We start from the raw sequence: 53936 nt of genomic DNA, 5'->3' as shown, positions 1-53936 counted from the left end.
AATCGGTGAACAACACGAGCGGCAGCCCCCGTATCCCCACCGTCGACCTGCGCCCCTGGCTCGACGGGGACGAGGACGACCGGCGGGGGATCGCGCGGACCGTCGACGGGGCCCTGCAGACCGCCGGGTTTCTGCTGGTCACCGGGCACGGGGTGGACGCGGAGCTGCGAAACGGGGTCCGGGAGGCCGCGCGGCGGTTCTTCGGGCTGTCCGACGAGGTGAAGCGGGCGTACGAGGTGAAGGTCGGCGGGCGTGGCTGGCTGGGGCCCGGTGCGGAGGCCAACGGGTACTCGGAGGGCACCGAGACCCCGCCCGACCTGAAGGAGTCGCTGACCTTCGCGACCCACGAGCCGTTCGAGGACCCGCTGGTCAACGCCGAGTGGTACGCGCCCAACGTGTGGCCGGCGGAGGTGCCGGAGCTGCGGACGCTCTGCGCGGAGTACCTGGACCGGATGGGCGAGCTGGAGAAGGAGCTGTTGTCGCTCCTCGGGTACGCGCTCGGGCTCGAACAGGACTTCTTCTCGAGGCACATGGACCATCCGACGTACGGCTTCAACATCAACTGGTATCCGGGGACCGAGGTGCTCGGTGAGCCCGCGCCGGGGCAGTTCCGGATCGGGCCGCACACCGACTTCGGGACGGTGACCATCCTGGACCGGCAGGCCGGCAAGGGCGGGCTGCAGGTGTACACGGACGAGGGCGGCTGGGAGGACGCGCCGTACGACGCCGACGCCTTCACCATCAACATCGGTGACCTGATGGCCCGTTGGACCGGCGACCGGTGGCGGTCGGGGCGGCACCGGGTGCTGCCGCCGCCCACGGACGCGCCCGCCGAGGAGCTGATGTCCCTCGTCTACTTCGGCGAGTGCACCCCCGGCACCACCGTCGAGTCCGTGCCGGCGCCGGTCGGCCGGGTGGCGTACCCGCCGGTCGACTCGCACGTCTACCTGCGGGAGAAGCTGGACTCCATCACCGTCGGCTGATCTCACAGAGTCAGGATTCGTAACCCAACAGTCATCACGCGATCTGGCCCGAAGCAACTCCCCCTTCCTACACTCGTGTTGAGGGGGGACTGCCTTGCACAGACGGTTGCACGGGCGTGGGGCGCTGTTCGATGTCGAGCCGGCCGGGCTCGTTCCGAGAATCGTCGGGTTACGGCCGTACCAGCATCGTGCCCTCCCCCTCGAACACCCCGGTGAGCTGCCGTTCGTCGTGCTGACCGGGGCCCGGGGGCTCGGCAAGAGTGCGGTGCTCGCCAAGTTGCGGGACGCCTACAAGGGGCACACCCCGGTCGCGCTCGTCGACTGTGCGGACGAGCAGTTCGCGGCCCCGCCGCCGGAGCGGCCCGCCGCGTCCTGGTCGCCGGTCGGGCAGGCGCTGCTGGTCGTCGCCGAGCAGCTCGCCGAACCGGTCACCGGCGCCGGACGGATCACCTTCCCCCGGCTGATGTCGGGCCTGGTCGCGGTGGCCGCCGGCGGCTGGGGCGACGCGGACTCGGAGCGGATCCGGCGCGAGGTGGAGCGGATCCTGCTGCTGAACGAGAGCGGTTCGTGGATCAGCGGGTTCGCGGGGCGGTGGGCCGGGAAGGTGGCGGCCAAGGTCGTCGCCGCCGCGACCGGCACCGGGCCGCTGGTCTCCGGCGCCATCGAGGCCACCCTGGAGTCGATCGCCGAGGGCTTCAGCAGCCGCCGGCACCAGAAGGCGTCGATCTGGTACCGGACCTACCCCAACGCGGGCGGGCACGCCCAGCGCGGCCTGATCCTGCTCTCGGGCCACTTCCGCGCGGGCGGCACCTCCCGCGAGCACGCGGAGCGGTACCTCGTCCGGGCCCTGCTCGCCGACCTGACCGAGGCGTACGCGGGGGTGCTGCCGCGGATGCAGCGGCTCGGCCGGCCGCTGGTGCTGGTCGACAACGTGCAGACCGGGCCGGGGCCCGGCCTGGTGGAGGCGGTGCTCAGGGACCGCGCCGAGGGCATCACCGACCAGGTGGCGTTCGTCGCCGGACTGCGCGGCGACGGCCGGGAGCTGCTGCGCGGCGGGGTACGGCGGGAGCTGGCCGGGGTCGCCCGGCGCAGCGAGTGGACGCCGGACCCGGCCGTACCCTCCTCGCGGGCCCTGCTGGTCGCGCTGCCGCCGCTGAATCCCGACGACACCCTGCACCTGGTCGGCGCCCCGGCCGCACCCCAGCTCCCGCACGCCGTCCACCGGCTGACCGGCGGCAACCCGCTGGGCATCGCCCTGCTCGCCGAGGCCGCGGCCCAGCACCCGGAGCGGGCCGGATCGCTGGTCGGCCTGCTCACCGCCGACGTACAGCCGGTGGAGGACGGTCCCGCCTCGCCTGCGTACCTCCTGCTCCTCGACCGGCTCGTCCCCGCCGACCGCCTCGACGAACTGACGGTCCTGGCCGCCGCCCACGACCACGACTCGGCGTGCGCCCTGGCCGCCGCGCTGCTCCCGGACGACTTCGGCCCGGCCGACGTACGGGCCCTGCAGAACCGGCTCGCCCGGGAAGGGCTACCGGCCGTGCCCGGCCAGTTCGTCGGTGACCCCTTCGTACGGACCCTGCTACTGCTCCGGCTGCATCTGCGGGACGCCGACCACAGCGGCTGGCGCACCGCCCACGAGACGCTGATCGCGTACTACACCGAGGACCGGCCGGACGGGCGGGCCCGGTTCCGGCTGCACCACCAACTGGCCCTGGGACAGAGCGGACCGGCGGTCGCCCACCTGCGCGACGGCTTCCCGGTCCTGGACACCCGCAGCTGGCTGCACACCCTGCGGTTCATCGCCGCCGCGCCCTACTTCCACGCCCATGACGCCGAGGGCCGCGACTTCTCCGGCCAGGGCGACCGGCGGGCGGCGGTGGCGCTCGGCCGCACGGACGCGCAGCAGCGGGTACCGGACGGCGTGGACGCCGTACTGCACCTGCGGATACGGCGGTTGCTGCACGCGGTGTGGCTGCTGACCGATCCGCTGGTGCTGCCCGACCCGAAGGTGGGCGACCGGCTGCGATTCGAGCTGGAGCAGCTGTCCAACCTGCGGCCGGCCGGCAACGCGCTGCTGTGGCGGGCCTCCCGGGACTGGCCGGCGGCCGCGCTGGCGGGACGCCCGCCGGCGGACCCGGCGGACGACGACGAGACCGACGAAGGCGACTCGGGCGACGACGAGCGGAGCGGGGTGGCGTGATGGCACGGCGGGGCGAGGTGGCGTGATGGCACGGCGGGGCGAGGTGGCGTGATGGCACGGCGGAGCGGGGTGGCGTGATGGCGGGTCGGGGCGTGGGCACGTGGTTGCGGGAGGGCGTCTGGGAGATTCCGCTGCGCCGGTATCTCGCCCTGCTGGTCACCGCCGCGGTGATCGCCGGCCTGGTCGTCGGGGTACGCGTGGTCCTCCACGACGACCGGTCCTGCGCGCCGGGGGTGGCCCGGCCCGAGGGCAGCGACGAGTGTGTGGGCGTGGCGACGACCGCGTTCGACTTCGGGCATCCGCAGCTGCGGGACACCGTGCAGGCGATCGCCCGCGAGAACTCCCGCCTGAAGCCCGGGAGTTATGTCACGGTCGCGGTGATGCTGCCGTACACCTCGACGGCGACGGCGAACCTCGCCGACATCCAGCACGAGCTCCAGGGCGCCTATCTGGCCCAGTACCAGGCCAACCACGACTCCAACGGCCAGTCCCCGGTGATCCGGCTGGTACTGGCCAACCCCGGTGCGACCAGCCAGTACTGGCAGCGGATGGTCACGCAGCTGGCGGGCATGACGGGCGGCACGGACCGGTTGCGGGCGGTCGCCGGGGTCGGGCAGAGCACCGACAACAACAAGAAGGCCGTCAAGGAGCTGACCCGGCTGGGCATTCCGGTGGTGGGGTCGTCGATCACCGCCGACGACCTCGCCAACGGGCAGGGCGGCAAGGACCCCTACCCCGGCCTGGCCCGGGTCTCCCCCACCAACACCGACGAGGCCCGCGCCCTGGCCTCCTTCGCGAAGGTGAGCGCGGGCCGGGCGCTGCTCGTCTACGACAAGCCGGGCGATCCGTACACCCGGACGCTCCAGACGTCGTTCGCGGCGCTGATCAAGGGCTCGCCGTACGAGCCGCAGCCGTTCACGCCGCCGGCCGACCGCAGCCAGGAGGGGACCACCGCGAACACGTTCCGGCAGATCACCAACCTGGTCTGCGACACCTCGCGGACGACGGACACGATCCTCTTCGCCGGCCGCCACACCCAGCTGCGGCAGTTCATCAACGCACTGGGCGGACGGGGCTGCCAGGACCGGAAGTTCACGGTGCTGACCGGGGACGAGGGGTCGTACCTGACCGGCGAGAAGAAGCTGGACCGCAGTGCCCTGCGGCACAACCTCGCCGTCCGCTACACCGCCCTCGCCCATCCGGACGCGTGGGGCAGGGGCAGCCCGGCCACGGGCGGTTCGGCGGCCGACATGGCGACGCTGACCGGGCTGCTGAAGAGCGCGGAGAAGACACCGGTCGGGCCCATCGGGACGGTGGCCCTGGACGACGGGCAGCTGATCATCGCGTACGACGCGATGCGGCTCGCGGTGCACGGGATCCGCGAGGCGGTGCCGGAGGGGAAGGCGGTGCCGACGCTGGCCGACGTGGGGTTGCAGTGGCCGCAGGTGAAGGGGTCGCTGCGGGTGGACGGGGCGAGCGGCTGGATCTGCCTGGACGCGCACGGGAATCCGTACGACAAGGCGGTGCCGATCGTCGAGCTGCGGGCGGAGGGTGGGTCGCGGTTCGTTCGTATCGCGTGGCCGGAGGGGAAGGCGCCCAGTGGGGAGTGCTTGCCGCCGTCGTGAGCTGCGGGCCCGGTGGGGGCTGGTCGCGCCCACGCGGCGGAGCCGCATATTGATACGGCCCCGCGCCCCTTACGGGGCGCTTCAGCCGAGGCGCCTCAAGAGTTCATGATGTCGATCAAACGCTCGAATCTGGTACGCCATGCCGGTTCCGTCTCGCCCTCGCCCTTGAACTCGTGGGTGAAGCGCAGGGTGCTGCCGGTGTCGCCGTCGCGTTCCAGGTGGAAGCGGATCCTGCCGCCGCCCTCCACCGTGTACTCGGCGATCCGGTCGACGTCCCAGGCGGTCACCCGGCCCGTGCCCAGGTCACCGAGGGTGACCGTGCCGCCCAGTCTCGGTTGCAGGACGTCGACCGGGGTGAACCAGGCGGCCAGGCCCTCCGGGGTGGAGAGGCTCCGCCAGACCTGGTCCGTCGGCCTCGGCAGTCGTACCAGGAAGTGGAGGATGTGCGTTCTCCCGTGGGTCTGACTGATGCCCTGTTCTACGGAACCGGCCATGACACCAGCCTGACCCCGGCCCCCGGGATCCGCACCCCCTACGGACGCTCCCCCGCCTTGTCGACCACGGCCCGCGTGACGATCGACGTGCCGCCCATCGACGTACCGTGCAGGTCGTACACCCGCTCTCCGAGGAACGCGTACGTCTTCTCGTCGAAGATCAACTGGACCTTCTCCTGGCCGGCGAGACGTGCTCGTTGTCCGGCGTGTTCTCCTCCAGCAAGCCTTCCCGGGTGCCGTCCACCGACTGCCAGACCTCCCGGTCGTGGACGGGCTGGAGCTTCGCGGGTCCGCCGTTCTCGGAGACGGTGAAGGCGGTCCGGCTCTTGATGTACACGAACTGGTCGTCGCGGACGCCGGCCGGCGCCTTCTCGCGCTCGGCGGCCGGCGCGATGTGGCCGAGGAGGGCTGCCGCCTCCTGGGACGCGTGCGGCCCGGCGCTGGACGGGGGTCCCCCCGCTCGAGCGAAGCCGAGAGTGGGGGAGGGCGATGTTGGTGGCGATGCCCAGCAGCCAGGGGCGGGGTGAGCCGCCGTCCTCGTCGAGGCTCGCGCGCAGCCGCCAGGCCTCCAGGAACGTCAGCGAGACGACCTCCTCGGCGGTCGTCCACTGCCCCGTCAGCCGGAAGGCGTGGTTGTAGACCGAGCGCGCGTAGGCGTCGAAGAGGGCGGCGAAGGCGTCGTGGTCTCCGGCGCGGATGCGTCTTCGCAGATGTGTGTCCACGTCCTCGTACCTGTCCGTACGACGAAGGCCGGTTCCCGTGACCTGGGTCACGGGAACCGGCCTGGGCCGCAGCGGGGTCAGACGCCCGCGTAGGAGTGCTTGCCGGTCACGAAGATGTTGACGCCGTAGTAGTTGAAGAGCCAGCAGCCGAAGGCGATCATCGCCAGGTAGGCGGCCTTGCGGCCCTTCCAGCCGGCGGTGGCGCGGGCGTGCAGGTAGCAGGCGTAGGCGACCCAGGTGATGAAGGACCAGGTCTCCTTGGGGTCCCAGTTCCAGTAGCGGCCCCAGGCGCTGCCCGCCCAGATCGCGCCCGCGATGATCGTGAAGGTCCACAGGGGGAAGACCGCCGCGTTGACGCGGTAGGCGAACTTGTCGAGCGAGGCCGAGGCGGGGAGGCGCTCCAGGACCGAGGTGGCGAAGTTGCCGGGCTTGCCGCCGTTCTCCAGCTTGCTCTCGTACGCGTCCTTGAAGAGGTAGAGGATCGTGGCCACCGCGCCGACGTAGAAGACCGCGCCGCAGAAGATCGCCGTCGAGACGTGGATGTACAGCCAGTACGAGTGCAGGGCCGGGACCAGCGGCTCGCTCGCCGTGTAGAGGACGGTGACCGCGAGGCCGAGGTCGAGGAGGACCGTGGTGATCAGGAAGAGGCCGAGCCAGCGGACGTTCTTCTTCAGGGCCAGCAGGGTCAGGTAGACGGCGACCGCGACCGTGGAGAACGTGATGTTGAACTCGTACATGTTGCCCCACGGCGCCCGCTGCACGGAGGCCGCGCGGGTGACCACGCCCGCCAGCTCCACGAGGAAGGCGAGGACCGTGAGGGAGATCGCGATCCGGCCGTAGAGGTCGCCCTGCTCGTCGCCGCCGTGGGCGCCGGGCCCGTCCGGCACGTCCCGGGAGCCCGCCGCGGAGCGGACCACGACCTGCGGGCGCTCCAGTACGGCGGTGCCGCCGGCCTTCTTGACCGTGACGGCGGGCGCCTTCTTCGCCTCCGCCTTGGTGGTGAGCGCGTTGGCGGTGCGCGCCACCCGGCTGCGGCTGCCGAGCAGCCACTCGAAGATGTAGGCGAAGAAGGCCAGCGTGTAGACGGCCATCGAGGAGTAGACGAGCGTGTTGCTCATGCTCGCCAGGTGCTCGTTGGCCGCGGCGAGGGTCGTTGCGGCGGCGGAAGTCATCGCTTCTCAGCCCCTTCGGCAGGTACGACTTCGGGGTCGGGGGAGGGTGAAGAGTCGTCGTCGGGATCGTCGTCGGGATCGGGAGCCCCCGACGCCTGGTCGTAGAGGATTCCCGCGAGGTCGCCGAGCTCCTCCGGCACCTTCGCGGACTCGCTGCGGCCCAGCCCGGCCATCTCGACCACCGTGACGCCGTCGGGGCCCGGAACCGCGCGCACCCACACCCGGCGGCGCTGGATGAACAGCGAGGCGGCGAGGCCGAAGATCGCGGAGAGGGCACCGCCCAGCGCCCAGCCGCTGCCGGGCTCCTGGACGATCTCGAAGCCGGCCCACTCCTTGACGTCCTTCTCGAACGTCACGGAACCGGCGCCGTTCGGCAGCTGCATGGTCTGGCCGGGCTTCAGGTTGTCCCGGTACTGCGCTCCCTTGGAGTTCTTGAACTCCTTCATGTGCGTCTTGTCGAGCTGGTACACGCTCTGCGGGATGCCCGAGTTGACGCCGAGGTCGCCGTGGTACGGCGTCAGGTTCAGCACCGGGTTGTCCAGCGCCGGGAAGGAGGAGAGGACGGAGGAGCCGCCGCTGTAGGTCGGCAGGAAGAACAGCGAGATGCCGAGCTGTTCGCTGACGCCCTGGGCGTTCTGGTAGCCGTCCATCACCTTCACCACACCCTGGGAGGTGACGTTGCTGTCGAGCGGGAGCAGCGGGACGGCGTCGTGGTAGACGACCTTGCCCTTGCTGTCGCGGACGGTGATGACGGGCGCGTAGCCGTGGCTGACGAGGTAGACCTTGGCGTCGCCGATGTGCAGCGGCTCGTTCACCTTGATGGTGGTCCGCTTCGACTTGCCGTAGGCCCCCTCGCTGTAGTCGATGTCCGCGGTGAAGGAGACCGCCGTGCCCTTGCTGGGGCCGCTGGTCTGGTAGGTGGCGCTGAAGTTCTTCAGGTCGAAGCTGAACGGCACCAGGTCGTCGGTGCTGAACATGGAGCCGGACTTGAAGTCGTCGTACTGGAGGATCGAGTTGGCGAACCCGTCGCCCTCGACGACCAGCTTGGTGCCGTCCGACTTGTACATCTGGCCGGACGCGAAGGCGATCAGCAGCACGATCAGCGCGATGTGGAAGACCAGGTTGCCGAACTCGCGGACGTAGCCCTTCTCGGCGGCGACCGCGTCCCCGGCGATGTGCGAGCGGAAGTGCCGCTTCTTCAGCAGCACGAGGGCGGCCGCCCGGACCTCCTCCGGCTCGGCCGTCGTCCGCCAGGTCGTGTACGCCGGGAGCCGGTCCAGCCGCTTCGGCGCGCCCGGCGGACGGCCGCGCAGCTGGCCCACGAACTGCCAGGCACGCGGGATGATGCAGCCGACGAGCGAGACGAACAGCAGGATGTAGATCGCCGAGAACCACACCGAGCTGTAGACGTGGAACAGGCCGAGCTTGTCGTAGACCGGCGACAGCGTCTTGTGGGCCTTGCGGAAGTCGTCGACCTTGGAGATGTCGGCGCCGCTCTGCGGGATCAGCGAGCCGGGGATCGCGCCCAGCGACAGCAGCAGGAGCAGCAGCAGCGCGACCCGCATGGAGGTGAGCTGCCGCCAGAACCAGCGGGCCCAGCCGACGACACCGATGCCGGCGACGATCGGCGGCTCGTCCTGGGAGGGCGCGGTGGACAGCTGCGAGCCCGCCGCGCCGAGATCCTGATCGTCGGAGGCGTTCTGCGAAGTCGTACTCATCGATCAGATCCCTACAGTGAAGCCGTCGGACCAGCCCTGCATCTCCTGCACGAGGCCGTTCCAGGCCCCGGTCAGCAGCAGCACACCGGTCACGATCATCATCGTGCCGCCGATGCGCATCACCCAGACATAGTGGCGCTTGACCCAGCCGAAGGCACCGAGGGCCTTGCGGAAGGCGACCGCGGCCACCACGAAGGGCACGCCGAGGCCCAGGCAGTAGGCGACGGTCAGTATGGCGCCACGGCCGGCGCTCGCCTGGTTGAAGGACAGGGCCGTGACGGACGCCAGGGTCGGGCCGATGCACGGCGTCCAGCCGATCCCGAACAGCGCGCCGAGCACGGGCGCACCTATGAGCCCGGCCACCGGCCGCTTGTGAAAGCGGAACTCGCGCTGGGTGAACCAGGGCATCATGCCCATGAAGAACACGCCCATCGCGATCATCAGCACGCCGAGCACCTTGCTGAGGGTGCCTGACTGCTCCTGCAGGTTCTGGCCGAAGTAGCCGAACAGCGCCCCGCCGGAGACGAACACGGCGGTGAAGCCGAGCACGAAGAGGGATGCGCCGGCCGCCATCCGCCCGCGCCGGGCCTCGGCGAGGTCGGTGCCGGCGACCCCGGTGACGTAGGACAGGTACCCGGGCACCAGGGGCAGCACGCAAGGAGAGAAGAAGGAGACAAGGCCGCCGAACAGCGCCACCGGCAGGGCGACCAGCAGGGCGCCGCTGAATACCGTCTCGTTCTTGCCCGTCTCGGCCGCGAGGGTGAGGAGTGCGCTCACGTCACTTCTCCGAAACGACCGGCTTGATCATCTTCAGCAGGTTCTCCTCGCTGAGCGCCGCCAGCGAGCGTGCCGCGACCTTCCCCTGCCGGTCGAGTACCAGGGTGGAGGGGATGGCCTGCGGGTTGAGCGTGCCCTTCTTGAAGCGGAGCATCAGCTTGCCCGTCGGGTCGTACAGGCTCGGGTAGTCGATGCCGTTCTGCTTCTCGAAGGCGACCGCGGAACCGGTGCTGGTGTCGCGGGTGTTGATGCCGACGAACTGGACGCCCTTGCCCGCGTACTCCTTGGAGACGGAGGCGAAGTAGGGCGCCTCGGCCCGGCAGGGGCTGCACCAGGAGCCCCAGACGTTGATGACGACGACCTTGCCCTTGTAGTCGGCGACGTCCAGGGCCTTGCCGTCGATGGTCTTCCCGGACAGGTCGGGGGCCGCCGTGCGGTGGCCCTCCGCGACCGTGTCGATGCCGTCCTTGCCGGTGACGAAGTTGGTGTTGCCGCCTCCGCCGGAGGTGCCGCCGTTGCCGCACGCGGACAGGGTCAGGGCCGCCGTGGCGGCCATGGCGCCGAGCAGGAGGGCGCGGCTACGGGTACTCATGTGAAAAGTTTCGCATGCCCGTTCTGAGGATCTTGCGCACCCCCCTCGGTCCGGGATTCGCCCCTTTTCAGGCCGCCGCCCCCTGCTTGAGGAAGGTCTTCCAGCCGGCGGCCGGCTGCTGCCCCACGTCCAGCGTGCGCAGCTTCGCCAGGACCTCCGGCTTCTGCACGTCCAGCCAGTCCGCGAACTGCCGGAAGGAGACCATCCGGACGTCGGCGCCCTTCTCCTTCTCCCGGGCGATGTGCTTGAAGGCCTCCTCCACGGAGTCCATGTAGATGCCGCCGTTCCACTGCTCGAAGTGGTTGCCTATGAAGAAGGGCGCCCGGTTCGTCGTGTACGCCCGCTGGAATCCGGCTATGTACGACTGCGCGGACTGGCGCCGCCAGCCCGGGTAGTTGTAGGCGGGGGCCTTGGTCGAGTTGACCGACTGGTTGGCGAGCATGTTGTAGTCCATGGAGAGGACCTCGAAGGAGCGGCCCGGGAACGGTATCTGCTGCAGCGGCAGGTCCCAGACGCCCAGCTTCTTCTCCGGCCAGACCTGGCGGCCGCCGGGCGAGGAGGCGTCGTAGCGCCAGCCGAGCTCGCGGGCGGTGGGCAGCAGGTTGTTCTGGCCGAGGAGGCAGGGGGTACGGCCGCCGACCAGCTCCTTGTCGTAGTCGAAGGGGAGCGGGGGCAGGTCGGTCCAGCCGGTGTTGGTCCGCCACTCCTTCACGAAAGCCTTGGCCTGGCCTATCTCGCTCAGCCACTGCCTGGGCGTCCAGTTGCCGACGGTGCCGTAGCCGCCGCAGAAGTGCCCGTTGAAGTGGGTGCCTATCTCGTGCCCTTCGAGCCAGGCCCGGCGGACGTTGGTGAGCGTCGCCCTGATGTGCTCGTCGGTGAGGTAGCCGATGTCGGAGGCGCCGCGGGGGTTGTTCGGGGGGTCGTAGAGCCGCTTCTTCGACTCGGGGAGGAGATAGAGCCCCGAGAGGAAGAAGGTCATCGACGCGCCGTGCTCCCTGGCCAGGTCGAGGAAGCGCGGGAAGAGGCCGGTGCCGACCTCGCCGGCGCCGTCCCAGGAGAAGATCACGAACTGCGGCGGGGTCTGGCCGGGCTCCAGCGGCTCGGGGGCGGCGGGCTGGTGGGGTTGCCTGCCGGTGCGGGAGGTGGAGCCGTCACCGAGCGGGCGGGCGTCGGGCGTCTTCGACGGCTTCTTCGACGGCTCCCCGGTGGAACCGGAGGCATGGGTCGAGCCGTCCGAACCGGTGGGTGTGCCGCAGCCGGTGAGGCCGAGTGCGAGTCCGGCCGTGGCGCCCGCACCGACGCCGAGCATGCCCCTTCGCGTGATGCTGGTCCGCATGGTTCCCCGATTCGTCACGTCCTCTGGTGGTCACCCAGTCAGAGGCCGCGACGAACGGACAGGTTCCGTTACTTCCCGGAGATTTCACGCCAGAACATGACGAACGATGCTCAAGTGACGTGCGTCACCTGAGGCTGGGGCTGGGGCTGGGGCTGAGGCTGACGCTCACGCGCCGAAGGCCTTGTCCTTCCCCTTCACCGGCTTGGCGCCGGCGCGCAGGTGGGCCGGAACGAGGTCGATGGCCGGCTCGCTGTACCCGACGGAAACGATCCTGTCGCCCTCGTATGTGAAAGTCGTCAGCGAGGCGAGGGTGCACTGCCGCTTGCGCGGGTCGTGCCACAGCCGGCGCCGCTCGACGTACGACCGCAGGATCCAGATCGGCAGCTGATGGCTGACCAGCACCGCCTCGTGCCCCCGCGCCCGGTCCCTGGCCGCGTCCAGGGCGCCCCGCATTCGCACGACCTGGTCGACGTACGGCTCGCCCCAGGACGGCCGGAACGGGTTGACGAGGTATTTCCAGTTGGCCGGGTTCTTCAGCGCCCCGTCGCCGACCCCGAAGGTCTTGCCCTGGAAGATGTTCTCGGCCTCGATGAGCCGCTCGTCGGTGCCGAGGTCGAGCCCGTGCGCCTTGGCGATCGGGGTCGCGGTCTCCTGCGCGCGCTCCAGCGGGGAGGCGATGACGTGGGTGACGTCCCGGGCGGCGAGGTGCTCGGCGACCCGGTCGGCCATCTTCCGGCCGAGCTCGGAGAGGTGGTAGCCGGGGAGTCTGCCGTACAGGACCCCGTCCGGGTTGGCCACCTCCCCGTGCCGCATCACGTGAACGACGGTGATGTCACCGTTGTTGCCGTTGCCGTTGCCGTCGCCGTTGCTGTTGCTGTTGCCGCTCACGCCGTGGCCTCCGCGGCCGCTCGGGCCGCCGCCGGAAGGGCGTCGGCGATCTTCTGGACGGCACGCTCGTCGTGGGCCGTGGAGACGAACCAGGACTCGAAGGACGACGGCGGCAGGTAGACGCCGTCGGCGAGGAGGGAGTGGAAGAAGGCGGTGAACCGGAACGACTCCTGGCCCCGCGCGTCCTCGTAGTTGCGCACCGGGCGGTTGGTGAAGAAGACGGAGAACATGTTGGAGGCGGTCTGCACCTGGTGCGCGACGCCCTCCTTGTTCAGCGCCTGGCCGACCAGCCCCCGGATCTGCTCCGACACGGCGTTGACCTTGTCGTACGCCGCGTCGTCGAGCAGCCGCAACTGGGCGAGACCGGCGGCGGTGGCGACGGGGTTGCCGGAGAGGGTGCCGGCCTGGTAGACGGGCCCGGCCGGGGCGAGGTGCGCCATGACGTCGGCACGACCACCGAAGGCGGCCGCGGGGAACCCGCCACCCATCACCTTCCCGAAGGTCATCAGGTCGGGCACCACCCCGTCGATCCCGAACCACCCGGCCCGGCTGGTCCGGAACCCGGTCATGACCTCGTCGGAGATGTAGAGGGCGCCGTTCTCGCGGCAGGCGTTCTTGAGCCCCTGGTTGAACCCGGTCGCGGGCGGCACGACGCCCATGTTGCCCGGCGAGGCCTCGGTGATCACACAGGCGATCTCCCCCGGGTGCCGGTGGAAGGCCTCCTGCACCGCCTCCAGATCGTTGTACGGCAGCACGATCGTGTCGCCGGCCTGCGCACCGGTGACACCGGGGGTGTCGGGCAGCGCGAAGGTGGCGACGCCGGACCCGGCGGCGGCCAGGAGGCTGTCGACGTGTCCGTGATAACAGCCGGCGAACTTGATCACCTTGGTGCGCCGGGTGAACCCGCGGGCGAGCCGGATGGCGGACATGGTCGCCTCCGTCCCGCTGCTGACCAGCCGGACCTGCTCCAGCGGCTCGATCCGGGCGACCATCTCCTCCGCGAGGGCGACCTCGCCCTCACCGGGCGTACCGAAGGAGGTACCGCGGGAGACGGCTTCCTGGACGGCGGCGATGACCTCGGGGTGGGAGTGCCCGAGGATCATCGGCCCCCAGGAACAGACGAGATCGACGTACTCGCGCCCGTCGGCATCCGTCAGGTAGGGCCCCTTGCCGGAGACCATGAAACGGGGGGTGCCGCCGACGGCACGGAAGGCGCGCACCGGGGAGTTCACGCCGCCGGGCGTGACGACGGAGGCGCGGTCGAAGAGCGCCTGTGAGACGGGCGCGTCGTAGGGATAGGGCGTTTCGCTCTGGGCACTCATGACGTGCGACTTCTCCGACTTCTCGGACTCCGGATGCTTGGTGACCTCCTCAGGGTAGGCCGAGGACCGCGGTCTCCTTGCAGCAGAGGACCGCGGTCCCCGCGCAGCGCCCGGGGCATCTGCGAGACTGTGACCCGATACACCCAGCTCATCCGGCACGCAGGCGGCCGGAGGCTGTAAAGATCCTGCGGACTGATGTTTCGACGCACGTTTCGGCGGGCGGCCGTGGGGGAGGTCACTGACACGATGATCGGGTTGCGCGGCGGGGGCCACGCGTCCTAGAAAAGCAGTCGGGTGGAGATATGCATCGCGGTGGCGGACTGGGCGAGGGGACTGATGATCTGGGTCCTCGACGTGCCCATCGGGGAAGGCACCGGCGCGACGCGGAGGAATCGGCCGAAGCAGCACGTCAGGAACAAGGCGTACCGGGTGAGTCGGAGCGGCGCGAGCGACGTATCGATCAGCGGGACCGCGATCAGAGGGATCGGGACCAGCAGAGCGATCGGCGGATCGACCGTCTGCAGACCGGGAGCAGGAATGGTGGTCGGGTGGGGGTGACGTACAAATACTTCGGCGCACCGGACGGCGCGACCGCGGCCCGTGTCCCGATCTCGATGCGCCCCGAGGAACTCGGCGGCGACGAGCTCGGCATGAACGGCATGTTCACCAAGATCAAGCCGGAGACGATGGCCGCGATGGTGCTGACGGGCATCGAAGGCGTGCCTCTGCACAAGGTGCCGCCGCTGGAGCTGGTGGTGCTGCACCCCGACTACGCGGTCGTGAAACTTCCCATGACGGTGGTCGACCCCCTGCGCGGCATCGGCGAGGAAGCGGTCGGCGCGGCGGCCTTCATCTGGTCGACGGTCCCGGACCGGGGCGGCCCGAGAGACGCGTTCAACGTGTACCAGCTGCTGCACGAGTGGCAGGACTTCTCGCACCGGCTGCATGAGGCGGGGCATCAGCCGTACTGCCTGGTGTGGCCCTGAGCTGGGGTTTCTTGCGGATCGGGCGGGGTCTTCGGGCCTCGCCCTTTTTGGTGCCGGAGAGGGGCCGCCAGCCGGTCAAGGCACTTTGGTTTGGGCGGGGGCACTGATGTGCCCTCCGGCTCGGCCTCCTCGGTGAAGGCGTCGTCGATCGCCTTGCGGGGTGGCGACGACTCCGACGCCCCAGTTCCGTTCCTGCGCGGCGGTGATCAGCTTGCCGACGTCACCGGCGATGCCGCACGCGCAGACGACGACGTACAGGAAGGGCTTCTTGGCCGGTTCCTTGGTGGTGGGCTCTGTCACGCGTGGGCTCCAGGATGGTGGGCTTCTCGTTGAGCGGCCAGCTGATCGGCCAGCGCATCGGGCCCGATCTTGCTCAGGGCCCACAGGCTGCTGGATCGACGTGCCCACCGCCAGAGCGGGTTGTCCACAGGGGTGTGGAAGGGCAGCACGGGAATGCCGTGGGCGTCGAAAGGACCAGCGTCGAGGTAACGCAGACCACCGGTGCCGCACAGATAGTGGGTGCTGCCGGTGGCTGCCGCGAGGTCGGCGAGGCGCTCGGAGCGGCCTTGCCGGGTCGGGATCCCGCTGCTGTCCCGCACCTTGCCCGACCAGCCGAGAGCGCCGAGCAGGGCGATCGTCGATGTCCTCGCCAGGTCGGCCACACGGTCCGACTCGTCGAGCGCCTCCAGCACCTCGGACACAGCACCCCAGTAGGGACTGCGGCCGTAGTACTGGCGGACGAGAAGCTGGACCGTCCGGCGCGAGCGACGCGGATCAACAAGCCGTGCCTGGCTGATCAGCGTCGGGCGCCCGTGGGGAAGGTGCGTCGGGAGCGTGAGCCACTGCTGTCGGGATGGATCGTCCAGGGCGGCGAGACGGGCGCGGTGCTGGTAGTCGCGCCGGGCGAACTGCACGTCGTCCAGGACGATCCACAGGTCGGCGGAGAACAGCTTCGCCAGCGTGGACAGCCGGGGAAACAGGTTCGGTTGGTGGATCGCGCACAGCCCGTCCAACGCATCGGCGCTGGGCGGCTCAGGTGCTGATGAGGCGGCTGTCGAAGCTGGCGCCCAGGAGGCGCTCGTAAGCGTCATACACATCCCCCGGTACGTCCTGCTCGACGGCGAAGCCGAGCTTCGGGTACTCGATCACCCGTTGCAGGTCCCCGACGAGCATGTCGACGACGAGCTTCTCGTCGCCGATGGACTTGATGTAGTCGTCCAACTCCAGCGGCTCGGAGGCGCACACAACCTCAGCCTCGGGCCAAAGCTTGCGGCAGGTCGCATACGAGCGGCGCTCCATGTACGGCTTGGAGATCAGCAGCAGCGACTGCACTTCCACCCCGGCCTCGGCCAGCAGCTCGCGGGAGAAGGTGATGTTCTGGCCGGTGTTTGCGGCCTTCGACTCCACGATGATCGCCTCGTCCGGCACCCCCAGGCTCAGCGCGTGCTCGCGGTAGTGGACGGCCTCGCCGCGCGGGAAGCGAGCGCGGGTGGTGGGGCTGTTGCCGCCGCTGAAGACCACGACCGGGAAAAGGTCAGCGCGATAAAGGTCGACCGCAGTAGTCGCGACCCCGAGGTCGTGGCTGCCCAAGCCGATCGCCGCCGAGCAGGGCCGCAGCTCGTGGCCCATCTGGTGGTAATTCCAGATCAGCGTCGCGTCGTGGAACTGCTCGTCGGTGATCTGGCGCTGCTGGTGCTCCGGCACTGGCACTCCCTGGCTCATCCTTGCTGGCCCTTTCGGATGCCCTCAATACTGCGCAGCTGGTGGCTCAGCCCGTACTGCCGGGCCACCTGTGCCGCCTGGTCGAGGACGGACAGCCCATCATTCCGGGTCGCCGCATCCGACAGAAGGATGTGCCCGTACGCGGTGTCCAGCCGCACCCGCTGCATCGGGGAGTCGACCGTGCCGGTGGTGCGCGCGATGTCGATGTAGTGCAGTGCCTGCTTCAGGTCGCCGGCACCGCGATGGGCCAGGGCCAGCTTCTGGTGGGCGACCGACCAGTCCTCCGGCTCGCCCAGGTCCTCGAAGGCACGAGTGGCGGCCGTCATCGCGTTGGTGGCGTACTCGTTGTCGCCCTCCTTGCTCAGCGCCGTACCCACCCACAGCCGCGCCCTGGCACGGTCACGCGGGCTCAGGCGCTGGTCCCCGGCGAGGAGTTCGTAGTGGCGAGTGGAGGATTCCAACTCGCCCGACATCTCCTGAACGACGGCCAGGGACAGCTCGATCTGAGCCTCTCGGCGTGGGATGTCGAGCTCGGTGAACATGCCGCGGGCGGTCAGGTAGGAGTGGCGGGCGGAGAGTGGGCCGAGGATCGCGCCCTGATCGCGCTGGAGGTCGCCCAGGAGCACGAGGGAACGGCCGTACAAATAGAGACCCTTGTCGTCCAGCTGCTGGGGTGCACGGCTGCCCAACCAGCGGTTCAACAGGGTTGAGGCGAACGGGAAGTCCTGACGGCTGATGCAGACAACAGCGCGCTCGATGTCCTCGGTCCAGGTCTCGTAGTCCGCCGGCCGCGCGCTCTTCCGCTCAGGGAACAGCATTACCTCGAAGCGGGCTTGGGCGGCGGAATCCGCCCGTGCGAGTCCGGTGTCGAGGATGGCCTGGGTGTCCGGTCGGGGCTGTGTCTCCGCGCCAAGGCTCTCCCACTTCGCAACCGTGCGCAGCGCGACACCGAGGTGCTCGGCGAAAGCGCGCGTGCTCATACGCAACGCGGCCCGCAGGGCGCTCGCCTCCCGACCTGTCCATTGCTGCACGCTGACCACGGATGACCTCCCTCCGTCACGTATGGAAGCACTGTCGGTGACGACGTGGGATGGGAAGTGCAACGGAAGTACAACAGCAGGTCATTTCGAGGCCGTTCACGACGGCCGACGCTATGGGCATGGACGACGACCTCATCACCGAACGCCGCCCCGTCGCCTTCCCCCAGGTCTTCGGCTACCTACGCCACGTCACCGGCGGGCTGCCCCGCCACACGGCGCTCGTCGACTGCCTCACCGAGTACTGCGAACGGCACGAACTGGCCCTGTGCGGTGTCTTCACCGAACGCGACTCCACGGTGATCATCCGGTCCCCGGCCTTCGTCGGTCTGCTCGACGCGCTCGAACTCCCCGATGCCTACGGTGCCGTGGTTCCGGCTCACAGCCACCTCGGCCCGAAGGGCCTCGGCACCGAGCGCAAGCGGCAGATAACAGCAGCAGGCGCTCGTCTGATCGTGGTCCGCCACTTCACGCCGACCACGGAATCCGCTTCTTCGCTCGGCGCGAGCCACAGCTTCTGGCCGCAGGGGGATTCGTGATGTCCGTGCGCGATGCGTTGCGAAGGGCTCCCATGGTGAACGGCGTGCCGGGGCTGCGGCTGCTGAAGGTCGGCGACGGCTGGGACGTCGTGCGCACCTCCGCCGAGATCGGCCTCCTGGCCCTGGCCTTCCTGCGCTGCACTGGTACTTCCGTCGGCCCCGTGCTCTACGACAGGCCCAACGGGCGTCTCTACTACGCCGTCCCGACCGGCTCCGCAGCCAGCTGGGACGATCTGCCGGTACGGCACCTCTCCACCAACTCCTGGCTCGTCGCGCCCGGCCTGGAGCTGCTCGACGACCGGTTCGGCGGGTGGTGCGAGCTGCCTGACGACGACACCCTCACCGACACGGAGGCCCTCCGCGCTGCTCTCCAGCACCCCTACGTCGCCACAGCTCTGGAGGCGGTTCGATGACCAGCCGCACGATCATGCGCCACCAGGAGTGGACCCTCCAGCCCGACCGGGAACCCGACGCAGAGCCCACCACGTACGCGATGCAGTGCGCGGTCTGTGGCGAGACCTCGCCGCCCGGCACCGACTTCGCCGAACCGCAGAGCTGGGTGTTCACGCACGGTGGCCGCAATCCCTCGCACCATACGTACCGGGAGATCATCACCCGCCCGTGGAGGGCCTGGTGGAAGCCGTAAACGGCCTTCTCACCGCCCAGGTCACGCAGGGTGACCGCTACGCCGGACCACTGCTGATCTTGCTCGTGTCCGCCTCGTAAGGCCTCGCGATCGACGTGACCGCCTCGACACGCACGGATCAAACCCCTGACCCGCGCTTGGCGGGGGTCCACCGGCTGAGCTGGCGGCCAACCTGATCGCCGCCCACTACCAGGCCCGACCGACCACTCATACCCAACCAGCGGAGGTTCCATGACCGAGACGAACACCAGCGCCGAGAGGCAGGGGGCCAAAACAGCTCCGCGGCTCGTGGCCAGCCCGTTTCTCGCCCAGTACCTCCTCGTCCAGCCCGGCCGGGCAGTCGGCGTGCGTATCCCGGAGGTCCGCTACGAGGAGCTGCGGGCCGCGGGCGCGGAAGGCCGATCCGTCCCGGACTGGCTGGCCGACGCGGCGAGGGAGGCGTGGGGGATCGAACTGTCCTCGTCGTCAGTCAGCGACGTCGTCCTCGTCCGCGAGCGGTCCCGGTACGGGTACGGCAAGGCGTCGTGGGAGATCAACCTCGGCTGTGACTACGACTGCGTTCATTAGGCAAGCGGGTTGTCGGAATCAAGGTTGTCGGGCTGTTCCGGAGTCTCGAAGAGAGCCCGGGATCCTCTGGGGTACTGGCGGTGACTTTCGTCCGGTGGGCTACGCTGCGCGGCATGACTACCGGGACGGCATTGCGCCACACACGGATTGGTGACCCGGTGCTCTTCTGAGCGCCGTCCGGGCCGGTGAGGGCCCGCTGTTAGATCTGGAATCTTGCGCTGCTGCGCGGGCTCCGCCTCCTGTCGTGTTGATCACAGCTCGACTCGTCAACCATGACAGGAGAACTCATGCCCACCAAGACGCTGCACATTGCCACCGCGGACGGCCAGGCCGACGCTTTCGCCGCCTTCCCCGACAATGGTGAGCGGCACCCAGGGGTGCTGATGTACGCGGACGGCTTCGGCATCCGGCCCGTGCTGCGGGAGATGGCCCGCGAACTGGCCAGGCACGGGTACTACGTGCTCGTCCCCAACTACTTCTACCGGCACGGCCCTGCACCGGTGATCGAACTTCCCGAGCACATCGGAGAAGAGGTCCGGCCCGCGGTCTTCGCTCGGCTGATGCCCTTGATCGAGGCGCACATCGCCGACGAACGTGTCCTGAGCGACGCAGACGCCTACCTCAGGTTCCTCACCGCACAGCCCGAGGTCGGCGCCGGACCGGTCGCGGTGACCGGCTACTGCATCGGCGGCCTCCTGGCGATGCGCACGGCCTCGGCCCACCCCGGCCAGGTGGCCGCCGTCGCAGGATTCCACTGCCCCGTGGTCGCAGACGGGCCCGACGGCCTGCACCGCCTCCTCTCCAAGATCACCGCCCAGGTCCACCTCGGCCACGCCGAAGGCGACCTGACGCCCGAGGCCCTCGGTGAGCTCAACCAGGCCCTGGACGCCGCGGGGGTCGGCTACACCTCCGAGATCTACCCCGGCACCATCCACGGCTTCACCATGTCCGACACCGACGCCTTCAACCCCGCCGCGCTGCAGCGCCACTGGGACCGCCTGCTGCCCCTCCTCGACCGCACCCTGGCCAACCGCTGAGGCTCCGGCTCGGAAACCAAACCTGAAGTACACGGCTCCGGAGTCCAAGGGGTTCAGAAGTCGGTGTGAGGGCGGGCTGAGCCCGCCCTCACGTCCTCGCTGCACCTGCCGAGGAAAGGACCCCAGGGGCCTGCGGGTTGATCAGCGCTGCCAGGACGGGGAGTTGGTGCGGCTGCCAGGCAGTCGCACCACGTCCGCGTTCTGGGCGAGTTCCTCTTTCGCCTGCTCCAACTCCAGAGACAGTTCGACGGCGACCCTGGTCAGGGTTTTGTTCCTCTCCCGCTCGGCGGCCAGGTCGGCTTTGAGGGCGGCGTTCTCCTCCTTGAGTGCCCGGTTCTGCTCGGCGATCTTCTGGGCGGCAGCGGGAACCGTGTGCTGGGCTTTGACGCGGGCCTGGAACTCTTCGACCAACTCTTTGTGGTCGCCGTAGACGACGTCGCGTCGCAGACCGGACTCGGTGATCAGCTCGCTGCCGGTGAGCTTGCCGCTGGTGGACCGCAATGGGGTGCCCGCGAGCAGGCGGTCTGCGGCGGCGCGGACGGCCGTGCGTTCGGCGTCGTGGTCACGGGGCTGACGGGTCATGAGGTGCGCTCCTGGGCGGACTCGGTGGCGGGGGTGACAGTGCCGTGGCGGTCCAGGATCTTCCGTACCCGGGCGACCTGGGCGGCAGCGCGGTCGCGTAGGGGACGGGGAGCCAGCAGGTCAGCGGCTCCCGTCTCCAGCACGACCAGCCGTTCGCGGAGTTGGGCGATGTCGCGGTCGGTGTAGGCGAGGTTCTGGCAGGACGACTGGCACTCGGCCTCGTCGGGGGCATCGTTGGCGGGCAGTCCTTGGGCGAGTCTTGTGTTGCGGCAGGCGGCTGTCTCGGCTCGCCATACGCACGTCATCCCTTCCCCGTGATGGATGCTGGGGTCGACCTGCGCCAGGAACCTCTCGATGTTGCGGGTCCGGCTGATGGCCCGGCCGACGAACTGACGAGCACGGGTGACACGGCTCTTGTACTCCGACGCGGACGGGCCGCTGATGTGCTATCCCTCTCCGAGGAGCCGCCAGTCCTCCTCGCTCTGCTCGACCAGCAGCTCCAGCCGTTCGACGGCGAGATCTTCCATCCAAGAAGTGTTCGACGCTCCCGCATAACTCGGCGTTACTTTTGTGGCCACATGTCCGTATTGAAGAGCGGCGGCCACCAGCCCGCGAGGGCGGCGCACGATGAAGTACGCCAATGTGCGCCGGAACCGCGAGGGGTGCACCCGCCGAGTGGGGTCCGGCGGGATGGGCGGTTGCCCGTCAGGCTGCACGAAGATGCTGTTGATCCAGGTGATGAACTCGTTGAGGTCGCGAGTCACCGCAGCACCGGCTCGTGCGTGATCCTCAGCCGGTCGGCTGGTCTGGGCACTGACGAAGCTGGAGGGGAAGAGGAACGGGGAGGAGGCGAGAGCTTCCAGCACGGCGATGGCGTCGTGGACGGGTTGGACCACGACCCAGGAGCGTCCCCACAAGTCATCCTCCGCCTCCGCGGTGCGTGGCTGACGCCCGGCTCCTTTGCCTCGCCGGCCGTCGACCAGCAACTGCCCGGTGGCTTCGTCGCGTCGGCTGCAGCCACGCTGCAGATTGAGCGCCTCTCCAGGTCGCATTCCGGACAGATAAGAGATGATCACGAAGCAGGCGGCAGTCAGATAGCGGATCAGGAGTGGGAGTTCCCGCAAGGTGATCGGCCTGTCCCGCCAGGGGACACCGTCGATCCGGCCGGTCACCGTCCCCAGATCGACGTCCTCAGCGACCGGTAGTGCGCTGTTGCGTACGAGTTTCCGCGAGCCCGGTGCGGTCACTCCTCCGGCGCCCACCAAGCGGCCGAGATGCCTCCAGTTCACGTCGTGCCTGCTCGCGGTTCGGTATCCGGGCAGGGTGCGGCCTTCGCGTACCGCTTGCTCCATGAAGAGCTTCAGTGCCGCAGCTGGCCGTAGGCCCAGGTAGGGCGCCTGATCTGGATGCGTACCGCTCTCGAGCATCTGGAACTCGCGGTGCGCGGCGAGGATGTCCGGACCGATGTCCTCCAGCATGCGCAGGCTCCAGGCCGGCTTCACGCACACGCTGTACTTCGAGATGGTCGACGAGGGCGGCAGGATGCTGAACCTGATCTTCGGCACCCAGCACGAACTGGGGCTGGAAAAGATGAAAGACGCCATGTGGAAGGTGGACCCTTCCTATGGCGTCCGCTACCGCGACCCCAGGGACACCCAACAGCAGATGCTTGACCTCGTATTCGAACCGGATACGGCTCCGCTGCGACGGATCCTGCACGACTTCATCTCCGAAACGCCCGATGGGCGAACCATCCCCGAGCTCAAGCGATACGCCCTCTTGGAAACCGTCTATCGCCCCGCCCAAGTGATCGAGGCCGTCAGACAGTTGCGTGAGGCGGGGGCCGTGACAACGGAACCTCGTGCCATCAACTCCAAGACGCGAGTGAGCCTGGCGACGACGCCGCCCACTACCCGTCCGTCAGCCGAGCAAGGCGCTCTCTGGTGAGAGGCCGCGAGGGCACATCCAGGGCACATGAGCCCGGGAAACGGCGTTGACCTGTGAGAACTACCGAGAGGACTTTTCCCAGGTCAACGCGCATTCCCTTACGAAACCCCAGGTCAGCGCCCTCCCGCCCTCAATCGCTGCACGAGTGGCAGGACTTCTCGCATCGGCTGCATGAGGCGGGGCATCAGCCGTACTGCCTGGTGTGGCCCTGAGCTGGGGTTTCTTGCGGATCGGGCGGGGTCTTCGGGCCTCGCCCTTTTTGGTGCCGGAGAGGGGCCGCCAGCCGGTCAAGGCACATTGGTTTGGGCGGGGGCACTGATGTGCCCTCCGGCTCGGCCTCCTCGGTGAAGGCGTCGTCGGTCGCCTTGCGGGTGCGGGTCTCGCTGGACGGCAGCAGGTGCGGGTACGTCCGCAGCGTGAAGCCCGGGTCCGAGTGGCCGAGGTATTCGGAGAGCGCCTTGATGCTCTCCCCCGCGTCCAGGAGCACGGAGGCGTAGGCGTGCCGGAGGGCGTGCATGCCGTCCTCTGGGGCCGCCTGGAGGTAGCGCGCGCCCCACTCGCGGGGAGGAATCACGCCTGCGGCTGCCAGGGCGCGCTTCCCGTCGCCCATGTTGAAGACACTGCGGTTGCAGGCACGTCCCTTCTCGTCGACGAAAAGGAGACGGAAGGTCTTCTGCTCGTCGGCCGGCTCGGCCCAGGGCAGGGCGACATCGACCGGCGGGAACTACAACTCCGTGACTCCGCCCAGGCCTTCGAAAGGGCCGGTCCTTCCCACACCCGAGCCGACCACCCCCGTCCACGACCGGTACGCCACCCAGCTCCGAACAGCCTTGCCGGACCTGGCCGGGACGGTCCTCGCCGAGCCCGACCGGCCTGCGCTCGCAGCCACCCTCGCCCAGGTTCAGCAGGCTGGCGGAGCCCCAGGCGCACTGCTTGTGGATGCGGCGGGCCGGCGGGAACCGGTCAGCGCCGACTCCGTCGGCGACGTTCCCGTGTGGCGCCTGCACCGGATGGCGCACCTGCCTGCTGACACTCGCATGCCCTACCAGCGGAACCCTGTGGGCCAGGGGCCGACCACGACGACGCTGCCCTCCCCTCAGCCGCGTTCACTGCGGGCCGGGCGCTGAGCGGCAACGCCGCCTGCCCTCCCCCACCACGTTCGAATCGCGAGATTTCGGACGAGCCGCCTCTTTGGGGATCCGGCCTCCGGGCGGGGCCGCCGATGCCCGATGATGGCCGGGCCATGACCATGCTCCGTCCGACGACGCACCACGCGCCGCTGCCCGCCCTTCGGGCCGTGGTGTTCGCGCTCGTCGGGACGGTGCTCGGGGTGAGCGCGCACCATCTGGTCGCCGAAGGGCCCATGCCGTGGCGGCAGTCCGCGCTGGCGGCCACGGTGCTCTTCGCGGTGGGCCTGGCCGGTGCGCGACGCCCGCAGTCGCTTGCCGCGGTGGTGGCGGTGTGCGGTGCCGCGCAGGCGGGGCTGCATCTGTGGCTCATGGCGGAACATCCGGACGCTTCGCCGCCTACGGCCGCCATGCCCATGGCCATGCCCGCGCACATGCAGCAGGGCGCGGATGCTCATACGGCCTGGCACGACCAGGTGCACAACTCGTCGGCGATGACCGCCGTACACGCGGTGGCCGCCGTACTCGTCGGCGTACTCCTGCATCGTGCTGACACCGTCTGCTGGACGCTGGCGCGCGGCCTGACAACCGCCGTCGACACGGCACACGCGCGCGTCGCCACGACATGGACGCTGCTCACGGGACGAACGGCGCCGGCTGACACCGGACTCCCGGCGCTCGTCTACGCCTGGCTCGAATGCCCGCTCCTCAAGGGCGAGGTGCTCGCGGACGTGGTGATGCGGAGGGGCCCTCCCCGGGCGGGGCTCACTCACGTCATCTGACCCTGCCGGAACGGCCGGAGCGCCGTTCCGCGCCACCCCACGCCCGGAGACACCGATGTTCCATGCCACGAGCAAGCACAGCACCGCCCGCCGTCTGACCCTCGTCACGGCGGCGACCGCCACGGCCGTCCTCCTCACCGCGGGCCCGGCCTTCGCCCACGTCGAGGTGGAGTCCGAGAAGGCCCAGGCCCTCGCCGAGAACGTCGAGATCAGCTTCGACGCCGAGTCGGAGTCCGCCACCGCGGGCATCACCAGGATCCGCGTGGCGCTGCCGGAGGGCATCGCGCCCGCCGACGTGGCCTACGGCGAAGGCCCCAAGGGCTGGAAGTTCACGGCCCTCGACGACGGATACACCGTCGAGGGCCCGGCGCTGAAGGCCGGCGTCAACGCCGAATACTCCGTCGTCGTCAAGCAGTTGCCGGACGCGAAGGAGCTGGCCTTCAAGACGCTCCAGACCTACGGCGACGGCCAGACCGACCGCTGGATCGAGCTGGACGAGAACGGCGAGAACCCGGCGCCCGTCCTGAAGCTGAAGGCGGCCGCGCCGGGCGCGACGCCGGCCGCCCCCTCCCCGAGCAGGACCAGTGCGGCGGCCTCGCCGTCAGCCGCCCCCGAGGAGACACAGCCCTCGTCCTCCCCCGCGGCCCAGGCCGAGGCGAAGGACGATGAGGGCGGTCTGTCGGCCGGTGCCTGGGTCGGTATCGGTCTCGCGGCGGTCATCGTGGGGGGCGGCGCCGGGTATCTCGTACGCCGCCGGGCCGGCACCCAGGAGTAGCCCTCGGTAAAGGCCCTCACCGGGAGCAACCCTCGACGGAGGCCCTCAGTCGTGCGACGCCTTGCCGCTCACGCGGTGGTCGGCATGGCTGAGGGCCTCCGTCACCAGCCGCCGCAGGTGCCCGTCGCGGAGGCTGTAGTGGATGTACCGCCCCTCGCGTCGCGTCTGCACCAGCCCCGCGAGCCGCAGTTTCGCCAGATGCTGGCTCACCGCCGTCCGGGACGCCTCGCAGCGCTCGGCCAGCGAGCCGACGTCGGACTCGCCCTGCGCGAGCAGCCACAGCAGATGCAGCCGGGTCACGTCGGACAGCATCGCGAAGACCTCGGTCGCCTCCGCGAGCCGGGCGCTGTCCGGCGGGCGCAGATGCGCATCTGGTGCAGTTGGCAGAGGTTCGCGAGCAGGCATGCAGACAGCGTAAGGGCCACGGAGGGCGGGCGTGAGTGTCGTCCGGGTCGGCTTGAAATCAACATGTGCGCAGCTGCGCATCTATATGTGCAATTGCTGTCGATGTCCCGTCTCGCCTACGACCTGGAGAGCCTGTTCAGCCCGGCCCTCGCCGCCGCGCCGCTCTCCGTGATCACGTACAACTGGCTCTTGAGTGCCGAAGAAGAGACAGGTGCCGGCGGTTGCCTTGGCGTAGACGCCGGCCGTGCGGGGCGTCTCGGGGGCGGCCGGTTTCGGGAGCACCGCCGGGACCACCAGGGCGGCGGAACCGAGGAACCCGACGACCGTGCCGAGGAATGCTGCGGGGCGCTCTGCTGCTCACGCTCGTCTTCGCCGGAGTCGGCGCGGTCACCGCGGCCGACAGCGGTGACTGGCGCTGGCCCGCGCTGCTGCTCACCTGGGCGGCTTTCGGCGGCGCCTGCTCGATGGTGCTCACGCCGACCGGCCGGCTGATCCGCCGCGCGGCCCCGCCGGACGAGCGGGCCCAGGCGTTCGCCGCCCAGTTCTCCCTCTCCCACAGCTGCTGGCTGCTGACGTATCCGCTGGCCGGCTGGCTCGGTGCCGAGGCGGGACCGGGGGCCGCCGTGGCCGCCCTCGGCGTGATCGCCCTGGCCGCCGGGCTGCTGGCGGCACGGCTGTGGCCGGCCGGGGAGCCCGCGCCCACGGAGCACGAGCACACCGGTCCGCACGACGGCCATCCCCACCTCACCGGAGCCGTGCGCGTCCCGAGCGGATGGCGGCACAGCCACGACCGCCTTGCCGACAGCCTGCACGCACACTGACCCCCGGAGGCCGACGAACCGGCCCTCCAGCGCGTCGCGCAGGCGGCCCGGCCGCCGCGGAGGCGGCCGGGACCCGCTGGACCTCACGCAGGAACGGCCACCGCGGCCGGCTCCGAGGTGAGGTGCCCGGCCCGGTGCAGCCGGGCCACCAGCGCCGCGCACACGAATCCGGTGGCGACCAGTACCGTCCACGGCAGCCAGCGCACACCGGTGTCGAACAGTGCGCCGACAGCCAGGTTGCCGAGGGAGATCGCGATGCCGGAGGCGGTGTTGTAGGCGCCGTAGTACGTCGCGACCAGCCGGTCACCGGACAGGCGTACCACGGTGTCCATCTCGAACGGATAGAGCAGCGCACCGCCCCAGGCCAGCAGCGCCGCGCACACCGTCAGGGCGGCCACCCCGGCCACGACGCCGTGGGAGCCGTGCAGCATCGGCAGGAAGGCCGCCCCCATCACCACCAGCCCGCACACGATCGCCCTCGGTCCGGGCAGGTTCCGTTTCGCCCAGGCCGTCAGTTTCAGCTGGCCCGAGAGCGCGGCCAGTGCCGAGACGGCGAAGACCGCTCCGGTCACCACCCCGGTCCGCTCCCCGAAGAGTTCACGGGCGCGGAGCGGGAGCGCCAGGTAGACCTGGAAGGCCAGGAGGTACGAGCCGCTCATCGCGGCGGCGAAGAGGAGGAACGGCCGGTTGGCGGCGACGGCGCGCCAGTCGGCGGCCACCGTCCGCCAGGCGGGTCCGGCACCCCGGTCGACCGGGGGGCGGGCGGGCAGGGCGCGGGCCTGGAGCACGGCCAGCGCCCCGAAGATGAGCGCGGCGACCGCGCACACCGCGCCGAAGTCCCAGGCCAGCAGGGCGAGTCCGGCGAGCGGGCCGACCAGTACCCCGGCCTGGTAGAAGACGTTGAAGGCGGCGAACGCCTCCACCCGCCGTGCCTCGCCCGCGTCCGCCGCCAGATACGCCCGTACGGCCGGGTTGAACAGCGCGCCCGCCAGGCCCGTGAGCGCGGACGCCACGATCAGCGCGGGCAGGCTGCTCGCCACCGCGAGCAGTGCGAAGGCGACCGTCCGCAGCACGCACCCGGCCAGGATCATCGGCTTGCATCCGTACCGGTCGGCGAGGGTGCCGCCGACCAGGAACATGCCCTGCTGGGAGAGGTTGCGCACGCCCAGCACCAGGCCCACGGCCCAGGCGGCCAGGCCGAGGCCGTGGGCGAGGTGGTCGGCGAGGTAGGGCATCAGCATGTAGAAGCCGAGGTTGATGGCGAACTGGTTCACCATCAGCAGCCGGGCCGGCCGGTCGAAGGAGGCCACCTGGGCCCGCAGCCCCCTCATCGCACGCCTGCCTTCGGCACGTCGCGCCCGAGCGGATCACCGACCTGGCTGCACCGCGTCCATGCCGTCACCTCGCACTCGTCCGGCGCGGCGATCTCGTCCGGCTCCGCCGGCGGTTCCTGGTCGAGCAGCCGGTGCTCACGGCACCAGGCGTCGTTGTAGACGGTCTCCAGGTAGCGGTGCGGGCCGTCGGGGAAGATCGCGGCGATGCGCGTCCCGAGGGGGTACGTCCGTGCCGCCCATCCGGCCACCAGCGCAACCGCGCCGACACTCCAGCCTCCGGACGCGTAGTGCCGGCGGGCCAGTTGCCGGCAGGCCCATACCGCCTCGGCCGGGCCCACCCAGTGGACCTCGGTGAAGGCGCCGTAGTCGACGTTGGACGGATGGATGCTGGAGCCGAGTCCGCGCATGAGGCGCGGGCGTGCGGGCTGCCCGAAGATCGTCGAGCCGGTCGCGTCCACGCCGATGAGCCGCAGGCCGGGGAAGGACTCGCGCAGCCCCGCCGCGACCCCGGCCGAGTGGCCGCCCGTGCCCACGGCGGCCACCAGGACGTCGATCCGGCCGATCTGGGCGACGAGTTCGGCGGCCAGCGGGCGGTAGGCGGCCCTGTTGTCGGGGTTGTGGTACTGGTCCGGGCAGTAGGCGTCGGGGGCCCTGTCCAGGAGCTCGGCCACGCGCTCGCGGCGGGCCTGCTGCCAGCCGCCGTCGGCATGCGGTGCGGCGACCTGGTCGACGTGTGCGCCCAGGGCGGTGAGCAGCCGGATCATCGACGGCTCCATGCCGGGGTCGGTCACGACGGTGACCGGATGGCCGTAGGTCAGTCCGGCCAGGGCGAGGCCCAGGCCGAGGGTGCCGCTGGAGGACTCGACGACGGGCGCGCCGGGCAGGAGTTCGCCGCGCCGACGCGCTTCACGGACCATGTGCAGGCCGGGGCGGTCCTTGATACCGCCGGGATTGGTGCCTTCCAGCTTGGCGTAGAAGCCGCGTCCCGGCGGGGCGAACGGCTTCTCGATCCACAGGGCGGGTGTGTTGCCGACCAGGTCGGCGGGGCGGCGGGCGATCAGAGGGACGGGGGCAGTGGCCCTGATGGGCAGGGCGGATTCGAGCAGGGAAAGATCCATGGTCGTACGGCTCCTTCACGCCCGCCTCTCGGGCGGGCGCGGTGCAGGCGGTGCGGGGGCGCGCGGGCACGCCGAGCCGCGATCCGGCGCCTGCGCGGCGCGGAACCGGCCGGAACGGCGTGCGGGGTGCGCCTATTGCCGCCAGAGGCAGTGCCGTACGCACGCGGATCTGCCGCCGTCCGGTGCGGAATCACTGTCCGTCGGACCTGCGCGGCCGAGCGAGGGGTGCGTGTCGGGGCGATCGAGGACCGGTGCGACGAGGTCGGGGATGTGGACCGGAAGGTCGGCGGAGTCCCGGACGCGGTCGACCGCGTGCTGCAAGGAGTCCTCGTCGGAGGCGTCGCCGTGATGGTGACCGTGATCGGTGCCGGACGCCACCTGCTCCTTCGCCGTCGACACCGGGACGTGCGTGGTGGTGATCGGCTGGTGCGGGCCGAGGAATCCCGGCCCGTGCAGGGCGCCCACCAAGTGTGCCGCCACCAGCAGGATCAGTCCGAGAAGCAGGACGGACGGCAGGGAACCACGCCGAGCGCGTCTGCCGACCATCGTACGGATCACGTACGGATCGTAGTCGATCGATTACTCAACGGCATTTTGTGGCAGTGCCGTCAGGGCCTCCGGGCCTGGGTGATGGGACGGCCAGCAGTTCCGGGGCCAGGAAGTCGACGGCGTCGAGCCGGACCCGGTAGCCGGTGGCGGCCAGGACGTGATCGGTCTCGATGGCGTGGATCCGTCCGTCGGCGTCCCGCTCGCAGGCGGGCTCCGTGGCCATGGGAACCAGCAGGCACCGAGCACCTGCGTCACCGAGGCAGGCGTCAACTGGCGTGCGACCCGGCCTGGTCGACGAGAACCGGGAAAGGCCAGGGCGAACAGCAGTCCCGCCAGGACCCCTCGGGCAGGGGCGGGTCGGCACCCTGTCACTGCCGCGCCCGCGTCGCCCGCACGTAGCACAGCCAGGGTCGTACGTCGCCGTGTCCGCGCACCTCGAAGCCCGCGTCCGCGATGAGACCGTCCAGCAGGTCCACGCGGTTGTGCGCCATGGCGTGCCCTCCTCCGCCGTGCACCAGGTGCTGCCCCAGGCGGCTCCTCGGCGGCCGGAACTCCACGACCAGCAGCCGGCCGCCGGGGCGCAGAACGCGATACATCTCGCGCAGGGCGGCGGGCCGAAGATCCTCCGGCAGGTGATGCAGCAGCAGACTGGTCACGACGGTGTCGAACGACGAGTCCGGCAGGTCGAGCGACTCCGCGATGCCCTCCCGGTAGGTGCAGGGCGCGCTGCCGGGGCGCTGCTTCCTGCGCCGGGCGTACTCCAGGACCGGCGGCGAGGGATCCACGCCGGTCACCGCGCCGTTCCGGCCGACCCGGGCGGCCATGCACCGGGTCAGGTAGCCGGTGCCGCAGCCGACGTCGAGGACGCGGTCGCCCGGTTCCGCGCCGCCGAGTTCGGCGAGGTGGGTGAAGGCGTGTTTGCGGCGGCCGTAGAAGCAGAGGTCGCCGAAGAGTTCGTAGGCGCGAGGGGTTGCGATGGTCACGCCGGGGGTGTCCGTGCGGGGTTTGCCTTGCATGAGCTGTCCGAGGTTCATGACTTGCCCCTTCTAACTTAGTCACGACTAAGTTGCTGCCACTAACTTAGTCGCGACTAAGAAAAACGGCAAGGGCCGCATACGATGGCTGTTGTGACCGAGTCCCGCCCGCGCCCGGATACCCGCCGGCGTACCCGCCTGCCCGCCGCCGAACGGCGTGCGTCGATCCTGGCCGCGGCCACGGAGGTGTTCTCCGAGACGGGCTACCAGCGCGGCAAGGTCTCCGACATCGCCAAGAAGGTCGGCGTCACCGAACCGGTCGTCTTCCAGAACTTCGGCTCCAAGTCGGCGCTGTACCGGGCGGCCCTCGACCACGCCACCGACGCGGTCTCCGCCCTCCTGCACCGGGCCGCCGACGCCGGCCGGCCGGTTCCCGAAGTGCTGGCGGTGTTCCTCGACCCGGCCCACATGGACCACTTCCACCGGCCCGGCGCTCACGGCTTCCTCTTCGCCGACGCCACCGCCCTGGCCCACGACCCGGACCTCAGCGAGGCCCTGCGCCAGGTCCACCAGCACCTCGCCGACACGCTCGCCGAACTGATCCGCCGCGGTCAGTCGGCCGGCGACGTCCGGACCGACATCGAACCGCACTCGGCCGCCTGGTGGCTGGTCTCCTTCCTGGCGGGCCGCTCCTTCCGTGCGGCCGTCGTACCGGACCGGGACACGGTGGAGGCCGACCTGACGAAGATGGTGCTTCGGTCGCTGCTGCCGGACGAGCGCTCGCGACCGCCTGCCTGAGAACACAGCGCCGGCGGTCGGCCGCCACCTGCTCGTTTCCTCCAGCATGCGAATGCGCTGTGCGACCGCTGTCCTCCCGGCACAGGCAACTGTGGATTCATGGTCGTCCGGAGCGAACGCGTACGTCCCGGGACGGACCTGACGAGAGCGAGTGCACGAGCATGGGCATGAGGCGTTCCCTGAAGCCGGCTGTCGGACTCACGTGCGCGGTGGTACTGGCCTGCGCGGCCTGCTCGTCGGGCGGGGACGACTCCGCCGCCACGGACCGGACGGCACCGCCGAAGGCCGAGTCGGCCGCCCCGTCGAGGGGCACGTCCTCGACCCTGTTCGCGCCGTACGTCAGCGCCACCACCGCGTCCGACACCGACTCGGCGGGCTCACCGTCGACGTACAACCTGGAGTTCGTGCTCTCCAACGGCACCAACTGCGCCCCGAAGTGGAGCGGCACCTACCCCGTCAGCAACTCCGCCGTGCGGACGAGGATCGACGCGCTGAAGCAGTCGGGCGCTGCGGTCCGCGTCTCCTTCGGCGGAGCGACCGGGACCGAACTCGCCCAGACCTGCGACAGCGCCTCCGCACTGGCCGAGGCGTACGGCAAGGCCCTGGACGCGGCGGGCGCCACCCAGGCCGACTTCGACGTCGAGGGCGACGCACTCACCGACTCGGCCTGGATCGCCCGACGCTCCCAGGCGATCGCCGTCCTCCAGAAGGAACGCGCCGACCTGAAGGTGTCCTTCACCCTCCCCGTGACACCCAAGGGGCTCGACGCCGACGCTCTCGCCGTCCTCGACTCCGCCGACACGAACGCCGTCAAGGTGTCCACCGTCAACATCATGGCGATGGACTACGGGACCAAGTCTGACCACCAGCCCGGTTACGGGTGAAGAGCAAGACGTGGTTCCAGGAGATCCAGAGCCTCTTCCCGGCGAAAGCGGTCGGCCCCACCTCCACCCTTGGGCTTGTGGGGCTCGTACGACCCACCGCGGTGCCCATCACGTGCGGGCGCCCACCCTGGCCGTAGGCGGAGTTCAGACGGCCGACGCAGAGCCTGAGGTGTGGCGCTGGCGTCCAGGGCTGCCCATGACTTACGTTTGGCATAGGACAAACTTTGGCATAGGACGAATCCTTTTGTGCGGGCGGAGCTGATCACGTGCGTATCCGGGGCACCACCGCGGCCGAGATCGCAGGGAGTGTGCGGGACCAGGTCGCCTCGGGCGAGCTGGCGCCGCAGTCGAGCCTGCCCCCGGTGCGCGCGCTCGCGGCCGAACTGGGGGTCAACCGGAATACGGTCGCCCTTGCGTACCGGCGGCTTGTCGAGGCGGGAGTGGCCGAGACGCGAGGTCGCGGCGGCACGGTGGTCGCGGCGGTACCGCAGCTCGCACGCGAAGGCGTCGGTGTCGGCGTCGGTGGCGACCGCATCGACCTGGCCAGCGGCAACCCCGACCCGGAGCTGCTGCCCGACACCCTGGCCGCCGCCCGGCGCGGAGACTACAACCGGCCGCTGTACGGTGTGCCCGCTGTCGATGCGGGGCTGGACGCATGGGCCCGTGCCGATTTCGCCGAGGACATCGACCGTCCGTTCCGCACGCTGGTGACGCACGGAGCGGTGGACGCCACCGAGCGGCTGCTGGACTCCCACCTCACCCGCGGGGATCTGGTGGCGATCGAGGACCCCTGCTTCCTGGCGAGCATCGGCACCCTGCGCCTGAGTGGTTACCGCTCGGCGCCCGTCAGGGTCGACGGTGCCGGCATGCGCCCCGACGCTCTGCGGGCCGCTCTTGAGGCCGGTGCCCGCGCGGTCGTCTGCACGCCCCGTGCCCACAACCCGACCGGTGCGAGTCTCACCGCGGAACGGGCGGCCGACCTGCGGGCGATCCTCGCGGAGCACCCCCAGGTTCTCGTCATCGAGGACGACCACTTCTCGGCGGTCTCCGCGCGGCCGTACCACCGGATCACACCACCGAGCAGTGCGCGCTGGGCGTTGGTGCGGTCCGTGTCCAAGTTCCTCGGACCGGACCTGCGGCTCGCTCTCGTGGCCGCCGACGCCGAGTCCACCGTGCACCTGGAGGCGCGGCTGAGCGCCGGCACCACATGGGTCAGCCGCCTGCTGCAGCACATCGCCCGTGAACTCCTGCTCGACCCCCGCGTCCACGAACTCCACGAACGGGCCCGCGAGGTCTACGCACGGCGCAGCGGTCTGCTCGTCGAGCGGCTGCACGCCCAGGGCATCGAGGTCCCGCACCGGCCCGACGGACTGAACGTATGGGTCCAGCTCGACGTCGACGCACGGGCCGCGGTCGCGGCCCTGGCCCAGCGCGGCTGGGCGGTACGGCCAGGGCACCTCTTCTCGCCGGATCCGGCCGCCCACCCGGGCTCGATCCGGGTCACCTCCGCCACCGTCACCGAGCCACAGGCCCAGGCCTTCGCCGCCGATCTCGCCTCGGTCGTCGCGGAACTGCGCTCGTCGGCCGGCTGACCAACACGCACTCCCACCCACTCCAAGGAGCCACCATGTTCCGCGGCCTGAGCGCCTTCCCCCTCACACCCACCAGCGAGCAGGGCATCGACGAAGCGGCGTACGCGGCACTCGTCGCCCGCCTGGCCGCCGCCGGCGTGGACTCCATCGGCGCGCTCGGCTCCACCGGCGGCTACGCCTACCTCACCCGGGAGCAGCGCGCCCGTGCCACGAAGATCGCCATCGAGGCCGCCGACGGGGTTCCCGTCATCGTCGGTATCGGCGCGCTGCGTACCTCGCACGTGCTGGAGCTGGCCGAGGACGCCCAGAAGGCGGGCGCCTCCGGAGTACTGCTCGCCCCGATGACCTATCAGCCGCTCACCGAGGAAGAGGTGTTCGGCCTGTACGAGGACGTCACCCGCGAGCTCTCCGTACCGCTGTGCGTGTACGACAACCCCGGCACCACGCACGTGCACTTCACCGACGAACTGCACGGCCGTATCGCGCAGTTGCCGAACATCGGCTCGATCAAGATCCCCGGTGTCCCCGACGACCCGCGCGAGGCCGAGCTCCGCGTCGACGCACTGCGCGCGCTGATTCCGAGTACCGTCACCATCGGGGTGAGCGGCGACTGGACGGCCGTCCGCGGCCTGAACGCCGGGTGCGACGCCTGGTACTCGGTCATCGGCGGCACCTTCCCGCGCACCGCCCTCGTCCTCACCCGGGCCGCCCAGGCCGGCCACGCGGGCCCGGCGGCAGACCTGTCCCGGGAACTCGAGCCCCTGTGGGCCCTGTTCCGCCGCCACGGCAGCCTGCGCGTCATGTCCGCCGCCGCCTCCCACCTCGGCCTGGCGGAAGAACCCAATCTGCCGCGCCCCTTGCGGAGGCTGGACGAGACCGCCCGCCAGGAGGTCGTCGCCGTGCTGGACGCCCTCGCACTCACCTCCTGAGTACGAACGAACACCATGAGCCGGCAGAGCCGACAGCACACGGCAGGCACGCCGAGGGCACGTCAAGCCCCGCATCCGCCCGTGAAGGAAAGCAACGGCCTGGCCCGCTATGTCCTCGCCGCGGCACTCGCCCGCACCGCCGGCTGCCCGCCATCGTCGGTCCGCGACTGCGCACGCAACGGCGGGCCCAGGGCTGGGACGTGGCCACCTACGGCATCGGCGGCACCGTCGGCCCCTCCCTGGTGGCTGCCCTGTCGGGCTGGGTCTCGCCCACCGCGGCGGCTCTCGCGCTCGCGGTGGGGGCCGCCACGGCGGCGGGTGGCGTCCTGCAGAGCCGCTCGCGGTGCACCCGGGGATCGGCACGGCAACGGCTTCTCGGACTCTTGACCCGGCGTGCGCCGCAGCGGAATCGAGCCCCGGGCCCGTCCGAGGCGCGGTAGAGGTCGGCGGCCGTGGTCGCCACGCCCAGGTCGTGGCTGCCGATCTGACGCTGTTCATGCACTGCCCCTGAAATGTGCGGAGCCAGATGACCAGCGCGGCAGCATGACGCGTGAGGCGCGCTTTGCGGCGGCCTTTCGCTCCTCACCGATGTGAGGCCGCCGTCGACGGCCGCCGCTTCGAAATCTCGTTTCTGCGGCAATGGCGGTGGGCGTGGTCATCTCGTGGTCTTACGGTTCCGAAGGGCTGCCGCGGTGAAGCGCGTCATTTCCCGGCCGGGGTGGGGGCTCGGGGGAGGCGCAGCTGGAAGCATGCTCCGAGGGTCCGGGGGGTGAGGGTGAGGGTGCCTCGGTGGCGGTGGGCCAGGTCGCGGGCGATGGCGAGGCCCAGACCGGTGCCGCCGTGGTCGCGGGAGCGGGCGTCGTCGAGCCGGACGAAGCGTTCGAAGATGCGCTCGGCGTCCTCGGCGGGCACGCCCGGTCCGTCGTCGTGCACCGTGAGGACGACCCAGTCGTCCTGGTTTCGGATGGTGATCTGGATGCGGTGTGCGGCGTGGCGGGCGGCGTTGTCGATGAGGTTGCGCAGCAGCCGTTCGTATTCGTCGAGGTTTCCGTGCGCGTGCGCGGGGGCGGTGCTGTCGCAGGTGAGGGTCAACGGTCGTTCGGTGCGGGGGTATTGCTCGGTCAGCTGAGAGGCGAGGGCTGTCAGGTCGACGGTTTCGGGGTCGGCTGTGGGGGTGCGGGTGTCGAGGCGGGCCAGGAGCAGCAGGTCTTCGGTGAGGGCCTGGAGGCGGCGGGTCTGTCGTGCGGCGGTGGTGGCCGCGGCGGGCCAGTCGGTGCGTTCCGGGTAGGCGAGCGCGACTTCCAGGCTGGCCAGCAGTGTGGTGAGGGGGCTGCGTAGTTCGTGGGCGGCGTCCGCGACGAAGCGGCGTTGCTGGGCGGCGGCGTTGTCGAGGCGTTGGAGGGTGGTGTTGATGGTGGTGGCCAGGGCGGTGATCTCGTGTCCCGTGGCGGGGACGGTGACGCGTTCGCGGGGATGGCTCGCGGTGACCGAGGCGGTGAGGACTCGGATGGCTTCGACCGGCCGCAGCGCGATGCGGACGGCGAAGTAGGTGACGGCGGCGATCAGTACGAGGCTGACGAGCCCGGCCCGCAGCAGCAGGAGGTCGGTGGTCTTGGCGATTGCCTCGGCTGTGTTCGGGAGCACCACCACATAGACCCGCAGGTGGGCGTCGGCGGCCACGCCCAGAGCGGCGGCTTTGTCACTGCTGAGTTCATCGGCGCTGATATCGGCGAACATGACCATGTAGGTCCTGCCGGCCATATCGAATCTGTCCCTGGAGTCGGAGTCGCGGACCGGCATGCGGAGGGGAAGGATCGTCAGGCTTCCGGGCTCCCTGGCCTCCGACGGGGCGGGCAGCACATGGCGGGTGCCGGGATCGAAGGCGTCCATGCCGCCGCCGTAGGCGACAGCGGTGCGTCGGCCGGTCGCGACGACCTCGTACGGCAGCGCGGTGCTTCTGCGAGCGGGAACCACACCCCCGTTCAGCTGATCGACGAGAGCCCAGAGCTGTTGCTCGGCTTGTCCTTCGGCGATCTGGGTGCCCTGGCGGTAGCCGTCGTGGTGCAGCCACCAGCCGATGCCGACCAGGATGACGGCGGCGGCCGAGGCGGCGGCCAGGGCCGTGCGGGCTCGTACCGAACGTGGCCACCAGCGGCGTCGCGGCTCAGTCGCGTTCACGATCGTCCACCAGCCGGTAGCCGGTACCCCGTACGGTCTGCAGGGACCGTCGGCCGAACGCGGAGTCCACCTTCTTGCGCAGTGCGCTGACGCGCGCCTCCACCAGGTTGGGATCCAGGGCTTCGTCGGGCCACGCGTGATAGAGCAGATCCGATTTGGAGACCGCCTGGCCGGCCCGGCGGGCCAGCAGCTCAAGGACGGCGAACTCCCGAGGGGTGAGTTCCACCCGGACCCCGGACCGGCGGCAGACCCGGCCGGCGACATCCAACGAGAGGTCGCCCACGGCAAGGACGGGCGGGGCGACCGTGGCGGCCCGTCTGACCAGGGCCCGCAGCCGTGCGACGAGCACCAGGTAGGAGAAGGGTTTGGCCAGGTAGTCGTCGGCCCCCGTGTCCAGGGCCTCTGCCTGGTCCCAGTCCCCGTCCTTGGCGGTGAGTACCAGGATGGGGGTCGCGTTGCCCTCCCGGCGCAGCTGGGCGCAGACCTTGTAGCCGTTGAGTCCGGGCAGCATCAAGTCCAGTACGACAAGGGCGTATTCGCCGGTCCGGGCCATCCACAGTCCCTGCCGGCCGTCATGGGCGAGGTCGACGCTGTAGCCCTCGGCGGTCAGACCGGTGTGCAGGGTGTGGGCAAGGTCCACCTCGTCTTCGACCACCAGGATGCGCATGCGGTGCAGCCTCGCACAGCGCCGCCCCGCCTTCCTGATCGGCCGGTCAGGTTGGGTCAGCAACCGGTCAAGGAGGTCCGGGCACGCTGGCGGAGTCTCTTCGCCACTGCTGAAAGGCCCTGTCGCCGATGTCCGTTGCTGAACGTGGCCCCGCCGTGGCCAGGACGGTTTCCCCTCCCGTACCCGCCCGTCGGCAATCACCGAGCCGGGTCAGAGCCGTTGTCCTCATCGCGCCCTTGTCGCTGACCATCGCTCTGGGGCTCTGGGGTATCCGCAGGAAGAACAGTATGTGGGGGGACGAGGCCGTCACCTATCAGCTCGCGCATCGCGATCTTTCACAGATATGGCTCACCGCCCAGCATGTCGATCTGGTCCATGCCCTCTACTACGCCGTGATGCATGAGATCTTCGGTCTCTTCGGCGGAGGGCTGCTGCCGTTGCGGCTGCCGTCCGTGCTGGCAATGTCCGTGGCGGCGAGCGGAGTCGGGCTGCTGGGGCTACGCCTGGCGGGACCCCGTGCCGGGCTGCTGGCCGGGCTGGTGTTCGCGCTCCTTCCCCAGGTACAGAAGTACGCGCAGGAAGGCCGCTCGTATGCCATGGTCTGTGCCCTGGTCACCTGGGCCACCTATGCGCTCGTGGTCAGCGTCCCGCATCGCGCCCGGTGGCGGTGGGCGGTCTATGGCTCCACCATGCTGCTGGCCTGTCTGCTCCATGAGTTCGCGGTCCTCGCCCTGGTCGCACACGGCGTCACACTGATCGTCTCCCGTGTTCCACGACCGGTGCTGAAGGCGTGGAGTGCGACTGCCGCGGGCGTTGTGGCCGGACTGTTGCCGCTGGCGATCTGTAGTGCGGGACAGTCGGGGCAGTTGTCCTGGATCTACGGACCGGTGCGGCTTCCTGGTTTCCTGGCCATGGCGGTTGTGGGAGTGGCGTGTGCCCTGGCACCCCTGGGGGCCAGAGGGCCCGTGCGGCTCTCCGCGCTGGCTGTACCGCTTGTTGTGCTTCCGGGCCTGCTGCTGCTGATCGCCTCACTGGTCAAGCCCCTTTTCGTCGACCGGTATGTGCTCTACAGCAGTGTCGGAATCGCCTTGCTGCTGGGCGCCTGGATGGATTACTTCCACCGGCTGCGGCGGTCTTCCCGCACCGCGTGGATCGCGGCGGTTGCCGTACTGGCCGCGCTCGTCCAGCCGAGCCTTTCGCTGAGGACGCCCCAGAGCCGGAGCAATGACGTCACCGCCATCGGCGCCGCCGTACGCAGGGAAGGCCGCCCCGGCGACGGGCTGCTCTTTCTCTCCGGCCGGTACCGGGCCTGGACCGCGGCCGACCCCGAGGACACCCGTTTCCTGACGGATCTGGCCCTGGCACAGGACCCCGTTTCGTCGAACACACTTGCAGGTGTCGAGCTTCCCGCCCGGGACATAGCGGCACGCATGCTGGAATTCGACCGGATCGTCGCGGTCCGCGACCCAGTGGGTGCGCACTCGCCGACCGACCCGCAGGAGGAAGCGAAAAAAAGCACCCTGCGGCGCCACTTCCGCGACTACGGAACAACCCATGTCAACGGGGCGCGAGTCACCGTCTATGTCCGAGACCACGCCCCGTCTCCGAAGGCCGGTCCTCGATCCAACAGCTCGGGAGCGAGCGGTGGAGTGACGAGGTGACCACGGCTGGTGTCGGCCCGGCACGGGCTGCTGTCATCGCCCTGACCGATGTCAAGGGGCGGCTGCTGTGGACCTCCACCGCCCGACCCGCGCGCGGCATCGGCGTGAGCACCTGCAGCGGTGAGGTCGACCGGCTCCCCGCACGTGGCGCGCTGGGCCTGCACTTCAGAGCCGCGGTTGAGGCCGGCCGCACATCGGCCGGCCGGTCGTGAGCGCGCGTGTGCTGCTGCACGGGCTTCTTGAGGTCGGGGCCCGCTTTCGTGGGGGCTGCGCCTTCCCGACTTCCGCGAGAGGTTCGCGCCGGCACCAACCGAGCGGTGTGCCCACAGCGTGCCACCGGCTGCATGAGGCGGGGCGTCAGCCGTACTGCCTGGTGTGGCCCTGAGCCGAGGGGACGCGGTGTGTTCGGGCGGGGCCTGCGGGCTCCGCCCTTGGCATGTGACGGCTGGGGGGCGTCAGCGGATGCGGGCGACTCCCGAGTAGATGCCGCTGCCCTCCGGTTCCGGGGCCGGGGTGGCGGTGAACCACTCCGTCGCCGTCACCAGGCCGGGCGGCACGAGGTCCAGGCCGTCGAAGAAGCGCTCCACCTGCGGGCGGGTGCGGAAGGCGAGCCGGATGCCGCCCTTGGCGTACTCGGCGACGACCTGTTCGACGAGGTCGGGAAACAGGTCGGACGCGGCGTGCGACAGGATCAGGTAGCTGCCCGAGGGCAGCGTGTCGACCAGGTCACGGACTATGCCGTGGGCGCCCTGCTCGTCGCTGATGAAGTGCATCAGGGCGATGAGGGACAGGGCGACCGGGCGGTCGAAGTCCAGGACGTGCCGGGCGTGCCGGACGATCGCCTCCGGGTCGCGCACATCGGCCTGGATGTAGTCGGTGGCTCCCTCCGGGCGGCTGATCAGCAGCGCCTCGGCATGCCGGAGGACGATCGGGTCGTTGTCGGTGTAGACGACCTTCGCCGACGGCACGACGTTCTGCACGATCTGGTGCAGGTTCGGCTCGGTGGGGATTCCGGTGCCGATGTCCAGGAACTGGTCGATGCCCTGCTGGGCGAGCCACGCGGCCGCCCGGTGCATGAACTGACGGTTCTGCCGGGCGGCGTCCCGCGCCTCGCGCGGCAGCTTCTCACCGACCGCCTCGTCGACCGGGTAGTTGTCCTTGCCGCCGAGCAGCCAGTCGTAGACACGCGCCGGGTGGGCCCTGCTGGTGTCGATCGACAAAGACGGCTGTGGGTCGGTCGTCATGGCAACTCCATCGCGCCGGTGAAAGGTAGAGGGCGAATGCGCGATGATCGTACTCGGGCTTCCCATCTGCCTTGTGCCAGGGGCGACTTGAGCGATCTGCCGAATGCTTCCCGGTCAGAGGGTGAGCAGTTCCTCGTAGAAGCCGCCGAACTCCCGTTGCCGGTCGACGAGATGGATCTCCAGGATCCAGTGGCAGGTGCGTCCGGCCTTGTCGGTGCGGCGCAGGGGGGTGTCGTTGGCGGGGGCGATGTACGACTCCGTGTCGGCGCCGTCGACGGTCTCGTGCGGGAACTCGCCGACCAGGTGCCCGGCGTGCCAGCCGCCCAGTTCCCAGCCGGCCTCGGCGGCCAGCCGCTCCACCTCCGCGTACAGCTGCTTCCCGGTGATGTCGGGGACGGCCTCGAAGAAGCGGCGCCCCGCGGCGAAGATCTCCCCCAGGTCGGCGCGGAGGCGGTGCTTGACCGGGTCGTCGCCGAGGACGAAGGTCCGGCCGAAGTCGGCCTCGTACTCCTCGAAGATCGGCCCGAAGTCGGCGAACACGATGTCGTCCGTGGCGATCACCCGGTCCGGCGGGTTCTCCCGGTACGGCGCCAGGGTGTTCGGGCCCGAGCGTACGATCCGCTTGTGCCAGTGCCGGGTCGTGCCGAACAGTTCGTTGGCCAGGTCACGGACGCGGTCGCTGACCGCCCGCTCCCCCTCGCCCGGCGCGACCAGTCCGCGCTCCTCGATCTCCGCGAAGAGCCGCTCGGCCTTCGCCTGGGCATCCAGCAGTCGCGCCGCGCGCGTGGGTTCGTCGTCCGCCATGGCGCCGAACCTAACCAGCCGGGATTTCCAGGGCAACGGGATTCCTCCTGGTACCGGGTTTCCCGGGGAGCGCCGATCGCTGTCGCCTCGGGCTCACGACTCACCGTGACGCACCCGGCCGGGGCATCACGGGGAGTGAACGCTTACGCTGCACGGGCAGGCAGGCCGAGCAGGACGCGACGAAGAGAAGACGAAGAGAAGCGGGTGCCGACCGTGGCCGACGTGCCGTCCTCCGGGGCCGGGATCTCCGGCCGGGTCCCTCCCGGGCAGCGCCTCGTGCAGGGCTGGCCCGTCTCGCACTACGGCCCCGTCCCCCGCTTCCGCCCCGAGCGCTGGAACCTGCGCGTCTTCGGCGCCACCGCCTCCGGCGGCACGCACGAGTGGACCTTCGACGACCTGGCCGCGCTCCCGCACGTCACGGTCGTCGCCGACCTGCACTGCGCGAGCGGACCGACGTCCACCGGGCACGAGTGGTACGGCATCCCCGCCGCCACCGTGCTGGACGTGATCCCGCCCGCGCCCGGGGTCACGCATGTCATGGCCTGGGCGGAGTACGGCTACTCGGCCAACCTCCGCCTCGGCGACTTCACGTCACCGCACACCCTGATGGCCACCCACCACGACGGCGAACCGCTCACCGCCGAGCACGGCTTCCCGCTGCGCCTGGTGGTCCCGCACCTCTACGGCTACAAGAGCCCCAAATGGCTGCGCGGCATCGAGTACATGACGGCGGACCGGCGCGGCTTCTGGGAGGAACGCGGCTACCACAACATCGCCGACGCCTGGCAGCAGCAGCGCTACTCCTACCAGGAGGAGGAGGGCGACGGCCCGCACGGCCCGCCGCCCGGCTCCCGTTGAGCCGAGGAGCACCGGCCCGGCGGCTCATGGGGTCCGGGCGCAGTCCGCGGCCAGCCGCAGGCTCTCCTGGACCGCGTGCGGGATGTCGGTGACCGGGAAGAGCGTGTGCCGTACGGTCCGTTCCGCGTCGACGACGAGGATCAGGCGCTTGTGCCGCAGCCGGCCCGCGCCGCGGAAGACCGGCAGCCGCAGCGCCGCGGCCAGCTGATGGGCGGCATCGGAGAGGATCGGGTAGGGGAGTCGCTCGGCTCGGGCGAACTCCTGCTGTTCGTAAGTGAGTTGAGTGCTGATGCCGCGTACGTCCACACCCGCGCGGTGGAAGTCGGGCCAGGCGTCCCACCGCTCCGGCGAGACCGAGGACACCACCATCGCCGACCTCGCCGTCGCCACCGGCTGCGGCCAGATCAAGACCGGGTCGCTGTCCCGCGCCGACCGCACCGCCAAGTACAACCAACTCGTCCGGATCGAACAGGACCTGGGCCCCCAGGCCCGCTACGCGGGCGCCGGCGCACTGGGGCTGCGCCGCTGAACCGGCCCGACCGTCGCACCCGCTAACTTGGAGAGCCGGAGTCTGTACAAACTCCACCAATCCAGCTCTTTTCCCTTCCCTGTGAGGCGGCCCGTCATGAGCCTGAGCATTCGCAACCAGATCCCCGGCACCGTCACCGCCGTCACCCCGGGCGAGGTGATGGCCACCGTCAGGGTCCGTCTCGACGGCGGGCAGGAGCTCATGGCCGCGATCACCCTGGAGGCGGTACGGGAGCTGGGGCTCGCCGAGGGTTCGGCCGTACGCGCGATGGTGAAGTCCACCGAGGTCGCGCTCGCCACCGGCCGCCTGCCGGGCGTCTCCATCCGCAACCAGCTGCCCGGCACGGTCAGCGACGTGACCACCGGCGGGGCGATGGCCACGGTCAAGGTCGCCGTGGACGGAGGCCAGGACCTCACCGCGGCGATCACCAAGGACGCGGTCGGCGACCTCGGCCTGACGGCCGGTGTGCCGGTCGTGGCACTCATCAAGGCGACCGAGGTGTCCCTCGCGACCGCGTGACCTCGCCCGGTTCGGCACGGTCCGTCAGAACAGCCCGTTGGAGTGCGGGAGTTCGGCCGGGACCGGGGCGATGACGTCCCAGTGCTCGACGATCCTGCCGTCCGCCACCCGGAACAGGTCCCAGTAGGCGACCGGGACGCCGAACTCGCCCTCGGACTGGAGCAGGACCAGGTCGCCCTCGGCGACGACCTGGTGGATCGTCTTGTAGACGAGGTTCTTGCCCTGTTCCGCCCACTTGGCGGCCGCCGCGCCGAAGCCGTCCAGGCCGTCGGCGGCCTCCGGGTTGTGCTGGCGGTAGGTGTCGGTGGAGATGTAGTCGGTCAGGACCGAGTAGTCGGCGCCGACGAGCACCTTCTGCGCGAACTCGGCCACCAGCGCGCGGTTGGCCTCCGTCCGGTCCGGGTCCGACGGGGCGGCCGGGCCGTCCGTCTGGGAGCGGCCCGAGGCGGTGTCCGTGACCACCGGCGTCAGCGCGTCCCAGTGCTCGGCCAGCCGCCCGTCCGCGTCGACCCGGAACAGGTCGAACGCCACCAGCGGTACGGGGCCGAAGCCGTGGTACGTGCCGTGCAGGGCCACCAGGTCACCGTCGGCGATCACCCGCGCGCCCTCGTAACGGAAGTCCTCGGGCAGGCCCGCCACCAGAGTGCGCAGCGCCTCCGGGCCGTCCGCCGCCAGGCTGCTGTGCTGACGGTAGTCAGCGGCCACCCAGCGGCCCACCGCACCCGGGTCGCGGTCCCCGAACAACTCGCCGGCCGCCTTGAGGACGATGTCCTTGCTGCTCATGACCATGTCTCCGATCTGGGAATTCCTGCCGACACCTGTCCGTCGGCACGTCCCCCACTCTCCCGGCGGGCCGGGCCGCGCGCACGGTAGAGTCGGGCATGGTCATGGTCGAAACGGGACAGCCTTCGGTGCCACCGGTTCGCGAACGGGGTTACCGCGACCCCACCCGGCCCGGGCTGGGTCTTGAGCTGCCGGCCGCACCCCGGGTACCTTCCGCGCCGACCAGCGCCGAGCGCTCCGCCGGAATTGCCGCGATGCGCCGTCGTCCGTCTGCGGCGCCGTCGCGGCTGGTCGCGCCCACGCGGCGGTAGCCGCACATGCAATACGGCCCCGCACCCCTTCAGGGCGCTGCCGAGAATTCGGGGCGCCGCCGAGAAGGTGTCCCGGTCACTTCTCGCCGTGCTGCCGGCGGATCCTCGCGGCCACCTCGTTCTCCTCCGTCTCCCACCAGGGGCGGACCCGGTCGGCCGCGGGGGCGGGGGCAGGAGTGGCCGAAGTGGCCTGGGGACCCGCGGACGCCGCGGCAACCGCCGGGACCGCGGCGAGCTGCTCGTCCAGACGGCGGTCGAGGACCGCCGCCTGGACGCGTTCCGTCCGCGCCCACTGGAACAGGATCGCCAGGAGGAACGGCAGGGCGACCAGTTCGGCGATGCCCAGCATCGCGCCGCCGCCGATCTGCTGGTCGTACCGGACGTCGGGGGCCCAGGACGGGTGGTGGTGCAGGTACCACGCGCCGGCGATCAGCGTGCCGTGCGTCATGACGACGAGTCCCGGGACGGCGTCGATCACGCCGTCCAGGAAGACCAGGGCCGCCCGCACCGGATGGGTGCACCAGGCCGGCAGGGTCTCCTCGCGGGTCAGGACCGGTACGACGAAGAGGCAGCCCGCCACCAGCAGGTGCAGGTACATCAGCTCGTGCAGCCAGCCCACGCGCAGCGCGGTGGCGAAGTACGGGGTGAAGTAGACCGTCAGCTCGGTGGCAAGCACGAGGGCCGTGCTGACCAGGGGAAAGGTCAGGAGCCGGACCAGGCGGCCGGTCATCGCGCGGCGCACCCTCGCCGCGGCGCCCGCCGGCAGCGCCTCCACGGCCAGCCGCAGCGGGTCGCCCAGGGCCAGGCCGAGCGGGGCCACCAGGTCGAGCAGGATGTTCTGCACGGCCGCGGGCCAGAACAGCACATGGTCGTAGACGGCCAGGCCCGACATCGTCGCGACGACCAGCGTGCCCAGGCCCAGCACCGCGAAGGCGGCGGCCCGGGCCCGCGACCAGGACCCGCCCCTGCCGCGCACGCGCCGCACGCCCCAGCCGTACAGCCCGCCCAGGGCCAGGACCAGCAGCAGCGCCGGCAGGTCCAGCTGCCAGGACGTCAGCAGCCGGCCCGCGGTCAGCTCGGCCATCCGGCTCACCCTCCTTCGGTCGGGGACGAAACGGGTCAGGTCAGGTCCACTGCGCGACGCTATACCCGGCCCGCCCCGCCGCCGCATCGGGGTTCCGTGCGGAACCGGCGCGATCACCGGGCGGTGATCGAACGATGGCCGACCGGTCATCGGCACGGTTCGCGGGGTGGGGATACATGTTCGGCAAGCGACTCCTGGTGAGCGGAGCCATCGCGATTCCGATCGGCACGCTCGGCGCGCGCTCCGGGGGCGGGGACGGGAACGGGGACGGGGACGGGGTCGACAACGGCACCGAGGGCTGCCGAGCCGCCCGCCCCAGCGTCACAGTTCTGTGCCGGGCCAAGGTGATCCTTGTTCGCTTTCGTTCGACCGTGCATAAAGTGATCAACATGGCTGGCGGATCTTGACCACCTCCGCCGCCGCACAGGGGACGCAGAGAACACGGGGGCCTTTCATCATGGGGGAACGATTCGTCATGCCCCGGCGCCTGCGGACGCGGCCCGTCGCCGCGCTGCTGGCCGCCGCCGGGATCGTCGCCGGGGTCCTGGTCGGCAGGCCGGGGCTGGAGTCGGTGGCGGGGTGCGGGACGTCGGGGGACCCGTATCCGTCACAGACCGCCAAGGACTGGGTGTCGTACGCCGATCATGTCGTCGTCGCCAGTCCCACCGCGGAGCGGGAGACCAACCGGCGGACCTACAGCAAGGGGTCCGTGGCGTACGCGACGGACCGGCTGGTGAGCTTCCGGACCGACAGCAGGCTGTGGTCGCGCAGCTCGCCCCGGCACGCCCTGGGCGCCTCCTTCGACATGGTGGCCCCCGGCTGGGAGGTCTACCGGTCCAGCGGCACCCGCGTCGCCGAGATGGCCACCGACGCGCCCCGTCTCCAGGTCGGCCACACCTATCTGCTCGCCCTGCGCTGGCACGAGGGCGGCTGGACGGTCCTCGGCGAGGGCGGGGCCGTGCCCTTCGACGACCACGTCGGCGACCAGGGCGAGTGGTGCGGACGCGTGCTGAGCAAGGAGGACGTCGCCGAGGGCGAACGCTTCTCCCGGCACGACGACCACAGCCTGGAGAAGGCGCTGCTGGGGCAGGACGAGCAGGCCGTCAAGAGCGCTCTGGACCGCGCCGGCCGCGGCTGAACCCCGCCCTCCGCCCGATCACAGCCGGCCGCACGGCGGCACGACCGCCCACGCCCCGCCCGCCCGCCCGCGGCATGGCCGAACTCGCCCTGCCCGCACGCCTCCTGAGCAGTGCCTGCACCGCGCGAAGCTCCTTCCACCCGACCCTTCAGTACACAGGAACCCACATCTCCACCACCGAAATGGCATGAACAGTTCACCTGTTCTCCATGTTCGACGCGTTGGTGCGCAAGGAACCGGCCATTGACTCTCGGGCGCGGCACCCCGATTCGGAGCCGCGTGGGGAGAATCGCTTCGTATAGGGGGGCACAGTGGTGTCCGCGCTCAAGGGTTCCGCCGGGGCGGAATCCGAAAGACCCGTGCCCAGGCGGCCGTCGCCCGCTCGCGGGCTCGGGGACCGGATCTTCCGGGTCCAGTTGACGGCCTCCGGGGTCATCGTCCTCGCCATCATGGCCGCCGTGGGGCTGTTCCTGCTGCTCCGGGCCGGACAGGCGTTGCGGACCAGAGGGGTCTGGGACTTCCTCACCACTGCCCAGTGGCAGCCGGACGTCCACCGCTTCGGCATCGCGGCCGTTCTCACCGGAACCCTGCTCATCGCCGCCGTGGCCGTCACGATCAGCGTGCCGCTGGCCCTCGGGACCGCCCTGTTCATCTCGGACATCGCGCCCCGCCCGCTGCGCCGCACGCTCGTCTCCATGGTCGACCTGATGGCCGCCGTGCCGTCCGTGGTCTACGGCCTGTGGGGGCTCTTCTTCCTCCAGCAGCACGTCATCGGACTGTCCCGGTGGCTGTCGGACTGGTTCGGATGGATCCCGTTCCTGCACGTCGACGGCACCCAGCCCGGCGAACCGCTCGCCTCCCAGAGCGTCTACACCGCCTCCACCTTCGTGGCCGGCATCGTCGTCGCGCTGATGGTCGCGCCGATCCAGTGCTCGGTGATGCGCGAGGTGTTCGCGCAGGCGCCGGCCGGTGAACGGGAGGGCGCCTACGCGCTGGGAGCCACCCGCTGGGGCATGATCCGCGCGGTCGTGCTGCCGTACGGCATGGGCGGGATCATCGGCGGCACCATGCTGGGCCTGGGCCGGGCGCTCGGCGAGACCATCGCGGTCTACCTGATCATCTCCCCGGTCTTCACGATCCAGCCGCACATCCTGCAGACCGGCTCGAACTCCGTCTCCTCCCTCATCGCCCTGCACTACGGCGATGCCTCCACCTTCGGCATGTCGGCGCTGATGGCCGCGGGCCTGGCGCTGTTCCTGCTCACCCTGGCGGTCAACTTCACCGCCTCCTCGATCGTGGCGCGGTCACGGTCCGGCGCACAGAGCGAGGCGTGACGATGACCGTCGTAGACCTTGAGAAGGGCGCTCCCCAGGACGTCCCGCAGGACGCCCCCGAGGGCGCTGCCGCGGACACCGCCGCCGTCGCCGCGGTCGCCGTCGCCGCGCTCCCCGACGTGCCGCGCCGGATCGGCGGGGTCACCCGCTCCGGTGTGCTGTCGGTGTTCGGCGCCGCCGCCTCCGGACTGTGTGTCGCCCTCCTGCTCTTCGGTGAACTCGCGCCGTTCTCCGGTGCATTGGGGTTCTTCGTCACCGCATACCTCTCTTTCCTAGGTATCTACGCGGTGTTGACAGGGCTTGAGGAGGACGGACAGGCGGTACGGGACCGGGTGATGACCATCGTCCTGTGGACCGCGGGCGGGCTGATGTTCACCGCGCTCACGATGGTCGTCGGCTTCACCGCGTGGCGCGGCCGGGAGGCCCTGCCGCACGCCAACTTCTTCACCCAGGACATGCAGGCGGCCGGCCCGCTCGACCCGCTGAGCGACGGCGGCATCGCGCACGCCATGCTCGGCACGCTCATCATGATCGCGATCGCGCTGACGATCACGGTGCCGCTCGGCCTGGCCTGCGCGGTGTACCTCAACCAGATTCCCGGCCGCTTCTCCCGCTTCGTCCGCACGATCGTCGAGGCGATGACCGCGCTGCCGTCGATCGTGGCCGGCCTGATGGTGTACGCCGTCTGGATCCTCGGCCTCGGGATGCAGAAGTCGGGTCTGGCGGCGGGCTTCGCGATCAGCGTGATGATGCTGCCGATCGTGATCCGGGCGGCGGACGTGGTGCTGCGGCTGGTGCCGGGCAACCTCACCGAGGCGTCCGAGGCGCTCGGCGCCCCGCGCTGGCGGACGGTGTGGCACGTGGTGCTGCCGACCGCCCGCTCGGGCCTGGCCACGGCCGTCATCCTCGGCACGGCCCGCGGCATCGGCGAGACCTCCCCGGTCCTGCTCACGGCGGGCTTCACGGCAGCGCTCAACGCCGACCCGACGAGCGGCCCGATGGTCTCCCTCCCGCTGGCCGTCTTCAACTTCGTCAAGTCCCCCGAGCCCACGATGATCGCGCGCGGCTTCGGCGCGGCGGCGGTCCTGATGGCGCTGGTCCTGGTCCTCTTCGTCATCGCCCGGGTGATCGGCGGCCGCGGCCCCGGCCACCAGAACAAGCGCCAGGCGAGAAGAGCGGCGAGGGCGTCCCGCCGGGACGCGACAAGGTTCGCCGAACTCCACACGCCGGGACTGGAGCTGTTCGAGCCCGGTCCTTCCGAAGCCGACGACCACAGCGAGCGCCCCCAAAGGGGCGCGGGGAACGGCGCGCCCAGCCCAGACGCTCCGGCACCCGAAAACGTCGAGCAAGCCCCCGAAGCCGACGCGCCCGAGCCCGCCGACGGCGAATCCGCCCCACAGGGGCCACCCGCACCTGACCACGAAACTCGCACGGGTGGTGCGGGTGGGAACACAGACCCCGCTACAGGAGACAGTCACTGATGTCCAGCCAAGTCATCAACGCCCTCCGACGGCTGGGCATCCTGGCCGCGCTACTCGGCATCATCGGCACCCTCGCCGGTACGCCCGCGTCCGCCGACAGCTACACCCCCATCGCCGGCGCCGGCTCCACCTGGGCCGAGAACGCCGTCGACCAATGGCGGCGCGACGTCAACAAGAACGGCATGCGCATCAGCTACGCCGGCACCGGTTCGTCCGACGGCCGCCGCCAGTTCCTGTCCGGCACCGTCGACTTCGCCGTCTCCGACATCCCGTTCCAGACGAACCCCACCGACGGCAGCGCCGCCGAACGCCCGGCCGCCGGAAGCTACGCCTACATGCCGATCGTCGCAGGCGGCACGGTGTTCATGTACCACCTCACCGTCAACGGCAAGAAGGTCACCAACCTCCGCCTCTCCGGCGACGTGGTCACCAAGATCTTCACCGGGGTCATCAAGAGCTGGGACGACCCGGCGATCAAGGCCGACAACCCCGGTCTCCAGCTGCCGCACCGCACCATCGTCCCGGTGGTCCGCTCCGACGGCTCCGGCTCCACCGCCCAGTTCACGATGTGGATGGCGAACCAGCACAAGTCGCTGTGGAACGCCTACTGCGCGAAGGTCGGCCGGTCCGGGTCCTGTGGCCAGACCTCGTACTACCCCACCGTCTCCGGCATGATCGCCCAGTCCGGTGACCTCGGCGTCGCCGGTTACGTCGCCCAGAACTACGGCGAGGGCGCGATCGGGTACGTCAACTACTCGTACGCGCTGAACGCGCACTACCCGGTCGCCAAGGTCCTGAACCACGCGGGCTACTACACCGAGCCCACCCCGCAGAACGTGGCGGTCTCCCTCCTCAAGGCGAGGATCAACACCAACAAGAACTCTGCGGACTACCTCACCCAGCAGCTCAACGGCGTCTACAACGACAGCGACAGGCGCAACTACCCGCTGTCCAGCTACTCGTACATGATCCTGCCGCTGAAGGTGCAGGGCACCTTCACCAAGGCCAAGGGCAAGACGCTCGGCGCGTTCTCGTACTACTTCATGTGCCAGGGCCAGCAACAGGCGCCGAACCTCGGCTACTCGCCGCTCCCGATCAACCTCGTCCAGGCCGGCTTCGACCAGATCCGCCGGATCCCGGGCGTGCAGACGCAGAACATCAACATCAAGAACTGCAACAACCCGACCTTCACGGCCAACGGCGAGAACCGGCTCGCGCAGACCGCGCCCTACCCGGCCGCCTGTGACAAGAAGGGCGCCGCGCCCTGCACCAGCGGCAGCGGCGGCGCCTCCACCAGCTCCGGCAACGGCAGCGGCGGTTCCTCCGGCGGCTCGACCGGCGCCACCGGCACCGGTACCAGCGGCGGCTCCGCCGGCGGCGACGGCTCCGGCTCGGCCGGCGGCAACAGCGCCCAGCCCTCCGTCGACCCCGACACCGGCCAGACCATCTCCCCCGGCGGCGCCACGGGTACCGCCTCCGGCGGTACCGGCACGGGCGCAGACGGCACGGTGGCCCTCGCCCAGCCGGTCGCCGTGGCCACCGCGCACGGCTGGACCGGCACCCAGACCCTGATGCTGCTGGCCGCGGTCCTGGTCTTCGGCCTCCTCCTGCTGCCGTCGCTGGTCTCCCGCCTGGTCGGCAGCAAGGCCAACGGCAGTGGCAACGGCAACGGCAACGGCAGTTCCGAAGACGGGAGTTCGCGATGAGACGCACCCGGATACGCAACGCGCTGATACGCCTGCTCGCCGGCGCCACCGTCGGCGCCCTCGCCGGACTCGCGGTCGCCCAGACCGCCCCCACGGCAGCGGCGGCCACCGGCTCCGCGGTGACCGTCTCCGGGCGCGGCGAGTTCAAGGACATGAAGTTCACGGTCTCGCAGACCAAGGACCTCACCAGCCAGGCCGTCACGGTGAGCTGGACCGGCGGTACGGCGACCACCTTCGCGGGCACGCAGTTCAACACCGACTTCGTGCAGATCATGCAGTGCTGGGGCGACGACGACGGCACGGTCCCGTCCAACCCGGGCCCGTCACGCACCCAGTGCCAGTACGGCGCCTCCCCGACCACCAACCGCACCAGCTGGCCGGGCAACGGCCAGGACGACACCCGGCAGATCTTCTACAGCGCCGACCCCACCAACTACGGCCAGGACAACCGGTACGGCGCCGCCAACCCGAACGCCCCGGGCGAGGTCCCCTTCAAGTCGGTGGACGGCACCACGATCACCACCAACACCCAGAACAACGCGCTGTTCAACTACAACACGACCAACGAGATCGACTTCGGCCGCACCGGCACCAACGGCACCGGCAAGGAGTTCTTCGAGGTCCAGACCGCCAACGAGGCACCCCACCTCGGCTGCGGCGTCCCCGTCACCACCGACGGCGTCACCAAGCCCCGCTCCTGCTGGCTGGTGATCGTCCCGCAGGGCCATCTGGACCTGGACGGCAAGCCGTACGCGGACCAGAGCCAGGTCAACGCGGGCTCCCCGGTCTCCTCCACCAACTGGAAGAACCGGATCGCGGTCAAGCTGGACTTCAACAGCGTCGGCAGCAACTGCGCCCTCGGCGCCGACGAACGCCCCACCACCGGCAGCGAGCTGGCGGCGGACGCGATGACCAGCTGGCAGGCCCAGCTCTGCTCGGTCGGCAAGGTCTACGGCTACACCGAGCTCGGTGAGCCCGACACCCGCTCCCGGCTGACCTCGGACGCCTCCTCCACCGGCCTGGCCTTCACCACCCGGAAGCTGGGCGCGGACGCGGGCACCACGGCGCCGTCGGGGACGACGACCTACGCACCGGTCGCGCTCTCCGGAGCCGTCATCGGGTTCACGATCGAGCGCAGACCCAAGTCCGGGGCGCCGGACAGCGTCAGGAAACTCGCCGGCACCAAGGTCGAGTCCATCAAGCTCAACCAGCGCCTGGTCGCCAAGCTGCTCACCGAGTCGTACCGCAACTCCACCTGGGGTTCGGTCATCAGCGGTACGGCGGCCAAGGGGTACGGCTGGGCGAAGAACAACCCGGCCGGTATCGCCTCCGACCCCGAGTTCATCGCCCTGAACCCGGAGTTCGCGTACCTGTCGGTCGCCGAGACGCCGGCCACCGACACCGACCTGATCACCTCGCTCGGCCACTCCGACACCGCCCGCGCGATCTGGCAGTGGATCCTCGCCGACAAGGAGGCCCGGCAGTTCCTCTCGGGTGTCCCGGACGACGACGGCATGCGGGTCAACCCGTACTACAGCACCAACACGGACCTGAACCCGACCGGCATCGCCTTCGACCCGTCGAGCACCGACGACTACCCGAAGAGCGACCCGTGGTGCACGGTGCCGCCCGGCTCGGACGCGCCGTCCACGGCCACCCAGTGCATGACCGACTTCCACCCCTACGTGGACGACATGCACTCCGGCGCCCTGCACACCCGGCGCGCGGACACCCTGTGGAAGTCCACCTGGGACGCACTGTCCAGCCCGCAGGCGTACAAGAGCCCGGGCCCGCAGACGGTCGGCTCGCGCTTCATCTTCACGATCACTGACGCGGCCTCCGCCGCCCGGTACGGCCTGCAGACCGCCCAGCTGAAGAACACCGCCGGCAAGTACGTCGCCCCGAGCACGGCCGGCCTGACCGCGGCCGCCGCGACCGCCACCGGCTCCGGCGTCGCCGAGATCACCCCGGCCAACGCCACGGCGAAGGGCGCCTACCCGCTCGCCGAGCTGGTGTACGCGGCGGTCCGGCCCGGCAAGGTGAGCAAGGCCGCCCGCTGGGACTACGCGGCCCTGCTGCACTACGCCGCGGCGACCGGCCAGACCCCGGGCGCCGACCCGGGCAAGCTGCCCGACGGCTACGCCCCGCTCTCCTCGAAACTGCGCGCCCAGACGGTCAGGGCGGCGAACACGCTGCTCACCTACACCGGACCGACCTCCACCGGCAGCGGCACGGCCGACGGCGGCGGCACCGACACCAGCGGCGGCGCCCCGTCCGGCACCGACGGCGTCAACGGCGGCACGACCGGCGGCGCCGGCACGGGCACGCCGGCCGGCGGTTCCAGTGCCACGCCGAGCGCGAAGGCGTCGTTCGGCGGCGGTACGGCGCTGCAGACCACCGCGGCCGGCAACACCCCGGCCGACCCGGCCAACCCGCTGCGCTATGCCGTGCCGGTGGGGGCCGCGCTCGGGGCGGTCGCCGGGGTCGGGGCGCCCATCGCGGGCGGCAGGCAGCTGTCGATTGCTTCCGTGAGGACGGCAGTACGTCGTCTGCGGGTACGTCGTGGCTGGTCGCGCCCACGCGGCGGCAGCCGCACATCAGATACAGCCCCGCGCCCCTGACGGGGCGCCCCACGGAGCCCAGTGCTCCCCACAGA

General features: G+C 70.5%; 56 protein-coding genes and 4 pseudogenes (1 of these 60 running past the window's edge). 29 read left to right on the top strand and 31 right to left on the bottom strand.

Annotation, left to right across the window (positions count from 1 at the left end):
* The 4 genes from ACFWPS_RS41360 to ACFWPS_RS41345 form a co-directional block, all read left to right on the top strand.
* Position 1, top strand: partial view of a nucleoside deaminase gene (locus ACFWPS_RS41360; protein ID WP_383715698.1) — a 1-nt sliver only. It extends 494 nt beyond the left edge of the window; only 1 of the gene's 495 nt is visible here; its start codon lies off the left edge, out of view; its stop codon straddles the left edge of the window (only 1 of its three bases is visible, at position 1).
* A 4-nt stretch (positions 2-5) separates the two neighbouring features.
* Positions 6-983: an isopenicillin N synthase family dioxygenase gene (locus ACFWPS_RS41355; protein WP_383715695.1), complete on the top strand. Its 978-nt coding sequence runs from the start codon at positions 6-8 to the stop codon at positions 981-983.
* Between the two features lie 94 nt (positions 984-1077).
* Positions 1078-3186, top strand: coding sequence for a hypothetical protein (locus tag ACFWPS_RS41350; RefSeq protein ID WP_383715692.1), 2109 nt, complete (start codon positions 1078-1080; stop codon positions 3184-3186).
* Between the two features lie 77 nt (positions 3187-3263).
* Complete coding sequence (locus ACFWPS_RS41345) at positions 3264-4811, top strand: hypothetical protein (RefSeq protein ID WP_383715690.1); 1548 nt, start codon at positions 3264-3266, stop codon at positions 4809-4811.
* Positions 4812-4906: 95 nt separating this feature from the next.
* On the opposite strand, the gene ACFWPS_RS41340 is transcribed toward ACFWPS_RS41345, so the two are convergent.
* From ACFWPS_RS41340 to hemL, 9 genes are all read right to left on the bottom strand, one after another.
* Positions 4907-5305, bottom strand: a complete 399-nt coding sequence (locus ACFWPS_RS41340; RefSeq protein ID WP_383715688.1) for an SRPBCC family protein — start codon at positions 5303-5305, stop codon at positions 4907-4909.
* Positions 5306-5343: 38 nt separating this feature from the next.
* Positions 5344-6015: an RNA polymerase sigma factor gene (locus ACFWPS_RS41335; protein WP_383715708.1), complete on the bottom strand. Its 672-nt coding sequence runs from the start codon at positions 6013-6015 to the stop codon at positions 5344-5346.
* A gap of 89 nt (positions 6016-6104) precedes the next feature.
* Positions 6105-7199, bottom strand: a complete 1095-nt coding sequence (gene ccsB / locus ACFWPS_RS41330; RefSeq protein ID WP_383715685.1) for a c-type cytochrome biogenesis protein CcsB — start codon at positions 7197-7199, stop codon at positions 6105-6107.
* Positions 7196-8917: a cytochrome c biogenesis protein ResB gene (locus ACFWPS_RS41325; RefSeq protein ID WP_383715682.1), complete on the bottom strand. Its 1722-nt coding sequence runs from the start codon at positions 8915-8917 to the stop codon at positions 7196-7198. Before ACFWPS_RS41325 ends, ccsB begins: the two co-directional genes overlap by 4 nt.
* A gap of 3 nt (positions 8918-8920) precedes the next feature.
* Entirely contained in the window at positions 8921-9694 is a 774-nt protein-coding gene (locus tag ACFWPS_RS41320) for a cytochrome c biogenesis CcdA family protein (protein ID WP_383715680.1), read from the bottom strand.
* A gap of 1 nt (position 9695) precedes the next feature.
* Positions 9696-10286, bottom strand: a complete 591-nt coding sequence (locus tag ACFWPS_RS41315; protein ID WP_383715678.1) for a TlpA family protein disulfide reductase — start codon at positions 10284-10286, stop codon at positions 9696-9698.
* Positions 10287-10353: 67 nt separating this feature from the next.
* Positions 10354-11622: a hypothetical protein gene (locus ACFWPS_RS41310; RefSeq protein WP_383715676.1), complete on the bottom strand. Its 1269-nt coding sequence runs from the start codon at positions 11620-11622 to the stop codon at positions 10354-10356.
* Positions 11623-11787: 165 nt separating this feature from the next.
* Entirely contained in the window at positions 11788-12435 is a 648-nt protein-coding gene (locus ACFWPS_RS41305; RefSeq protein ID WP_383715705.1) for a histidine phosphatase family protein, read from the bottom strand.
* Positions 12436-12506: 71 nt separating this feature from the next.
* Positions 12507-13832, bottom strand: coding sequence for a glutamate-1-semialdehyde 2,1-aminomutase (gene hemL / locus ACFWPS_RS41300; protein ID WP_383715674.1), 1326 nt, complete (start codon positions 13830-13832; stop codon positions 12507-12509).
* A gap of 302 nt (positions 13833-14134) precedes the next feature.
* Between hemL and ACFWPS_RS41295 the strand changes: the two genes are divergently transcribed.
* Positions 14135-14818 carry a hypothetical protein gene (locus tag ACFWPS_RS41295; RefSeq protein ID WP_383715672.1) on the top strand — a complete coding sequence of 228 codons (684 nt, stop codon included), beginning with the start codon at positions 14135-14137 and terminating at the stop codon, positions 14816-14818.
* A 150-nt stretch (positions 14819-14968) separates the two neighbouring features.
* Here ACFWPS_RS41295 and ACFWPS_RS41290 read toward each other — a convergent pair.
* The 4 genes and pseudogenes from ACFWPS_RS41290 to ACFWPS_RS41275 form a co-directional block, all read right to left on the bottom strand.
* Positions 14969-15226: pseudogene (locus ACFWPS_RS41290) on the bottom strand (hypothetical protein); the annotation flags it as partial.
* Positions 15115-15822 (bottom strand): WbqC family protein, encoded by a 708-nt coding sequence (locus ACFWPS_RS41285; RefSeq protein ID WP_383715702.1) that lies wholly within the window; start codon positions 15820-15822, stop codon positions 15115-15117. The gene ACFWPS_RS41285 and the pseudogene ACFWPS_RS41290, both read right to left, overlap by 112 nt.
* Positions 15823-15850: 28 nt before the next feature.
* Entirely contained in the window at positions 15851-16540 is a 690-nt protein-coding gene (locus ACFWPS_RS41280; RefSeq protein ID WP_383715670.1) for a YdcF family protein, read from the bottom strand.
* Positions 16537-17580 (bottom strand): helix-turn-helix domain-containing protein, encoded by a 1044-nt coding sequence (locus ACFWPS_RS41275; RefSeq protein WP_383715667.1) that lies wholly within the window; start codon positions 17578-17580, stop codon positions 16537-16539. The genes ACFWPS_RS41280 and ACFWPS_RS41275 overlap by 4 nt, the downstream gene beginning before the upstream one ends.
* 119 nt (positions 17581-17699) lie before the next feature.
* On the opposite strand from ACFWPS_RS41275, the gene ACFWPS_RS41270 reads away from it, so the two are divergent.
* The 5 genes from ACFWPS_RS41270 to ACFWPS_RS41250 all read left to right on the top strand — a co-directional run bounded on the left by ACFWPS_RS41270 (position 17700) and on the right by ACFWPS_RS41250 (position 20366).
* Entirely contained in the window at positions 17700-18116 is a 417-nt protein-coding gene (locus ACFWPS_RS41270; RefSeq protein WP_383715665.1) for a hypothetical protein, read from the top strand.
* Complete coding sequence (locus tag ACFWPS_RS41265; RefSeq protein ID WP_383715664.1) at positions 18116-18529, top strand: hypothetical protein; 414 nt, start codon at positions 18116-18118, stop codon at positions 18527-18529. Before ACFWPS_RS41270 ends, ACFWPS_RS41265 begins: the two co-directional genes overlap by 1 nt.
* Positions 18526-18762: a hypothetical protein gene (locus ACFWPS_RS41260; protein WP_383715662.1), complete on the top strand. Its 237-nt coding sequence runs from the start codon at positions 18526-18528 to the stop codon at positions 18760-18762. Before ACFWPS_RS41265 ends, ACFWPS_RS41260 begins: the two co-directional genes overlap by 4 nt.
* 231 nt (positions 18763-18993) lie before the next feature.
* Positions 18994-19329 carry a hypothetical protein gene (locus ACFWPS_RS41255; RefSeq protein ID WP_383715660.1) on the top strand — a complete coding sequence of 112 codons (336 nt, stop codon included), beginning with the start codon at positions 18994-18996 and terminating at the stop codon, positions 19327-19329.
* A 287-nt stretch (positions 19330-19616) separates the two neighbouring features.
* Complete coding sequence (locus tag ACFWPS_RS41250) at positions 19617-20366, top strand: dienelactone hydrolase family protein (protein ID WP_383715658.1); 750 nt, start codon at positions 19617-19619, stop codon at positions 20364-20366.
* 141 nt (positions 20367-20507) lie between these two features.
* Here ACFWPS_RS41250 and ACFWPS_RS41245 read toward each other — a convergent pair whose 3' ends face one another.
* The 3 genes from ACFWPS_RS41245 to ACFWPS_RS41235 form a co-directional block, all read right to left on the bottom strand.
* Positions 20508-20948, bottom strand: a complete 441-nt coding sequence (locus ACFWPS_RS41245) for a hypothetical protein (RefSeq protein WP_383715656.1) — start codon at positions 20946-20948, stop codon at positions 20508-20510.
* On the bottom strand, positions 20945-21253 hold the full coding sequence (locus ACFWPS_RS41240) for a hypothetical protein (RefSeq protein ID WP_383715653.1): 309 nt from the start codon (positions 21251-21253) through the stop codon (positions 20945-20947). The genes ACFWPS_RS41245 and ACFWPS_RS41240 overlap by 4 nt, the downstream gene beginning before the upstream one ends.
* A 141-nt stretch (positions 21254-21394) precedes the next feature.
* Entirely contained in the window at positions 21395-22426 is a 1032-nt protein-coding gene (locus ACFWPS_RS41235) for a hypothetical protein (protein WP_383715651.1), read from the bottom strand.
* Here ACFWPS_RS41235 and ACFWPS_RS41230 point away from each other — a divergent pair.
* On the top strand, positions 22413-22895 hold the full coding sequence (locus tag ACFWPS_RS41230) for a hypothetical protein (RefSeq protein ID WP_383715649.1): 483 nt from the start codon (positions 22413-22415) through the stop codon (positions 22893-22895). The genes ACFWPS_RS41235 and ACFWPS_RS41230 overlap by 14 nt on opposite strands.
* 292 nt (positions 22896-23187) lie before the next feature.
* Here ACFWPS_RS41230 and ACFWPS_RS41225 read toward each other — a convergent pair.
* Positions 23188-23619: pseudogene (locus ACFWPS_RS41225) on the bottom strand (tyrosine-type recombinase/integrase); the annotation flags it as partial.
* Between the two features lie 519 nt (positions 23620-24138).
* Here ACFWPS_RS41225 and ACFWPS_RS41220 point away from each other — a divergent pair.
* Complete coding sequence (locus ACFWPS_RS41220; RefSeq protein WP_383715647.1) at positions 24139-24804, top strand: hypothetical protein; 666 nt, start codon at positions 24139-24141, stop codon at positions 24802-24804.
* 55 nt (positions 24805-24859) lie between these two features.
* On the top strand, positions 24860-25579 hold the full coding sequence (locus ACFWPS_RS41215; RefSeq protein WP_383715644.1) for a DUF1775 domain-containing protein: 720 nt from the start codon (positions 24860-24862) through the stop codon (positions 25577-25579).
* A 45-nt stretch (positions 25580-25624) separates the two neighbouring features.
* Here the strand turns inward: ACFWPS_RS41215 and ACFWPS_RS41210 are convergent, their stop codons facing one another.
* Positions 25625-25984 carry an ArsR/SmtB family transcription factor gene (locus ACFWPS_RS41210; protein WP_383715641.1) on the bottom strand — a complete coding sequence of 120 codons (360 nt, stop codon included), beginning with the start codon at positions 25982-25984 and terminating at the stop codon, positions 25625-25627.
* A 335-nt stretch (positions 25985-26319) separates the two neighbouring features.
* Between ACFWPS_RS41210 and ACFWPS_RS41205 the strand changes: the two genes are divergently transcribed.
* Entirely contained in the window at positions 26320-26805 is a 486-nt protein-coding gene (locus tag ACFWPS_RS41205) for an MFS transporter (RefSeq protein ID WP_383715639.1), read from the top strand.
* A gap of 83 nt (positions 26806-26888) precedes the next feature.
* On the opposite strand, the gene ACFWPS_RS41200 is transcribed toward ACFWPS_RS41205, so the two are convergent.
* The 5 genes from ACFWPS_RS41200 to ACFWPS_RS41180 form a co-directional block, all read right to left on the bottom strand.
* On the bottom strand, positions 26889-28136 hold the full coding sequence (locus tag ACFWPS_RS41200) for an MDR family MFS transporter (protein ID WP_383715636.1): 1248 nt from the start codon (positions 28134-28136) through the stop codon (positions 26889-26891).
* A complete protein-coding gene (locus tag ACFWPS_RS41195) occupies positions 28133-29257 on the bottom strand; it encodes a PLP-dependent cysteine synthase family protein (RefSeq protein ID WP_383715633.1) in 1125 nt (374 codons plus the stop codon). Before ACFWPS_RS41195 ends, ACFWPS_RS41200 begins: the two co-directional genes overlap by 4 nt.
* Positions 29258-29389: 132 nt before the next feature.
* Entirely contained in the window at positions 29390-29815 is a 426-nt protein-coding gene (locus ACFWPS_RS41190; RefSeq protein ID WP_383715631.1) for a hypothetical protein, read from the bottom strand.
* A 25-nt stretch (positions 29816-29840) separates the two neighbouring features.
* Positions 29841-30029, bottom strand: coding sequence for a hypothetical protein (locus tag ACFWPS_RS41185; RefSeq protein WP_383715629.1), 189 nt, complete (start codon positions 30027-30029; stop codon positions 29841-29843).
* Between the two features lie 145 nt (positions 30030-30174).
* Complete coding sequence (locus tag ACFWPS_RS41180; protein ID WP_383715626.1) at positions 30175-30840, bottom strand: class I SAM-dependent methyltransferase; 666 nt, start codon at positions 30838-30840, stop codon at positions 30175-30177.
* A 93-nt stretch (positions 30841-30933) separates the two neighbouring features.
* On the opposite strand from ACFWPS_RS41180, the gene ACFWPS_RS41175 reads away from it, so the two are divergent.
* A complete protein-coding gene (locus ACFWPS_RS41175; protein WP_383715623.1) occupies positions 30934-31578 on the top strand; it encodes a TetR/AcrR family transcriptional regulator in 645 nt (214 codons plus the stop codon).
* A gap of 167 nt (positions 31579-31745) precedes the next feature.
* Positions 31746-32462, top strand: a complete 717-nt coding sequence (locus ACFWPS_RS41170) for a hypothetical protein (protein WP_383715620.1) — start codon at positions 31746-31748, stop codon at positions 32460-32462.
* On the opposite strand, the pseudogene ACFWPS_RS41165 reads toward ACFWPS_RS41170, so the two are convergent.
* Positions 32453-32557 (bottom strand): annotated as a pseudogene (locus ACFWPS_RS41165) (flavoprotein); the annotation flags it as partial. The gene ACFWPS_RS41170 and the pseudogene ACFWPS_RS41165 sit on opposite strands and share 10 nt — an antisense overlap.
* 171 nt (positions 32558-32728) lie before the next feature.
* Here ACFWPS_RS41165 and ACFWPS_RS41160 point away from each other — a divergent pair.
* Positions 32729-34054, top strand: a complete 1326-nt coding sequence (locus ACFWPS_RS41160; RefSeq protein WP_383715618.1) for an aminotransferase class I/II-fold pyridoxal phosphate-dependent enzyme — start codon at positions 32729-32731, stop codon at positions 34052-34054.
* 35 nt (positions 34055-34089) lie between these two features.
* The gene (locus ACFWPS_RS41155) at positions 34090-34983 is read left to right on the top strand and encodes a dihydrodipicolinate synthase family protein (protein WP_383715615.1); all 894 of its coding nucleotides are present in this window, start codon (positions 34090-34092) and stop codon (positions 34981-34983) included.
* Positions 34984-35685: 702 nt separating this feature from the next.
* Here ACFWPS_RS41155 and ACFWPS_RS41150 read toward each other — a convergent pair.
* Both ACFWPS_RS41150 and ACFWPS_RS41145 read right to left on the bottom strand, forming a co-directional pair.
* Complete coding sequence (locus ACFWPS_RS41150) at positions 35686-37161, bottom strand: sensor histidine kinase (protein ID WP_383715612.1); 1476 nt, start codon at positions 37159-37161, stop codon at positions 35686-35688.
* Positions 37148-37828 carry a response regulator transcription factor gene (locus tag ACFWPS_RS41145; protein ID WP_383715610.1) on the bottom strand — a complete coding sequence of 227 codons (681 nt, stop codon included), beginning with the start codon at positions 37826-37828 and terminating at the stop codon, positions 37148-37150. The genes ACFWPS_RS41150 and ACFWPS_RS41145 overlap by 14 nt, the downstream gene beginning before the upstream one ends.
* A 128-nt stretch (positions 37829-37956) precedes the next feature.
* On the opposite strand from ACFWPS_RS41145, the gene ACFWPS_RS41140 reads away from it, so the two are divergent.
* The gene (locus ACFWPS_RS41140; RefSeq protein ID WP_383715607.1) at positions 37957-39489 is read left to right on the top strand and encodes a glycosyltransferase family 39 protein; all 1533 of its coding nucleotides are present in this window, start codon (positions 37957-37959) and stop codon (positions 39487-39489) included.
* Positions 39486-39701: a hypothetical protein gene (locus ACFWPS_RS41135; protein WP_383715604.1), complete on the top strand. Its 216-nt coding sequence runs from the start codon at positions 39486-39488 to the stop codon at positions 39699-39701. The genes ACFWPS_RS41140 and ACFWPS_RS41135 overlap by 4 nt, the downstream gene beginning before the upstream one ends.
* A gap of 243 nt (positions 39702-39944) precedes the next feature.
* Here the strand turns inward: ACFWPS_RS41135 and ACFWPS_RS41130 are convergent, their stop codons facing one another.
* Both ACFWPS_RS41130 and ACFWPS_RS41125 read right to left on the bottom strand, forming a co-directional pair.
* Positions 39945-40733, bottom strand: a complete 789-nt coding sequence (locus tag ACFWPS_RS41130) for an SAM-dependent methyltransferase (RefSeq protein WP_383715602.1) — start codon at positions 40731-40733, stop codon at positions 39945-39947.
* A gap of 114 nt (positions 40734-40847) precedes the next feature.
* Positions 40848-41537 carry a M24 family metallopeptidase gene (locus ACFWPS_RS41125; RefSeq protein ID WP_383715599.1) on the bottom strand — a complete coding sequence of 230 codons (690 nt, stop codon included), beginning with the start codon at positions 41535-41537 and terminating at the stop codon, positions 40848-40850.
* Between the two features lie 204 nt (positions 41538-41741).
* Here ACFWPS_RS41125 and ACFWPS_RS41120 point away from each other — a divergent pair, with 204 nt between their 5' ends.
* Positions 41742-42395 carry a molybdopterin-dependent oxidoreductase gene (locus ACFWPS_RS41120; RefSeq protein ID WP_383715596.1) on the top strand — a complete coding sequence of 218 codons (654 nt, stop codon included), beginning with the start codon at positions 41742-41744 and terminating at the stop codon, positions 42393-42395.
* 24 nt (positions 42396-42419) lie between these two features.
* On the opposite strand, the gene ACFWPS_RS41115 is transcribed toward ACFWPS_RS41120, so the two are convergent.
* Positions 42420-42701, bottom strand: coding sequence for a redoxin domain-containing protein (locus tag ACFWPS_RS41115; RefSeq protein ID WP_383715594.1), 282 nt, complete (start codon positions 42699-42701; stop codon positions 42420-42422).
* 28 nt (positions 42702-42729) lie between these two features.
* Here ACFWPS_RS41115 and eno point away from each other — a divergent pair.
* Both eno and ACFWPS_RS41105 read left to right on the top strand, forming a co-directional pair.
* A pseudogene (gene eno, locus ACFWPS_RS41110) lies at positions 42730-42924 on the top strand (phosphopyruvate hydratase); the annotation flags it as partial.
* A gap of 96 nt (positions 42925-43020) precedes the next feature.
* Positions 43021-43443 (top strand): molybdopterin-binding protein, encoded by a 423-nt coding sequence (locus ACFWPS_RS41105; protein ID WP_383715591.1) that lies wholly within the window; start codon positions 43021-43023, stop codon positions 43441-43443.
* A 24-nt stretch (positions 43444-43467) separates the two neighbouring features.
* Here ACFWPS_RS41105 and ACFWPS_RS41100 read toward each other — a convergent pair whose 3' ends face one another.
* A complete protein-coding gene (locus ACFWPS_RS41100; protein ID WP_383715588.1) occupies positions 43468-44226 on the bottom strand; it encodes a nuclear transport factor 2 family protein in 759 nt (252 codons plus the stop codon).
* A gap of 387 nt (positions 44227-44613) precedes the next feature.
* Positions 44614-45621: a cytochrome c oxidase assembly protein gene (locus tag ACFWPS_RS41095; protein WP_383715586.1), complete on the bottom strand. Its 1008-nt coding sequence runs from the start codon at positions 45619-45621 to the stop codon at positions 44614-44616.
* Between the two features lie 176 nt (positions 45622-45797).
* Here ACFWPS_RS41095 and ACFWPS_RS41090 point away from each other — a divergent pair, with 176 nt between their 5' ends.
* The 6 genes from ACFWPS_RS41090 (at position 45798) to ACFWPS_RS41065 (ending at position 53901) form a co-directional block, all read left to right on the top strand.
* Positions 45798-46028 (top strand): hypothetical protein, encoded by a 231-nt coding sequence (locus tag ACFWPS_RS41090; protein ID WP_383715583.1) that lies wholly within the window; start codon positions 45798-45800, stop codon positions 46026-46028.
* Between the two features lie 68 nt (positions 46029-46096).
* Positions 46097-46759 (top strand): hypothetical protein, encoded by a 663-nt coding sequence (locus ACFWPS_RS41085; RefSeq protein WP_383715581.1) that lies wholly within the window; start codon positions 46097-46099, stop codon positions 46757-46759.
* A 359-nt stretch (positions 46760-47118) separates the two neighbouring features.
* Positions 47119-48093 (top strand): phosphate ABC transporter permease subunit PstC, encoded by a 975-nt coding sequence (gene pstC / locus ACFWPS_RS41080; protein ID WP_383715578.1) that lies wholly within the window; start codon positions 47119-47121, stop codon positions 48091-48093.
* Between the two features lie 2 nt (positions 48094-48095).
* Positions 48096-49574 (top strand): phosphate ABC transporter permease PstA, encoded by a 1479-nt coding sequence (gene pstA, locus ACFWPS_RS41075; protein WP_383715575.1) that lies wholly within the window; start codon positions 48096-48098, stop codon positions 49572-49574.
* Positions 49574-51280 carry a phosphate ABC transporter substrate-binding protein PstS gene (gene pstS / locus ACFWPS_RS41070; protein WP_383715573.1) on the top strand — a complete coding sequence of 569 codons (1707 nt, stop codon included), beginning with the start codon at positions 49574-49576 and terminating at the stop codon, positions 51278-51280. Before pstA ends, pstS begins: the two co-directional genes overlap by 1 nt.
* Positions 51277-53901 carry a hypothetical protein gene (locus ACFWPS_RS41065; protein ID WP_383715570.1) on the top strand — a complete coding sequence of 875 codons (2625 nt, stop codon included), beginning with the start codon at positions 51277-51279 and terminating at the stop codon, positions 53899-53901. The genes pstS and ACFWPS_RS41065 overlap by 4 nt, the downstream gene beginning before the upstream one ends.
* Positions 53902-53936 lie beyond the last annotated feature (35 nt).

Source organism: Streptomyces sp. NPDC058457 (assembly GCF_042720695.1).
Taxonomy (GTDB): Bacteria; Actinomycetota; Actinomycetes; order Streptomycetales; family Streptomycetaceae; genus Streptomyces.
The sequence above is the reverse complement of the archived record's forward strand: the minus strand, read 5'-3'. Positions and strand labels throughout refer to the sequence as shown.

What these genes read in the sequence shown, in the direction of transcription:
- ACFWPS_RS41345 (WP_383715690.1), top strand. Translation starts at nt 3,264, where the DNA reads ATGGCGGGTCGGGGCGTGGGCACGTGGTTGCGGGAGGGCGTCTGGGAG.
- ACFWPS_RS41340 (WP_383715688.1), bottom strand. Translation starts at nt 5,305, where the DNA reads ATGGCCGGTTCCGTAGAACAGGGCATCAGTCAGACCCACGGGAGAACG.
- ccsB (WP_383715685.1), bottom strand. Translation starts at nt 7,199, where the DNA reads ATGACTTCCGCCGCCGCAACGACCCTCGCCGCGGCCAACGAGCACCTG.
- ACFWPS_RS41325 (WP_383715682.1), bottom strand. Translation starts at nt 8,917, where the DNA reads ATGAGTACGACTTCGCAGAACGCCTCCGACGATCAGGATCTCGGCGCG.
- ACFWPS_RS41315 (WP_383715678.1), bottom strand. Translation starts at nt 10,286, where the DNA reads ATGAGTACCCGTAGCCGCGCCCTCCTGCTCGGCGCCATGGCCGCCACG.
- ACFWPS_RS41310 (WP_383715676.1), bottom strand. Translation starts at nt 11,622, where the DNA reads ATGCGGACCAGCATCACGCGAAGGGGCATGCTCGGCGTCGGTGCGGGC.
- ACFWPS_RS41305 (WP_383715705.1), bottom strand. Translation starts at nt 12,435, where the DNA reads ATGCGGCACGGGGAGGTGGCCAACCCGGACGGGGTCCTGTACGGCAGA.
- hemL (WP_383715674.1), bottom strand. Translation starts at nt 13,832, where the DNA reads ATGAGTGCCCAGAGCGAAACGCCCTATCCCTACGACGCGCCCGTCTCA.
- ACFWPS_RS41295 (WP_383715672.1), top strand. Translation starts at nt 14,135, where the DNA reads ATGCATCGCGGTGGCGGACTGGGCGAGGGGACTGATGATCTGGGTCCT.
- ACFWPS_RS41280 (WP_383715670.1), bottom strand. Translation starts at nt 16,540, where the DNA reads ATGAGCCAGGGAGTGCCAGTGCCGGAGCACCAGCAGCGCCAGATCACC.
- ACFWPS_RS41270 (WP_383715665.1), top strand. Translation starts at nt 17,700, where the DNA reads ATGGACGACGACCTCATCACCGAACGCCGCCCCGTCGCCTTCCCCCAG.
- ACFWPS_RS41265 (WP_383715664.1), top strand. Translation starts at nt 18,116, where the DNA reads ATGTCCGTGCGCGATGCGTTGCGAAGGGCTCCCATGGTGAACGGCGTG.
- ACFWPS_RS41260 (WP_383715662.1), top strand. Translation starts at nt 18,526, where the DNA reads ATGACCAGCCGCACGATCATGCGCCACCAGGAGTGGACCCTCCAGCCC.
- ACFWPS_RS41255 (WP_383715660.1), top strand. Translation starts at nt 18,994, where the DNA reads ATGACCGAGACGAACACCAGCGCCGAGAGGCAGGGGGCCAAAACAGCT.
- ACFWPS_RS41250 (WP_383715658.1), top strand. Translation starts at nt 19,617, where the DNA reads ATGCCCACCAAGACGCTGCACATTGCCACCGCGGACGGCCAGGCCGAC.
- ACFWPS_RS41245 (WP_383715656.1), bottom strand. Translation starts at nt 20,948, where the DNA reads ATGACCCGTCAGCCCCGTGACCACGACGCCGAACGCACGGCCGTCCGC.
- ACFWPS_RS41240 (WP_383715653.1), bottom strand. Translation starts at nt 21,253, where the DNA reads ATGACGTGCGTATGGCGAGCCGAGACAGCCGCCTGCCGCAACACAAGA.
- ACFWPS_RS41230 (WP_383715649.1), top strand. Translation starts at nt 22,413, where the DNA reads ATGTCCTCCAGCATGCGCAGGCTCCAGGCCGGCTTCACGCACACGCTG.
- ACFWPS_RS41235 (WP_383715651.1), bottom strand. Translation starts at nt 22,426, where the DNA reads ATGCTGGAGGACATCGGTCCGGACATCCTCGCCGCGCACCGCGAGTTC.
- ACFWPS_RS41220 (WP_383715647.1), top strand. Translation starts at nt 24,139, where the DNA reads ATGACCATGCTCCGTCCGACGACGCACCACGCGCCGCTGCCCGCCCTT.
- ACFWPS_RS41215 (WP_383715644.1), top strand. Translation starts at nt 24,860, where the DNA reads ATGTTCCATGCCACGAGCAAGCACAGCACCGCCCGCCGTCTGACCCTC.
- ACFWPS_RS41210 (WP_383715641.1), bottom strand. Translation starts at nt 25,984, where the DNA reads ATGCCTGCTCGCGAACCTCTGCCAACTGCACCAGATGCGCATCTGCGC.
- ACFWPS_RS41205 (WP_383715639.1), top strand. Translation starts at nt 26,320, where the DNA reads ATGCTGCGGGGCGCTCTGCTGCTCACGCTCGTCTTCGCCGGAGTCGGC.
- ACFWPS_RS41200 (WP_383715636.1), bottom strand. Translation starts at nt 28,136, where the DNA reads ATGAGGGGGCTGCGGGCCCAGGTGGCCTCCTTCGACCGGCCGGCCCGG.
- ACFWPS_RS41195 (WP_383715633.1), bottom strand. Translation starts at nt 29,257, where the DNA reads ATGGATCTTTCCCTGCTCGAATCCGCCCTGCCCATCAGGGCCACTGCC.
- ACFWPS_RS41185 (WP_383715629.1), bottom strand. Translation starts at nt 30,029, where the DNA reads ATGGCCACGGAGCCCGCCTGCGAGCGGGACGCCGACGGACGGATCCAC.
- ACFWPS_RS41180 (WP_383715626.1), bottom strand. Translation starts at nt 30,840, where the DNA reads ATGAACCTCGGACAGCTCATGCAAGGCAAACCCCGCACGGACACCCCC.
- ACFWPS_RS41170 (WP_383715620.1), top strand. Translation starts at nt 31,746, where the DNA reads ATGAGGCGTTCCCTGAAGCCGGCTGTCGGACTCACGTGCGCGGTGGTA.
- ACFWPS_RS41155 (WP_383715615.1), top strand. Translation starts at nt 34,090, where the DNA reads ATGTTCCGCGGCCTGAGCGCCTTCCCCCTCACACCCACCAGCGAGCAG.
- ACFWPS_RS41145 (WP_383715610.1), bottom strand. Translation starts at nt 37,828, where the DNA reads ATGCGCATCCTGGTGGTCGAAGACGAGGTGGACCTTGCCCACACCCTG.
- ACFWPS_RS41140 (WP_383715607.1), top strand. Translation starts at nt 37,957, where the DNA reads ATGTCCGTTGCTGAACGTGGCCCCGCCGTGGCCAGGACGGTTTCCCCT.
- ACFWPS_RS41130 (WP_383715602.1), bottom strand. Translation starts at nt 40,733, where the DNA reads ATGACGACCGACCCACAGCCGTCTTTGTCGATCGACACCAGCAGGGCC.
- ACFWPS_RS41125 (WP_383715599.1), bottom strand. Translation starts at nt 41,537, where the DNA reads ATGGCGGACGACGAACCCACGCGCGCGGCGCGACTGCTGGATGCCCAG.
- ACFWPS_RS41105 (WP_383715591.1), top strand. Translation starts at nt 43,021, where the DNA reads ATGAGCCTGAGCATTCGCAACCAGATCCCCGGCACCGTCACCGCCGTC.
- ACFWPS_RS41100 (WP_383715588.1), bottom strand. Translation starts at nt 44,226, where the DNA reads ATGAGCAGCAAGGACATCGTCCTCAAGGCGGCCGGCGAGTTGTTCGGG.
- ACFWPS_RS41095 (WP_383715586.1), bottom strand. Translation starts at nt 45,621, where the DNA reads ATGGCCGAGCTGACCGCGGGCCGGCTGCTGACGTCCTGGCAGCTGGAC.
- ACFWPS_RS41090 (WP_383715583.1), top strand. Translation starts at nt 45,798, where the DNA reads ATGTTCGGCAAGCGACTCCTGGTGAGCGGAGCCATCGCGATTCCGATC.
- ACFWPS_RS41085 (WP_383715581.1), top strand. Translation starts at nt 46,097, where the DNA reads ATGCCCCGGCGCCTGCGGACGCGGCCCGTCGCCGCGCTGCTGGCCGCC.
- pstA (WP_383715575.1), top strand. Translation starts at nt 48,096, where the DNA reads ATGACCGTCGTAGACCTTGAGAAGGGCGCTCCCCAGGACGTCCCGCAG.
- pstS (WP_383715573.1), top strand. Translation starts at nt 49,574, where the DNA reads ATGTCCAGCCAAGTCATCAACGCCCTCCGACGGCTGGGCATCCTGGCC.
- ACFWPS_RS41065 (WP_383715570.1), top strand. Translation starts at nt 51,277, where the DNA reads ATGAGACGCACCCGGATACGCAACGCGCTGATACGCCTGCTCGCCGGC.